Origin of the sequence: Streptomyces cahuitamycinicus (genome assembly GCF_002891435.1) — a bacterium.
GTDB lineage: Bacteria > Actinomycetota > Actinomycetes > Streptomycetales > Streptomycetaceae > Streptomyces > Streptomyces cahuitamycinicus.
The window spans coordinates 1-40,535 of the sequence record NZ_POUC01000024.1; the positions used below are offsets into that span (position 1 = coordinate 1).

General features: G+C 70.7%; 32 protein-coding genes and 1 tRNA gene. 13 read left to right on the forward strand and 20 right to left on the reverse strand.

What is annotated here, in order from left to right:
- Positions 1 to 294: 294 nt before the first annotated feature.
- Positions 295 to 2,079, forward strand: a complete 1,785-nt coding sequence (gene thiC, locus C1J00_RS05705) for a phosphomethylpyrimidine synthase ThiC (RefSeq protein ID WP_102907935.1) — start codon at positions 295 to 297, stop codon at positions 2,077 to 2,079.
- Positions 2,080 to 2,210: 131 nt separating this feature from the next.
- On the opposite strand, the gene C1J00_RS05710 is transcribed toward thiC, so the two are convergent.
- From C1J00_RS05710 to C1J00_RS05720, 3 genes are all read right to left on the reverse strand, one after another.
- On the reverse strand, positions 2,211 to 3,077 hold the full coding sequence (locus C1J00_RS05710; RefSeq protein WP_102907936.1) for a hypothetical protein: 867 nt from the start codon (positions 3,075 to 3,077) through the stop codon (positions 2,211 to 2,213).
- 183 nt (positions 3,078 to 3,260) lie between these two features.
- Positions 3,261 to 4,352, reverse strand: coding sequence for a metallophosphoesterase (locus C1J00_RS05715; RefSeq protein WP_102907937.1), 1,092 nt, complete (start codon positions 4,350 to 4,352; stop codon positions 3,261 to 3,263).
- Between the two features lie 278 nt (positions 4,353 to 4,630).
- Positions 4,631 to 5,743: a LacI family DNA-binding transcriptional regulator gene (locus C1J00_RS05720; protein ID WP_102907938.1), complete on the reverse strand. Its 1,113-nt coding sequence runs from the start codon at positions 5,741 to 5,743 to the stop codon at positions 4,631 to 4,633.
- Positions 5,744 to 6,175: 432 nt separating this feature from the next.
- On the opposite strand from C1J00_RS05720, the gene hisC reads away from it, so the two are divergent.
- Positions 6,176 to 7,255: a histidinol-phosphate transaminase gene (gene hisC / locus C1J00_RS05725; RefSeq protein WP_102907939.1), complete on the forward strand. Its 1,080-nt coding sequence runs from the start codon at positions 6,176 to 6,178 to the stop codon at positions 7,253 to 7,255.
- Between the two features lie 16 nt (positions 7,256 to 7,271).
- On the opposite strand, the gene C1J00_RS05730 is transcribed toward hisC, so the two are convergent.
- Positions 7,272 to 7,664 carry a cyclophilin-like fold protein gene (locus tag C1J00_RS05730; RefSeq protein WP_102907940.1) on the reverse strand — a complete coding sequence of 131 codons (393 nt, stop codon included), beginning with the start codon at positions 7,662 to 7,664 and terminating at the stop codon, positions 7,272 to 7,274.
- Between the two features lie 149 nt (positions 7,665 to 7,813).
- Here C1J00_RS05730 and C1J00_RS05735 point away from each other — a divergent pair, with 149 nt between their 5' ends.
- The 4 genes from C1J00_RS05735 to C1J00_RS05750 all read left to right on the forward strand — a co-directional run bounded on the left by C1J00_RS05735 (position 7,814) and on the right by C1J00_RS05750 (position 15,019).
- Positions 7,814 to 9,322, forward strand: coding sequence for a cytochrome ubiquinol oxidase subunit I (locus C1J00_RS05735; protein WP_102907941.1), 1,509 nt, complete (start codon positions 7,814 to 7,816; stop codon positions 9,320 to 9,322).
- A gap of 20 nt (positions 9,323 to 9,342) precedes the next feature.
- Complete coding sequence (gene cydB / locus C1J00_RS05740) at positions 9,343 to 10,350, forward strand: cytochrome d ubiquinol oxidase subunit II (protein WP_102907942.1); 1,008 nt, start codon at positions 9,343 to 9,345, stop codon at positions 10,348 to 10,350.
- 12 nt (positions 10,351 to 10,362) lie between these two features.
- Positions 10,363 to 13,851 carry a thiol reductant ABC exporter subunit CydD gene (gene cydD, locus C1J00_RS05745; protein WP_102907943.1) on the forward strand — a complete coding sequence of 1,163 codons (3,489 nt, stop codon included), beginning with the start codon at positions 10,363 to 10,365 and terminating at the stop codon, positions 13,849 to 13,851.
- Between the two features lie 100 nt (positions 13,852 to 13,951).
- Positions 13,952 to 15,019 (forward strand): M23 family metallopeptidase, encoded by a 1,068-nt coding sequence (locus C1J00_RS05750; RefSeq protein ID WP_102907944.1) that lies wholly within the window; start codon positions 13,952 to 13,954, stop codon positions 15,017 to 15,019.
- Positions 15,020 to 15,038: 19 nt separating this feature from the next.
- On the opposite strand, the gene C1J00_RS05755 is transcribed toward C1J00_RS05750, so the two are convergent.
- From C1J00_RS05755 to C1J00_RS05770, 4 genes are all read right to left on the reverse strand, one after another.
- A complete protein-coding gene (locus C1J00_RS05755) occupies positions 15,039 to 15,908 on the reverse strand; it encodes an HAD family hydrolase (protein ID WP_245936219.1) in 870 nt (289 codons plus the stop codon).
- 100 nt (positions 15,909 to 16,008) lie between these two features.
- The gene (locus C1J00_RS05760) at positions 16,009 to 16,914 is read right to left on the reverse strand and encodes an LLM class flavin-dependent oxidoreductase (protein ID WP_102907946.1); all 906 of its coding nucleotides are present in this window, start codon (positions 16,912 to 16,914) and stop codon (positions 16,009 to 16,011) included.
- 80 nt (positions 16,915 to 16,994) lie between these two features.
- A complete protein-coding gene (locus tag C1J00_RS05765; RefSeq protein ID WP_102907947.1) occupies positions 16,995 to 17,543 on the reverse strand; it encodes an RNA 2'-phosphotransferase in 549 nt (182 codons plus the stop codon).
- 144 nt (positions 17,544 to 17,687) lie between these two features.
- A complete protein-coding gene (locus tag C1J00_RS05770; protein WP_102907948.1) occupies positions 17,688 to 19,445 on the reverse strand; it encodes an SDR family oxidoreductase in 1,758 nt (585 codons plus the stop codon).
- Between the two features lie 168 nt (positions 19,446 to 19,613).
- Between C1J00_RS05770 and C1J00_RS05775 the strand changes: the two genes are divergently transcribed.
- From C1J00_RS05775 to C1J00_RS05800, 6 genes are all read left to right on the forward strand, one after another.
- Positions 19,614 to 20,582 carry an ABC transporter ATP-binding protein gene (locus C1J00_RS05775; protein WP_102907949.1) on the forward strand — a complete coding sequence of 323 codons (969 nt, stop codon included), beginning with the start codon at positions 19,614 to 19,616 and terminating at the stop codon, positions 20,580 to 20,582.
- The gene (locus C1J00_RS05780; protein WP_102907950.1) at positions 20,572 to 21,489 is read left to right on the forward strand and encodes an ABC transporter permease; all 918 of its coding nucleotides are present in this window, start codon (positions 20,572 to 20,574) and stop codon (positions 21,487 to 21,489) included. The genes C1J00_RS05775 and C1J00_RS05780 overlap by 11 nt, the downstream gene beginning before the upstream one ends.
- The gene (locus tag C1J00_RS05785) at positions 21,486 to 22,397 is read left to right on the forward strand and encodes an ABC transporter ATP-binding protein (RefSeq protein WP_102907951.1); all 912 of its coding nucleotides are present in this window, start codon (positions 21,486 to 21,488) and stop codon (positions 22,395 to 22,397) included. The genes C1J00_RS05780 and C1J00_RS05785 overlap by 4 nt, the downstream gene beginning before the upstream one ends.
- A 9-nt stretch (positions 22,398 to 22,406) precedes the next feature.
- Positions 22,407 to 23,126, forward strand: a complete 720-nt coding sequence (locus C1J00_RS05790; RefSeq protein ID WP_102907952.1) for an ABC transporter permease subunit — start codon at positions 22,407 to 22,409, stop codon at positions 23,124 to 23,126.
- A 99-nt stretch (positions 23,127 to 23,225) separates the two neighbouring features.
- Positions 23,226 to 23,522 carry an SGM_3592 family protein gene (locus C1J00_RS05795; protein ID WP_102907953.1) on the forward strand — a complete coding sequence of 99 codons (297 nt, stop codon included), beginning with the start codon at positions 23,226 to 23,228 and terminating at the stop codon, positions 23,520 to 23,522.
- A 278-nt stretch (positions 23,523 to 23,800) separates the two neighbouring features.
- A tRNA-Ser gene (locus C1J00_RS05800) sits at positions 23,801 to 23,888 on the forward strand.
- Between the two features lie 37 nt (positions 23,889 to 23,925).
- On the opposite strand, the gene C1J00_RS05805 is transcribed toward C1J00_RS05800, so the two are convergent.
- From C1J00_RS05805 to C1J00_RS05845, 9 genes are all read right to left on the reverse strand, one after another.
- On the reverse strand, positions 23,926 to 24,744 hold the full coding sequence (locus tag C1J00_RS05805) for an HAD family hydrolase (protein ID WP_102907954.1): 819 nt from the start codon (positions 24,742 to 24,744) through the stop codon (positions 23,926 to 23,928).
- Positions 24,741 to 26,018 (reverse strand): serine--tRNA ligase, encoded by a 1,278-nt coding sequence (gene serS, locus C1J00_RS05810; protein WP_102907955.1) that lies wholly within the window; start codon positions 26,016 to 26,018, stop codon positions 24,741 to 24,743. The genes C1J00_RS05805 and serS overlap by 4 nt, the downstream gene beginning before the upstream one ends.
- Before the next feature lie 519 nt (positions 26,019 to 26,537).
- Positions 26,538 to 27,470, reverse strand: a complete 933-nt coding sequence (gene pheA / locus C1J00_RS05815; protein ID WP_102907956.1) for a prephenate dehydratase — start codon at positions 27,468 to 27,470, stop codon at positions 26,538 to 26,540.
- A 62-nt stretch (positions 27,471 to 27,532) separates the two neighbouring features.
- Complete coding sequence (gene efeB, locus C1J00_RS05820; RefSeq protein ID WP_102907957.1) at positions 27,533 to 28,822, reverse strand: iron uptake transporter deferrochelatase/peroxidase subunit; 1,290 nt, start codon at positions 28,820 to 28,822, stop codon at positions 27,533 to 27,535.
- Positions 28,823 to 28,828: 6 nt separating this feature from the next.
- Complete coding sequence (locus C1J00_RS05825; RefSeq protein WP_102907958.1) at positions 28,829 to 30,850, reverse strand: copper resistance CopC/CopD family protein; 2,022 nt, start codon at positions 30,848 to 30,850, stop codon at positions 28,829 to 28,831.
- A 13-nt stretch (positions 30,851 to 30,863) separates the two neighbouring features.
- Positions 30,864 to 31,337, reverse strand: a complete 474-nt coding sequence (locus C1J00_RS05830; RefSeq protein ID WP_102907959.1) for a copper chaperone PCu(A)C — start codon at positions 31,335 to 31,337, stop codon at positions 30,864 to 30,866.
- Positions 31,334 to 31,987, reverse strand: coding sequence for an SCO family protein (locus tag C1J00_RS05835; RefSeq protein ID WP_102907960.1), 654 nt, complete (start codon positions 31,985 to 31,987; stop codon positions 31,334 to 31,336). Before C1J00_RS05835 ends, C1J00_RS05830 begins: the two co-directional genes overlap by 4 nt.
- Before the next feature lie 92 nt (positions 31,988 to 32,079).
- Positions 32,080 to 32,823 (reverse strand): YcnI family copper-binding membrane protein, encoded by a 744-nt coding sequence (locus C1J00_RS05840; RefSeq protein ID WP_102907961.1) that lies wholly within the window; start codon positions 32,821 to 32,823, stop codon positions 32,080 to 32,082.
- 119 nt (positions 32,824 to 32,942) lie between these two features.
- Complete coding sequence (locus C1J00_RS05845; protein WP_102907962.1) at positions 32,943 to 33,761, reverse strand: hypothetical protein; 819 nt, start codon at positions 33,759 to 33,761, stop codon at positions 32,943 to 32,945.
- Between the two features lie 244 nt (positions 33,762 to 34,005).
- Between C1J00_RS05845 and C1J00_RS05850 the strand changes: the two genes are divergently transcribed.
- A complete protein-coding gene (locus C1J00_RS05850; protein WP_102907963.1) occupies positions 34,006 to 34,470 on the forward strand; it encodes an ATP-binding protein in 465 nt (154 codons plus the stop codon).
- A 53-nt stretch (positions 34,471 to 34,523) separates the two neighbouring features.
- Here the strand turns inward: C1J00_RS05850 and C1J00_RS05855 are convergent, their stop codons facing one another.
- The 3 genes from C1J00_RS05855 to C1J00_RS05865 all read right to left on the reverse strand — a co-directional run.
- Positions 34,524 to 37,517: a glycine--tRNA ligase gene (locus C1J00_RS05855; protein WP_102907964.1), complete on the reverse strand. Its 2,994-nt coding sequence runs from the start codon at positions 37,515 to 37,517 to the stop codon at positions 34,524 to 34,526.
- 184 nt (positions 37,518 to 37,701) lie between these two features.
- Positions 37,702 to 39,159, reverse strand: a complete 1,458-nt coding sequence (locus tag C1J00_RS05860) for an aminopeptidase P family protein (RefSeq protein WP_102907965.1) — start codon at positions 39,157 to 39,159, stop codon at positions 37,702 to 37,704.
- An 82-nt stretch (positions 39,160 to 39,241) separates the two neighbouring features.
- The coding region (locus C1J00_RS05865) for a PP2C family protein-serine/threonine phosphatase (protein ID WP_245936220.1) at positions 39,242 to 40,535 on the reverse strand (1,294 nt) is incomplete at its 5' end.

Consider the following 40,535-nt stretch of genomic DNA (forward strand, 5'->3'; position numbering starts at 1 on the left):
GCTCGGGGGGTGGGTAGGAGGGACGCTGCGTCGTGGTCACCGACCGATCATCGCAAGAACGAGGGGGGCCCTCTGTTCACCGCGCCAGAATTGCCGCTAGCGTGGAGGCAACTTTTGTACACGCGGGAGCTCGGAGCACCGGGCTGAGAGGGCGCTGACCTCCGTCCCAGCGATGTTTCACATGAAACATCGCCGGAGTCGAGTGACGTTTCACACGGAACGTCGCCGGACGGAAACCGCTGCGTCGACCGCCGAACCTGTTACCGGGTAATGCCGGCGTAGGGAGTAGGTCTGATGACCAACAAGGACGCACGCACGCCTGCCTCCGTCGAGGACGAGAAGTCCGAGGAGGCCGGGAAGTCCATCGGCTGGCACAAGGCGTACATCGCGGGCACTCGCCCCGACCTGCGCGTGCCGGTTCGTCAGGTGCACCTCACCAACGGCCAGTCCGTCACCCTGTACGACACGTCGGGCCCGTACACCGATCCGCTCGTCGACACCGACGTCCGCAGGGGCCTGTCGCCGCTGCGCGAGAATTGGATCATCGCTCGCGGTGACACCGAGGAGTACGCGGGCCGCCCTGTCCGCCCCGAGGACGACGGCATCAAGCACACCTCGCCCCGCGGCGGCCTCCGCAACCTGGACGCCGTCTTCCCCGGTCGGCCGCGCCAGCCGCGCCGCGGCAGGGAGGGTCAGGCGGTCACGCAGCTCGCGTACGCCCGCCGGGGAGAGATCACGCCCGAGATGGAGTACGTCGCCATCAGGGAGAACGTGGCACCCGAGGTCGTGCGCGAAGAGATCGCCGCAGGCCGGGCCGTGCTGCCGGCCAACGTCAACCACCCGGAGATCGAGCCGATGATCATCGGCAAGCGGTTCCTGGTGAAGGTCAATGCCAACATCGGCAACTCGGCTGTGACGTCCTCCATCGAGGAGGAGGTCGAGAAGATGACCTGGGCGACCCGCTGGGGCGCCGACACGGTCATGGACCTGTCCACCGGCCGCAACATCCACACCACGCGCGAGTGGGTCCTGCGCAACTCCCCCGTGCCCATCGGCACCGTGCCGCTCTACCAGGCCCTGGAGAAGGTCGACGGCCGGGCCGAGGAACTGACCTGGGAGATCTACAAGGACACGGTCATCGAGCAGGCCGAGCAAGGCGTGGACTACATGACGGTCCACGCGGGCGTGCGCCTGGCGTACGTGCCGCTGACCGCCAACCGCAAGACCGGCATCGTCTCCCGCGGCGGCTCGATCATGGCCGCCTGGTGCCTTGCGCACCACAAGGAGTCGTTCCTGTACGAGAACTTCGAGGAACTCTGCGAGATCCTCGCCGCGTACGACGTCACCTACTCGCTCGGGGACGGCCTCAGGCCCGGCTCGATCGCGGACGCCAACGACGAGGCGCAGTTCGCGGAGTTGCGCACGCTCGGGGAACTCAACCGAATCGCGAAGCGTTTCAACGTACAGACCATGATCGAGGGCCCGGGCCACGTCCCGATGCACAAGATCAAGGAGAACATCGACCTTCAGCAGGAGATCTGCGATGAAGCTCCGTTCTATACGCTCGGCCCGCTGACCACGGACGTCGCACCGGCGTACGACCACATCACCTCCGGCATCGGCGCCGCGATGATCGCCTGGTGGGGCACGGCGATGCTGTGCTACGTCACGCCCAAGGAGCACCTGGGCCTGCCGAACCGTGACGACGTCAAGACGGGCGTCATCACGTACAAGATCGCCGCCCACGCTGCCGACCTCGCCAAGGGACACCCGGGTGCGCAGGAGTGGGACGACGCGCTGTCGGACGCCCGCTTCGAGTTCCGGTGGGAGGACCAGTTCAATCTGGCCCTCGACCCGGACACGGCACGGGAGTTCCACGACGAGACCCTGCCCGCCGAGCCCGCCAAGACGGCTCACTTCTGCTCGATGTGCGGTCCCAAGTTCTGCAGCATGAAGATCTCGCAGGACATCCGCCGTGAACACGGCGGCACACGGACCGAGATCGAGGAGGGCATGGCCCTGAAGTCGAAGGAGTTCGCGGCGAGTGGGAACCGCGTGTACCTGCCCATCGCGGACTGACGCTGCCGCGCACAGGCCGGGGGCCGATGGGCCCCGGCCTGTGGGTCCGCACGTTCGGATCCCCGTTCGAGTCCCCGTTCGGGTCGGCGGCCCGTTCGAGTCCGCCGCCCGGACGGGCCCCGACGCGGGGGTTACTCCGGCTGGTGCTCCGGCCCTCCGAAGTCCGGGCTGGAGTAGTCCGGGCTGCTGAAGCTGGGGCGCGAGCCGCGGTCGCCGTCGTCCGGGCTGGTGAACCCCGGGCGGCCGTAGCCGAGGTGCGGCATGCGGCTGACCGGCGTTGACGAGGGCGTGTGGTGCAGTGCGGCCGCCGCGCCCGGGTCGACGAGGGCCTCCCGCAGGAAGGGCAGGATGCCGCGTTCCAGCAGGGCCTCGTGCCAGGCCTCTTTGGCCTGGGCCACCTCGCCCTGCAGTTCGCCGTACGGTCCGCCTTCGGCCGTGGGCTTGTTGCGCAGGGCCGTGAGCAGCAGCCCCACCGCGGCGACGAGGATCGCGACCGCGGTCACGGCACCGAACACCCAACCCGTGGTGAGCATGGTGCGGGCGAATCCCTGCTCCGGGTCGAGCATCCTCAGGATGTACCCGACGAGCAGGAAGATCGCCGCGGCGGTTCCGGCCAGGACGGGCGCGAGGACGGCGACGACGGCGACGGCGCCCGCGCCGGCGGTCTCGGCGACCCCGCCCATGGTGGCGGCGAGCCCCGAGGCGCCCGTACCCGGCCCGGCGGAACCGGACTCGCGCACGGCCGACGAGCCGGCCGACGCCGGTTGTCGCAGTTCGTCGCGGACCTTGACGTAGTGCTGATACTCGGTCGACGCGGCCGCCGTGATGAGCGCGGTCGCGTTCAGCGCCATGGTGCGCAGTTGTTCGGAGTTGAGCCGCTGACCGACAGCGGCCAGTTCGGGACGGTGTGGTGCGGAGCGCAGCGCCTCATCGAGGATCCGCTCGTATTCCTGGCGGTCCTCACTCAGCAGGTGCTGCGGAACGCTGTTCATGTGCATCCCCCGATGCTCCGTAGGGCTTGGGGCTCGGCATGCTGACGAGCCGTCGGGCAGAAACGGAGGGGAGCCTGCTACGGATAAGCCGATGGTAGAGCGGTGACGGTATGCGGTGACAGGGGGTTTACCGAAATTGACCCCTCACCGGCCCGGTCCTCCGAAGGGGAACGCCTGCCCGGTGAACGTTCACGTATCCAGCGGCAGTTGCTGGACCAGTAGTTTTCCGGCCATGGTCACGCCACCGTCCATCGCGATGGCGAGTCCGTCGGCGTAGACGTGCGGTCCCTCGATCACGGGGTCGCGGTCGTCCTCGTCGTCCTCGGAGCCGACCTCGCCCAGCAAGTACGGAATCGGGCTGTGCCCGTGAACGATGCGGGCGCCCCCGTACGTATCGAGCAGGGAGCGCACGGCGTCCGCGCCGCCCTCGTCGCGGAAGGAGAACCGCTTGGTGAACTTGCGGAACAGGTCCCAGACCTCGTCCGCGTCGTTGCGGGTGATCGTCTCGCGGACGGTGTCGTTGACCTCTTCGATGGAGCGGCCGTAGTCGAGATAGGCGGTGGTGTCGGAGTGGACGAGCAGGTGGCCGTCGACCTCCTCGATGGCGTCAAGGCGCGACATCCACTGCAGGTGGTGGTCCTGGAGGCGGTCCATGTCGGTCTTCTGGCCGCCGTTGAGGAGCCACGCCGCCTGGAAGGTGGCGGTGCCCGCGCCGGAGTTGACGGGGGTGTCGCCGAACCGCTTGGCGCCGAGCAGCAGCAGCTCGTGGTTGCCCATGAGCGCCTTGCAGTAGCCGCCGGCCGCGGCGGCCTCGGCGGACAGCCGCATCACGAGGTCGATGACGCCGATGCCGTCCGGCCCGCGGTCGGTGAAGTCGCCGAGGAACCACAGCCGGGCGGTGCCCGCGCACCAGCTTCCGGCGGCGTCGAGCAGGCCCTTCTCCTGGAGGGCCGACACCAGCTGGTCGAGGTACCCGTGCACGTCACCGACGACGTACAGCGGTCCCTGCCCGGTGGTGGCCTGCGGGGCGGCGGCGGTCTCGGGATCCACGGTCACCTGGACAGTGTCACCCCGGTTGATGACGGGAAGGTCGCGCTCGGTCGGCGTGTACCCCTCGGGGTAGGCCTCCTCGGGCGGCGGGGCGACGTCACCGGGGTGGACGCTGTGGACGTACGGACCGGCCTCGTTGACGTACGCGGGCACCCGGAAGTCGCGCAGCGTCGCCGTCCGCTCCACCTCGGGTCCCTGACCGGCCCCCTGAGTCATCGACCCCTCCACCATCGCGCCGCATTGCACCGCATCGGACTGCCTGGTCGTAGCGGCCCGCGGGTGTCGTGGGCCCATCATAGGAATGCGGATCGCGCCATGTGATGACCCAGGGGTGGTGAATCAGAGCAAGAGTCCAGTTCACCGCGGCTTTCGCCCCGATTGCGCCGGGCTTTGACCACCGTGTGACCGTCCCCGCTTTTCCGCTCTTCGCGAGAACGATCCCTTCTCTCCGGGGGACCGGCCCTGTTTCTCCCCAGGAGTACGACCTTCCCTTTACCCGGGTGCGGGACCTACGTCTCCTCGGGTGATCGCGGCGGGCTGACCGTCGTGCGCGGCGAGCGTCGCTGGGACGAGGTGCGCACGATCAGCTCCGTCGGTATCACCTGCTCCACCGGCCGGTCGGATTCCACTCCCTCGATGGCGTCAATGAGGAGCTGCACCACCGCCGTGCCGATGCGGCGCGGCTTCAGGGAGAGCGTGGTGATCGGTGGCTCGGTGTTGGCGTACACGGTGGACTCGCTGCAGCAGACCAGCAGCAGGTCGTCGGGGACGCGCAGGCCGTAGCGGCGGGCCGCGGCGAGAAGGTCGGTGCCGTTCGGGTCGAACAGTCCGTAGACCGCGTCGGGCCGGTCGGGCCGGGCGAGCAGCCGGTCGGCGGCCACGGCTCCCGCGCAGGGATCGTGCGCGGGGTAGGCCTCGTACACCGGATCCTGGCCCACTCGCTCGCACCAGCGCAGGTACGCCGTGGTCGACAGGTGGGTGTACGTGTCCGTCGACGTGCCGGTCAGCAGGCCGATGCGGCGGGCGCCGGCGTCGGCCAGGTGGTCGAGGATGCCGAGGACGGCGGCCTCGTGGTCGTTGTCGACCCAGGCGGTGACCGGCAGGGCGCCGGCCGGGCGGCCGTCGGAGACGACCGGCAGGCCCTGCCGGACGAGTTCACCGACGACCGGGTCCTGGTCGGAGGGGTCGATGACGACGGTGCCGTCCAGGGCGACGTTCGACCACACGTCGTGGCGGGAGGTCGCGGGCAGGATGACGAGGGCGTAGCCGCGGGCGAGCGCGGCGGAGGTGGCGGCCCGCGCCATCTCCGCGAAGTACGCGAACTCCGTGAAGGTGAAAGGTTCATCCCCGTATGTGGTCACGGTCAGGCCGATGAGTCCCGACTTGCCGGTACGGAGGGTCCGGGCGGCCGCCGAGGGGCGATAGCCCAGTCGGTCGGCGACCTCGCGGACATGGCGCCGGGTGGCGTCCGGGAGCCGGCCCTTGCCGTTGAGGGCGTCGGAGACGGTCGTGATGGAGACTCCGGCTGCGGCGGCCACGTCTCTGATGCCCGCCCGGCCCGGTCTGCTGCCTCGCCGTGAGGTTTCCGCGCGGCTCACCTGGTGCTTCCCTGCTGCTGTCATGGCGAGCCGATAGTAGGGCTCATGTGGTGGGGTAGTGCGGACGCATATGCACGCGTTGACAGGCACGTTTCTGCATGATCATTTACTGCCAATTGCTTTGGAAAACAAGGGCGTTGAGCGCTCTCATGACAGTACGTGTCTTGTCGGCGTGCACGGGCCTGCCAAGTGGGTGATGTTGCGAAGAGGTCTCAACTCACCTGCACGAGGGATGCGCGCCACGGCGTGCACCACCGGCGCGTAGATATATGTGAAGCGCGCCCCCGGATTCGTACGCCTTGGTGCGCCGATGCCCCTGTTGCCGGTGGGACAGGAGAGGCCGGGTCCCGGCTGCTCGGTCGTGGCTATACGCAGCGGCGCCGAATCCTCATAAGGTGAGGAGTATTGGATGTCGGCGGCGGTCATGGGCCGCCGGTCTTCACGAGGAGGACTGCGGTGAGCGAGACGAGCCCCAAGCTGCGCGCCGAGCTGGAGGGGATCCCCACTTACAAGCCCGGCAAGCCCGCCGCGGCAGGTGGTCCGGTGGCCTACAAGCTGTCCTCCAACGAGAACCCGTATCCGCCTCTGCCGGGCGTGATGGAGACCGTGACGGCGGCGGCCTGCACCTTCAACCGCTACCCGGACATGGCCTGTACGGCGCTCATGAACGAACTGTCCGAGGCGTTCGGCGTGCCGCTCGCCCACCTGGCCACCGGTACCGGTTCGGTCGGTGTCGCCCAGCAGCTGATCCAGGCCACCTCCGGCCCGGGCGACGAGGTGATCTACGCCTGGCGGTCGTTCGAGGCGTATCCGATCATCACGCAGATCAGCGGCGCGAGGTCGGTCCAGGTGCCGCTGACGCCCGGGGATGTGCACGACCTCGACGCGATGGCCGACGCGATCACCGACCGGACGCGGCTCATCTTCGTCTGCAACCCCAACAACCCCACGGGCACGGTGGTGCGGCGGGCCGAGCTGGAGCGGTTCCTGGACCGGGTGCCAAGTGATGTGCTGGTGGTCCTCGACGAGGCCTACCGCGAGTTCATTCGCGATCCCGAGGTGCCGGACGGCGTCGAGCTCTACCGTGACCGGCCCAACGTCTGTGTGCTGCGGACCTTCTCGAAGGCGTACGGCCTCGCCGGCCTGCGTGTCGGTTTCGCCATCGCCCACGAACCGGTGGCCGCGGCTCTGCGCAAGACGGCAGTGCCGTTCGGCGTGAGCCAGCTCGCGCAGGAGGCGGCGATCGCCTCACTCCGGGCCGAGGACGAACTGTTCGGCCGGGTCGGCTCCCTGGTGTGCGAGCGCACGCGCGTGGTCGACGGCCTGCGCTCGCAGGGCTGGACTGTGCCCGAGACCCAGGCCAACTTCGTATGGCTGCGGCTGGGGGAGCGCACGGTCGCGTTCGCGCAGGCGTGCGAGCAGGCGGGTGTGGTGATCCGGCCGTTCCCGGGTGAGGGTGTGCGGGTGACGGTCGGGGAGGCCGAGGCGAACGACATCTTCCTGAAGGTGTCGGAAGGGTTCCGCAAGGAGCTGTAGGGCTCAGCGCGCCAGGTCAGGCGTCCAGAAGTTCCACGCGTACGGGGTGGCCGTCCCGCACTGTCGTGAGCAGGCCGGGGTCGCCGTCGAGACGGCCGAGGACATTGCACGGGCTTGCGAGGCGGCACTCGTCGCCCTGAGAGATCGGCGTTGGTCCGTACGGTAGGGCGAGGGTGTCGCCGTCGGTCCAGAAGGCGACGGTGCCTGGCTCTACGACCTCGCGGGTGCCTGTTTCACGTGAAACCGACACTCCTGTGTCGAAGTACACCTCCTCGCCCCAGGTGCGCGCTGTCGACACGAGGGGCAGCGCTCTGGCGAGGGCCTGACTGGTCGGGGTGTCGTCGAGCGACGCCGTGAGATGGCCCGCGGGCCAGGAAATCCGTATCCGTAGTGGTGGCGGTGTCTGCATGCCATCGATTCAACAGTATGTTGAATTTCAGGCCAAGGCGTTCGCTGTGACCGGCGCGACAGGGGACCCCCTCCAGGGCTCGAAAGTCCGTCCTGCATAATGGCTTGTGAATGTGAACGCTTTCACAAGCGTAGGTAAGGAGCGGCGACGTGGACCTGGCTTTGGCGCCGGAGACCCTGGCGCGATGGCAGTTCGGCATCACCACCGTCTACCACTTTCTGTTCGTCCCCCTGACGATCTCGCTGGCCGCGCTCACGGCCGGTCTACAGACGGCCTGGGTGCGGACGGAGAAGGAGAAGTACCTCCAAGCGACGAAGTTCTGGGGCAAGCTCTTCCTGATCAACATCGCGATGGGTGTGGTCACCGGCATCGTGCAGGAGTTCCAGTTCGGCATGAACTGGTCCGACTACTCGCGCTTCGTCGGTGACGTGTTCGGTGCGCCACTGGCCTTCGAGGCCCTGATCGCCTTCTTCTTCGAGTCGACCTTCATCGGCCTGTGGATCTTCGGCTGGGACAAGCTGCCGAAGAAGATCCACCTGGCCTGTATATGGATGGTCTCGATCGGCACGATCCTGTCGGCCTACTTCATCCTCGCGGCCAATTCCTGGATGCAGCACCCGGTGGGCTACCGGATCAACGAGGCGAAGGGACGGGCCGAGCTCACCGACTTCTGGCTGGTGCTCACCCAGAACACCGCGCTCGCCCAGGTCTTCCACACGCTCACAGCGGCCTTCCTGACCGGCGGCGCCTTCATGGTCGGCATCGCGGCCTTCCACATAGTCCGCAAGAAGCACCTCCCCGTGATGAAGACCTCGCTGCGGCTGGGCCTTGTCACCGTCGTCATCGGCGGGCTCCTCACCGCGATCAGCGGCGACGTGCTCGGCAAGATCATGTACCAGCAGCAGCCCATGAAGATGGCCGCTGCCGAGGCGCTGTGGGACGGCGAGAAGCCGGCACCCTTCTCGGTCTTCGCCGTCGGCGACGTCGACAAGGGCCACAACAAGGTCGCCATCGAGATCCCCGGCCTGCTGTCCTTCCTCGCCAAGGACGACTTCACCTCGTACGTGCCCGGCATCAACGACGTCAACAAGGCCGAGCAGGCGAAGTACGGGCCCGGTGACTACCGGCCCAACATCCCCGTCGCCTACTGGGGCTTCCGGTGGATGATCGGCTTCGGCATGACGTCGTTCGCCATCGGCCTGGCCGGGCTGTGGCTGACCCGCAAGAAGTTCATGCTGCCGCAGCATCTGAGGGTGGGCGACGACGAGGTGCCGCATCTCGTTCTGCTGCCGAAGAAGGCGCTCGGCCCGACCCTCACCAAGTGGTACTGGCGCATCGCGATCCTCACCCTGGGCTTCCCGCTGATCGCCAGCTCCTGGGGCTGGATCTTCACCGAGATGGGCCGCCAGCCGTGGGTCGTCTACGGCCTGTTCCAGACGCGTGACGCGGTCTCCCCCGGTGTCTCCCAGGCCGAAGTCATCACCTCGATGGTCGTCTTCACCACGCTGTACGCGATCCTCGCCGTCGTCGAGGTCAAGCTGCTGGTCAAGTACGCCAAGGCGGGCCCGCCGGAGCTCACCGAGGCCGACCTCAACCCGCCCACGAAGATCGGCGGCGACTCCCGTGACGCCGACAAGCCGATGGCCTTCTCGTACTAGGCCGAGGGAGCTGCACAGTCATGGAACTGCACGACGTCTGGTTCGTCCTGATCGCCGTCCTGTGGACCGGCTACTTCTTCCTGGAGGGCTTCGACTTCGGGGTCGGCGTGCTCACGAAGCTGCTCGCCCGCAACCGGCCCGAGAAGCGGGTGCTGATCAACACCATCGGCCCCGTCTGGGACGGCAACGAGGTGTGGCTGCTCTCGGCGGGCGGCGCGACCTTCGCCGCCTTCCCCGAGTGGTACGCCACGCTCTTCTCCGGCTTCTACCTGCCCCTGCTGCTCATCCTGGTCTGCCTGATCGTCCGGGGTGTCGCCTTCGAGTACCGCGTGAAGCGGCCCGAGGAGAGCTGGCAGCGCAACTGGGAGACGGCGATCTTCTGGACCTCGCTGATCCCCGCGTTCCTGTGGGGTGTGGCCTTCGGCAACATCGTGCACGGTGTGAAGATCGACCAGGACTTCAACTACGCCGGCGGCGTCCTGGACCTGCTCAACCCGTACGCGCTGCTGGGCGGGCTGGTCACGCTGTCGCTGTTCACCTTCCACGGGACGGTGTTCGTCGGGCTCAAGACGGTCGGGGAGATCCGGGAGCGGGCGCGGAAGCTGGCGCTGCGCGTCGGGCTGGTGACCGCCCTGCTGGCGCTCGCCTTCCTGCTGTGGACGCAGTCCGACCGAGGTGACGGGGCATCGCTCGTCGCGCTGGTCGCGGCCGTGGCGTCGCTCGTCCTGGCGCTGGTAGCGGCGCGGGCGAAGCGTGAGGGCTGGGCGTTCGCCCTGTCGGGGCTCACCATCGTGGCCACGGTGGCGATGCTCTTCCTGACGCTCTTCCCGAACGTCATGCCGTCGACGCTGAACCCGGACTGGAGCCTGACGGTCACCAACGCCTCGTCCAGCCCGTACACATTGAAGATCATGACCTGGTGTGCCGGGATCGCCACCCCGGTCGTCCTGCTCTACCAGGGCTGGACCTACTGGGTGTTCCGCAAGCGGATCGGCACTCAGCACATCGCCGCCGAGACCGTGCACTGAGGTGTGTTTCACGTGAAACCAATCGATCTGCGTCTGCTCCGGTACGCCCGAGCCACCCGGGGTTTCCTGGCGGCGGTCGTGGCCCTGGGCGCCGTAGGGGCGGGGCTGGTCATCGCGCAGGCGATGCTCATCGCCGAGGTGGTGGTGGGCGCCTTCCAGCACCGCATGGCGGTGTCCGAACTCGGCACTCCCCTGGTGCTGCTGGCCACGGTCGCGGTCGGCCGGGCCCTGGTCGGCTGGCTCACCGAGCTCGCCGCGCACCGGGCGAGCGCGGCGGTGAAGTCCGAGCTCCGGGGGCGGCTGCTGGAGCGGGCGGCGGATCTGGGCCCGGGGTGGCTGAGCGGGCAGCGGACCGGTTCGCTGGTCGCCCTGGCCACCCGAGGGGTGGACGCCCTCGACGACTACTTCTCGCGGTATCTGCCGCAGTTGGGTCTCGCGGTGGTCGTGCCGGTGGCGGTGCTTGCGCGGATCGTCACCGAGGACTGGGTCTCCGCGGCCATCATCGTGGGCACCCTCCCGCTCATCCCGGTCTTCATGGTGCTCATCGGCTGGGCGACCCAGTCCCGGATGGACCGTCAGTGGCAGTTGCTTTCGCGGCTGTCCGGGCACTTCCTGGACGTTGTCGCGGGGCTGCCGACGCTGAAGGTCTTCGGCCGGGCCAAGGCGCAGGCCGAGTCGATCCGGCGGATCACCGGCGAGTACCGGCGGGCGACCATGCGGACGTTGCGGATCGCCTTCATCTCCTCCTTCGCCCTGGAACTGCTCGCGACGATCTCGGTGGCGCTGGTCGCCGTGACGATCGGCATGCGGCTGGTGCACGGAGAGATGGATCTGTACATCGGCCTCGTCATCCTGATCCTCGCGCCCGAGGCGTATCTGCCGTTGCGGCAGGTCGGGGCGCAGTACCACGCCGCGGCCGAGGGGCTCGCCGCCGCCGAGGAGATCTTCGAGGTTCTGGAGACGCCCGTCCCGGCGTCCGGTTCCGCGGCCGTGGCGGAGGGTGCGCTGTCGTTCGAGGGTGTGACCGTCCGGTATCCGGGGCGGTCGGTGGACGCCGTCTCGGACGTGACCTTCAGCGTCGAGCCCGGGGAGACGGTCGCGCTGGTCGGGCCGAGCGGCGCCGGCAAGTCGACGCTGCTGAGCGTCCTGCTGGGGTTCGTGCGACCGGACGAGGGCCGGGTGCGGGCCGGGGGAGTCGATCTCGCAGGTGCCGACCTGGAGGCGTGGCGTTCCCGGATCGCGTGGGTACCGCAGCGGCCGCATCTGTACGCCGGGACGATCGCCGAGAACGTACGGCTGGCCCGGCCCGACGCCGGTGGCGACGCAGTACGGCAGGCGCTGCGGGACGCCGGGGCGCTGGAGTTCGTCGACGCGTTGCCCGAGGGTGTGGACACCGTGCTCGGCGAGGACGGCGCCGGGCTGTCCGCCGGGCAGCGGCAGCGGCTCGCGCTGGCCAGGGCGTTCCTCGCGGACCGGCCCCTGCTGCTGCTCGACGAGCCGACGGCGGCGCTGGACGGGGCCACCGAGGCCGAAGTCGTCGCGGCGGTGCGCCGCCTTGCGGCCGGCCGGACGGTGCTGCTGGTGGTGCACCGGCCGGCGCTGCTGGAGGTCGCGGACCGGGTGGTGCGGCTGGCGGAGCCCGAGCTCTCCGCCGGGTCGCCTGTGGCATCCGCCGTGGCCCGGGGGACCGGAACGCGGCCCGTCGAGGTCGAGCCGCCCACCCCGGCCGAGCCCGTCGGACAGCCGGCTGCAGGCGGCGTTCTCGCCCGTGTCCGCGTCATGTCCGGTGCCCGGCGCGGACGGCTGGGACTCGCGTTGCTGCTCGCGAGCCTCGCGCTGGGGAGTGCCGTGGGGCTCATGGCCACCTCCGGCTGGCTGATCTCGCGGGCCTCGCAGCAGCCGCCCGTGCTGTATCTGATGATGGCCGTCACCGCTACGCGGGCGTTCGGCATCGGGCGGGCCGTGTTCCGGTACGCCGAGCGGCTGGTGTCGCACGACGCCGTGCTACGGATGCTGGCGGACACCCGGGTCGCGGTGTTCCGCAGGCTGGAGCGGCTGGCGCCGGCCGGTCTGCGCCGGGTCCGCCGGGGTGATCTGCTCTCCCGCCTGGTCGCGGACGTGGACGCACTGCAGGACTACTGGCTGCGGTGGCTGTTGCCGGCCGGGGCAGCCGTCGTCGTGTCGACGGCGTCGGTCGGCTTCACGGCCTGGCTGCTGCCCGAGGCCGGTGCGGTGCTCGCGGCCGGGCTCCTGGCCGCGGGGGTCGGCGTGCCGCTGATCACCGGCGCGGTGGCCCGGCGGGCCGAGCACAGGCTTGCGCCCGCCCGCGGGGTGCTGGCGACGCGGGTGGCCGATCTGCTCACCGGCACCGCCGAGCTGACTGTTGCCGGCGCCCTGCCCGCGCGGACCGCCCAGGCCCGCGAGGCCGACGGGGCGCTCACCCGGATCGCCTCGCGCGCCGCCACCGCCACGGCCCTCGGCGACGGTCTCACCGCGCTGGTCTCCGGCCTGACCGTCACGGCGGCCGCCCTGGCCGGTGCCCAGGCGGTCGCCGCCGGGCGGCTGGACGGCGTGACCATGGCCGTCGTCGTCCTGACCCCCCTCGCCGCCTTCGAGGCCGTGCTCGGGCTGCCGCTGGCCGTGCAGTACCGGCAACGCGTCCGCCGGAGCGCGGAGCGGGTGTACGAGGTCCTGGACGCCCCGGAGCCCGTGGGCGAGCCGGAGCGGCCCCGGCAGGCGCCCGCTTCACCGTTCCCGGTCGTGCTCAAAGGGCTGACCGCCCGGTACGCCGGGCAGGAGCGGGACGCGCTCGCCGGGCTCGACCTGACCCTCGACGAGGGCCGCCGGATCGCCGTGGTCGGGACCTCCGGCTCCGGCAAGACCACGCTGGCGCAGGTGCTGCTGCGGTTCCTCGACGCGAAGGCCGGCTCGTACGTGCTGGCCGGCGTGGACGCCTACGCGCTGCACAGTGACGACGTACGAGGGCTCGTCGGGTTGTGTGCGCAGGACGCGCATCTCTTCGACAGCTCGCTGCGCGAGAACCTGCTGCTCGCCAGGAAGGACGCCACCGAGGACCAGCTGCGCGCCGCGTTGCGCCGTGCCCGGCTGCTGGACTGGGCCGACGGCCTGCCCGAGGGCCTCGACACGCTCGTGGGCGAGCACGGGGCGCGTTTGTCGGGAGGCCAGCGGCAGCGTCTGGCGCTGGCCCGGGCACTCCTCGCCGACTTCCCCGTCCTGGTGCTGGACGAGCCCGCGGAGCACCTCGACCTGCCGACCGCCGACGCGCTCACCGCCGATCTGCTGGCCGCGACCGAGGGCCGGACGACGCTGCTCATCACGCACCGGCTGGCAGGCCTCGAAGCGGTCGACGAGGTGCTCGTGCTGGACCGGGGACGGGTGGTCCAGCGCGGTCCCTACGCGGAGCTGCTGGCGCTGGACGGGCCGTTGCGGGAGATGGCCGAGCGGGAGGCGGCCGCGGAGACGCCGGCGGGAGCGCGGTAGCGGCCGGGGCCGGGGCGCACTGGGCCGTTCGGCGCAGCCGGTCCCCCAGCCGTACGACGTGAACAGGACCGGGCCGCGGTGCTGGGCGACGATCGCTGACATGCGCTCATATCGCCGCCATCGGCTGCTGGTTCCGGTCCTGCTGTGCGCGCTGACCGTGCTCGCGGCCCGGCCAACGGCGGCGCCCGGGGAACCGGGCAGCGGTACCGGAACCGGAGCGGACCAGGGCCTCAGCGCCGAGGTGGCGCGGCTGTACGAGGAGGCCGCGGTGGCGACACAGCAGTACGAGGCCGGACGCGAGGAGGCCGAGAGGGAGCGGGCAGAAGCCCAGCGGACCGAGGCACTCCTGGACGCGCAGCGGCGGCACATCGCCGCCCTGCACGAGGACCTGGGCCGGATCGCCCGGGCTCAGTACCGCAGCAGCGGTGGCCTGCCGGTGGCCGCGCACATGATCCTCGCCGACAGCCCTGACGGCCTGATGCGAGGTCAGCACGCCTTCTCGCAGGCGCATCTCGCGGTGAACAACGCGATCTCCAAGAACCGGCGCGCCGAGGCACGGCTCGCGGCGGACGAGGCCAAGGCCGCGGACCGGTGGCAGGCGCTGGAGAAGCGCAACCTGCAACTCGCCGGGCTGAAGGCGGACATTGAACAGAAGCTGGAGACGGCCCGTTCGCGGCTCCAAGGGGAGGCGGACGCGGCGGTCGCGGCCGGAGCATGCCGCGGAGCCGTCCGGCTCGACCAGCCGGAGACGGGGTTCACCGACGGCGAGTGGGTCGCGCCGGTCGAGACGTACGAACTGTCCGCGTCCTACGGCAGCGGTGGCGCGCGGTGGTCCAGCCGGCACACGGGGCAGGACTTCGCGGTGCCGATCGGCACGCCGGTGCGGGCCGTGGGCGCGGGCCGGGTGGTGAAGGTGTCCTGCGGCGGTGCCTTCGGCATGGAGATCGTGCTCAAGCATGCGGGCGGCTACTACACGCAGTACGCCCATCTCGCTTCCCTCGCGGTCGACCAGGGAGAGCACGTCAGCCCGGGCCAGTGGATCGGCCAGTCGGGCACCACGGGCAATTCCACGGGGCCGCACCTGCACTTCGAGGCCCGGGTCACGGCGGAGACGGGCTCGGCGGTGAATCCGGTGTCGTGGCTGGCGGCGCGCGGGGTGTCCCTTTGAGACGCTCCGGCCCCGGCGGCTACGGCAGTTCCGCCAGCAGCTGCTCGATCACGACCGCGACCCCGTCGTCGTTGTTCGCCACCGTCCGGCCCGATGCGGCGGCGAGCACGTCCGGGTGCGCGTTGCCCATCGCGTACGACCGGCCCGCCCAGGTCAGCATCTCGACGTCGTTCGGCATGTCGCCGAAGGCGACGACCTGCTCGTGCGAGATGCCGCGCTCGGCGCAGCACAGGGCGAGGGTGCTGGCCTTGGACACTCCCGGGCCGCTGATCTCCAGCAGGGCGCTGGGGCTGGAGCGGGTGACGTCGGCACGGTCGCCGATGGCGAGGCGGGCCAGGGTCAGGAAGGAGTCGGGGTCGATCTCGGGGTGGTAGGCGAGGATCTTCAGCACCGGCTCCGAGGCGGCCGGGTGATCCGGGCCCAGCAGTTCCTCGGCCGGGGCGAGGCTGTCCGGTATCTCCATGTGCAGCTTCGGGTACGCCGGCTCCTGGTAGAAGCCGTACGTCTGCTCCACCGCGTACACGGTGCCCGGCGCCGCGTCGCGCAGCAGCCGTACGGCGTCCAGGGCGTTCTCCCGTGCCAGCTCCCGCACCTTCACGAACCGGTGGGCACCTGGGCCGCCGTGCAGGTCGACCACGGCGGCGCCGTTGCCGCAGATGGCCAGGCCGTGGCCGTGCACGTGGTCGCTGACGACGTCCATCCAGCGGGCCGGGCGGCCCGTGACGAAGAAGACCTCGATGCCCGCCTTCTCGGCGGCGGCCAGCGCGGCGACCGTACGCGGGGACACCGACTTGTCGTCGCGCAGCAGGGTGCCGTCGAGGTCGGTGGCGATCAGCCGCGGCGGAAGGGTCTCGGCCGCGGTCTCGGGCTGTCGGGTCGCTGAGGTCACCCGGCCATTGTCCCGCACATGCCTGCACGGGCGTGCGGGGCTCCGCACAGGTGAGTGGATACCGCCCTGACCAGAGGCGTACCGGCCCGTCCGTCGACGCTCAGCGGCGCAGCTGTGCCGGAGCTTCCATCGCGATCTGCTCGAAGACCTTCTCCTCCGCCGCAAACGGCGAGTCGGGGATCGGCCAGTGGATCACGATCTCCGTGAACCCCAGCGCCGCATGCCGTCCGGCGAAGTCCACGAACGCGTTCAGGGACTGGAGCGGGCCGTTGCGATCCGGTGTGAAGCCGGTGAGCAGGACCCGGTCGAGGCCGGTCATGTCCCGGCCGATCTCGGCGCAGATGTCGTCGAGCTTCTCGGCCTGCCTGCGAATGGCCTGAATCGACTGTTCAGGTGTGCCGTTCTCGAACAGTTTCGGGTCGCCGGTGGTCACCCACGCCTGGCCGAACCGGGCCGCGAGCCGCATCCCACGCGGACCGGTCGCGGCCACCGCGAACGGCAGCCGGGGCCGCTGGACACAGCCGGGGATGTTCCGGGCCTCGTGGGCGGAGTAGAAGTCACCGTCGTACGACACGGCGTCCTCGCTGAGCAGCCGGTCGAGCAGCGGGACGAACTCGGCGAAGCGGTCGGCGCGCTCGCGCGGTGTCCACGGTTCCTGGCCGAGCGCGGTGGCGTCGAAGCCTGAGCCTCCAGCGCCGATGCCCAGCGTGACCCGCCCTCTGGAGATGTCGTCGAGGGAGATCAGCTCCTTGGCGAGTGTCACGGGATGCCGGAAGTTCGGCGATGTGACCAGGGTGCCCAGCCGTAGCCGGTCGGTGACGCTCGCGGCGGCCGTGAGGGTCGGCACGGCGCCGAACCACGGGCCGTCCCGGAAGGTGCGCCAGGACAGGTGGTCGTAGGTGTAGGCGGTGTGGAAGCCGAGCTGCTCCGCGCGCGTCCAGGCCGCGCGGCCGCCTTCGTGCCAGCGGCGGTACGGGAGGATCACGGTGCTCAGGCGCAGACTCATGAGATCGAGACTAAGGGAGCCGGGGGGCCACCTGTGTTTCACGTGAAACCAGTCACCGTGCGTCTCTGGTCACCACCAGGTCAGTGTGGTCCGGGAAAGCGCAGGTAGCGAGGTGGTACGGCCTGAGTGAGCCACACCCCGTTGGCGCTGACGTGGAAGACGTGGCCGTCGGCGTGCATGGCGGACGCGTCCACTCCGAGCACGACCGGTTGCCCGCGGCGGGCTCCGACACGGGTCGCGGTCTCCCGGTCGGGCGAGAGATGCACGGCGTGCCGGTTCATCGGGCGGAGCCCCTCGGCCCGGATCGCATCCAGGGTGCGGGCGACGGTGCCGTGGTAGAGGTGCGCGGGCGGGCTGGCCGACGCCAGCCCGAGGTCGACGGCCACGCTGTGGCCCTGGCTGGCGCGGATCCGCGTCCCCTCGATGGCGAAACGCCGCTTGTCGTTGGTGGCGACGACGTGGTCAAGTTCGTCGCGGGTGAACCGGAAGCCGTGCGCTGCGGCCGCGGCGATCAACGTGTCGATCTCGACCCAGCCGGCCTCGTCGAGCGTGAGCCCGATGCGTTCCGGCTGGTGGCGCAGATGCTTCGACAAGTACTTCGACACCTTCACGGTGCGTCTTTCGTCCATCCCTCCAGGGTGCGGGAGAGACGCGCATCACGCGATCGAGTTTCACTCCGGAGGTTTGATCCACAGCCAAGTATGGTTATCCACAGGGGAATTGGCGGTTCTGTGGACAACTGACCGCCACCGCACGGGTTTTGGCACCTCACTTCACACCGGTGGCTTCACCCGCGCCAGGCCCCGGAGCGCCCCCGGCGCCCACCGTGACAGCCAGCGCGCGCCCCGCGCCTCGGGCGTCACCGGCACCACCGCCTCATCGCGCGCCACCGCCCGCAGGATCGCACGGGCGACCTTCTCCGGCGGGTAGTTGCGCAGTCCGTACAGACGGGCGGCGCGCTTCTGCAGCCGCTTCTCCTCCTGGGAGTCGACCCCGGCGAAGTGCGCCGTCGAGGTGATGGCCGTGTTGACGAACCCGGGGCACACCGCCGTCACGCCGATCCCCTGGCCTGCCAGCTCCGCACGCAGGCACTCGCTGAGCATCAGTACGGCCGCCTTGGAGGTGCTGTAGGCGGGCAGGGCCCGGGACGGCTGATACGCCGCGGCCGACGCCACGTTGACGATGTGGCCGCCCTGCCCACGCTCGGCCATCCGCCGGCCGAAGAGCCGGCAACCGTGGATGACACCCCACAGGTTGACGTCGAGGACCTTCTTCCAGTCCTCCGGCGTGGTGTCGAAGAAGGAACCGGACAGTCCGATCCCGGCGTTGTTCACGAGGACGTCCACCACTCCGTACTCGGTGGTGACCTTCTCGGCGAGCTTCTCCATGGACCGCTCGTCGGAGACGTCGACCGTCTCCGCCCATGCCTCCGGGGCGCCCAGCAGGCGGGACTTCTCAGCGGTGCGCATCGCCGCCTCGGCGTTCCGGTCGACGGCCACGACGCGCGCTCCGGCCTCGGCGAACGCGAGCGCCGTCGCCCGCCCGATGCCGCTGCCCGCTCCGGTGACCAGCACGAGCTGCCCGCCGAAGCGTTCGGCGTGCTCGCCGCTCGCCACCACCGGGGGCCGCCCGCTCCCGACGGACGTCACGAACTCCTCGATCCAGGAGGCCAGACGGTCCGGGCGGGTCCGCGGGATCCAGTGCCCCGCCTGGATCGTCCTGCGGGTCAGCTGCGGAACCCACTGCTCCAGTTCGTCGTGGAGCCGCTCCGAGAGAAACCGGTCCTCCAGGGGCGTGATGATTTGCACGGGCGCGTGGGCGTGCGCGTCCGGGCGTGGCGCGCGCAGCCGGGGCCGGACGTTGTCCCGGTACAGCCAGACCCCGTGGGCCGCGTCCGACGGCAGGGACGCGGTGGGGTAGTCGCCCCGGGGCACCTTCTCGGCGCGCTCCAGCATCCGTGGCCAGCGCGTGCCGAGCGGGCCGCGCCAGGCCAGCTCGGGCAGCGCGGGCGTATGCAGCAGGTACACGTACCAGGACCGGGCGCCCTGCCCGAGGACCTGGCCGACCCGGCGCGGGGTGGGCCGCTTCACGCGCCGGGCGATCCAGTGGCCCAAGTGGTCGAGGGACGGCCCGGACATCGAGGTGAAGGAGGCGATGCGCCCCTCGGTGCGCTGCACGGTGGTGAACTCCCAGGCCTGCACCGAGCCCCAGTCGTGCCCCACCAGGTGCACCGGCTCGTCCGGACTCACGGCGTCCACGACGGCCAGGAAGTCGTCCGTCAGCTTCTCCAGGGTGAACCCGCCCCGCAGCGGCCTCGGCGCCGTCGACCGGCCGTGGCCGCGGACGTCGTACGCCACCACGTGGAAGCGTCCGGCGAGCCGCCCGGCGACCTCGGACCACACCTCTTTGCTGTCGGGGTAGCCGTGGACCAGGACGACCGTGGGCCGCCCCGGATCACCCATCTCGGCCACACACAGTTCGACTTCGCCGGTCCGCACCCAGCGCTCCCGCGCGCCCGTCAGCAACGTCATCCGGCGAATCTGGCAGTTGTTAGAGAGTTCGTCAATAGAGGCTTCCCGGGCGTGGTAACTCCGAAGAACCAGCTCCCCTAGGGGCCCGTAATACTCAGGGCTGACCCGAAGACAGCTCTGCGGAGTGACGACCGCCACGCGTACGGCCCCTACCTTCGAAGGGTGACTGTGATCGCGACCGAAAGCCTGAGCAAGCGGTTCCCCCGGGTGACCGCGCTTGACCGGCTCTCCGTGGACGTCGGACCCGGTGTGACCGGACTCGTCGGCGCCAACGGAGCCGGCAAGTCCACACTGATCAAGATCCTGCTGGGTCTGTCCCCCGCCACCGAGGGCCGCGCCGAAGTGCTCGGTCTCGACGTCGCCACCAAGGGCGCCGCCATCCGCGAGCGGGTCGGCTACATGCCCGAGCACGACTGCCTGCCGCCGGACGTCTCGGCCACCGAGTTCGTCGTCCACATGGCGCGCATGTCCGGCCTGCCGCCCACCGCCGCGCGCGAGCGCACGGCCGACACCCTGCGCCACGTCGGCCTGTACGAGGAGCGGTACCGGCCCATCGGCGGCTACTCGACGGGCATGAAGCAGCGCGTCAAACTCGCGCAGGCCCTCGTCCACGACCCGCAGCTGGTCCTCCTCGACGAGCCGACCAACGGCCTCGACCCGGTAGGCCGCGACGAGATGCTCGGCCTGATCCGCCGCATCCACACCGACTTCGGCATCTCGGTCCTGGTCACCTCCCACCTCCTCGGCGAACTGGAGCGCACCTGCGACCACGTCGTCGTCGTCGACGGCGGCAAGCTCCTGCGTTCCAGCTCCACCACGGACTTCACGCAGACCACCACGACCCTCGCGATCGAGGTCACCGACACCGATGAGCACCCCGACGGCACCCGCGCGGTGCGCGAGGCGCTGCTCGGGCGCGGAGTGAGCGTCGAGGACGGCAGCGGCCTGCCGGGCGCCGGCCACGTTCTGCTGCTCACCGCGCAGGGCGAGGAGACGTACGACCTGGTCCGGGACCTGATCGCGGACCTCGGACTCGGCCTGGTGCGCATGGAGCAGCGCCGGCACCACATCTCCGAGGTCTTCACCAGCAGCGACGAGCGCGAGCAGCGGAAGGAGGCGGTCGGCCATGGCGGTTGAGCACTCCACGGGGACATCCGCCCCGGCACCGGGCGACCAGACCCGCATCCACAACATCGGCTACCGCAGCTACGACGGCCCGCGCCTCGGCCGTGCCTACGCCCGCCGCTCCCTGTACTCGCAGTCCCTGCGTGGCTCCTACGGCCTCGGCCGCTCGGTGAAGTCCAAGGTGCTGCCGATGCTGCTCTTCGTGGTGATGTGCGTGCCCGGGGCCATCATGGTCGCCGTCGCGGTCGCCACCAAGGCCAACGCCCTGCCCCTGGACTACACGCGCTACGCGATCGTCATGCAGGCGGTCATCAGCCTGTACGTCGCCTCGCAGGCACCCCAGTCGGTCTCGCGGGACCTGCGCTTCAAGACCGTTCCGCTGTACTTCTCGCGGCCGATCGAGACCGCCGACTACGTCCGCGCCAAGTTCGCGGCACTGGCCTCGGCGCTGTTCATCCTCACGGCCGCACCCCTGCTCGTGCTCTACGTGGGCGCGCTGCTGGCCAAGCTGGACTTCGCCGACCAGACCAAGGGATTCGCACAGGGACTGGTCTCCGTGGCACTGCTCTCACTGCTCTTCGCCGGCATCGGCCTGGTCATCGCGTCCTTCACCCCGCGCCGCGGCTTCGGCATCGCGGCCGTGATCGCCGTGCTGACCATCACCTACGGCGCGGTCTCCACCCTCCAGGCCATCGCCGACGCGCAGGGCAGCGGCGACGCCGTGCCGTGGATCGGGCTGTTCTCGCCGATCACGATCGTCGACGGTGTGCAGTCCGCGTTCCTGGGCGCGACGTCCGCCTCCCCCAGCGGGGTGGGCCCGAGCACGGCCGAGGGCGTCGTCTACGTCCTCGTCGCCCTGGGCCTGATCGCGGCGAGCTACGGCCTCCTGATGCGCCGCTACAAGAAGGTGGGACTGTGACCACGCTCAACATCGACCACGTCTCCCGCTGGTTCGGCAACGTGGTCGCCGTCAACGACATCACCATGACCATCGGCCCCGGCGTCACGGGCCTGCTCGGTCCCAACGGCGCCGGCAAGTCCACCCTCATCAACATGATGGGCGGCTTCCTGGCCCCCTCCACCGGCACCGTCACCCTCGACGGCCAGGCCGTGTGGCGCAACGAGCAGATCTACCGGCACATCGGCGTCGTCCCCGAGCGGGAGGCGATGTACGACTTCCTCACCGGCAAGGAGTTCGTCCTGGCCAACGCCGAGCTGCACGGCCTGGGCGCCAAGGCGGCCCAGAAGGCGCTCGCCACGGTCGAGATGGAGCACGCGCAGGACCGCAAGATCCAGACGTACTCCAAGGGCATGCGCCAGCGCGTGAAGATGGCCTCCGCCCTGGTCCACGACCCCTCCCTGCTCCTGCTGGACGAGCCGTTCAACGGCATGGACCCCCGCCAGCGCATGCAGCTGATGGACCTGCTGCGCCGCATGGGCGACGAGGGCCGCACGGTCCTGTTCTCGTCCCACATCCTCGAAGAGGTCGAGCAACTCGCCTGGCACATCGAGGTCGTCGTCGCCGGGCGGCACGCCGCCAGCGGGGACTTCCGCAAGATCCGCCGCCTGATGACCGACCGGCCGCACCGCTACCTGGTGCGCTCCAGCGACGACCGCGCCCTCGCGGCCGCGCTGATCGCCGACCCGTCGACGGCCGGTATCGAGGTGGACGTCGCCGAGGGCGCGCTGCGCATCCAGGCCGTCGACTTCGGCCGCTTCACGGCCCTTCTGCCGAAGGTCGCCAGGGACCACGGCATCCGGCTGCTCACGGTCTCGCCGTCAGACGAGTCCCTCGAGTCCGTGTTCTCGTACCTGGTCGCGGCGTAGGAGGCCCTGATGTACGACCCCACAGTCGCCCGGCTCACTTACCGGGCCCTGCTCGGCCGGCGCCGGGCCCTCATCCTCGGAGCCCTGCCGCTGCTGCTCATCGCCATCTCGGTGGTGGTGCGCTTCCTCGCCGGGGCGGACGACCAGACGGCGGCGGATCTGCTCGGCGGCCTCGCCCTCGCCACGATGGTGCCGATCATCGGCGTCATCGCCGGAACCGGCGCGATCGGGCCGGAGATCGACGACGGCTCGGTGGTGTACCTGCTGTCCAAGCCGATCAAGCGGCCGACCATCATCTTCACCAAGCTGATCGTCGCGATCGCGGTGACCATGGTGTTCTCCGCGGTGCCGACGCTCATCGCCGGCTTCATCCTGAACGGCAACGGCCAGCAGGTCGCCGTCGCCTACACGGTGGCCGCCCTGGTCGCGTCGATCGCCTACGCGGCCCTGTTCCTGCTGCTCGGCACGGTCTCCCGGCACGCGGTGGTGTTCGGGCTGGTCTACGCGCTGGTCTGGGAGGCCCTGTTCGGCTCCCTGGTGCCGGGTGCGCGCACGCTGAGCGTCCAGCAGTGGTCGCTGGCGGTGGCCCAGAAGGTGTCCGGTGGGGACCTGGTCTCCTCGGACGTGGGGCTGACCACGGCGACGGTGCTGCTGGTGGCCGTCACGGTGCTGGCCACCTGGTTCGCCGGGCAGAAGCTGCGCTCCCTGACGCTCGCCGGCGAGGAGTGACGTGCCCCGGCCTTGACGGGGGCTTCACCCCCGTCCGGGCACACTGGGCGCACGGCATGTAGGGGAACAACGGGAGTTGGACGGCTGGGAGGGACGGGGATGGCGGGCGAGAGGGCTCAGTACGACGACGGCGGCGGGCAGCCCACCAGCGAGCCGCGGAACGGGGCCCGGCCTGGGCCCGGGTCCCGGGGCGAAGCCCCGGATGACCTCGACGGGGTCGTACTGGACGAGGACTTCATACGCTCCGCCGGGACCTCCGAGCCGTCCGCCCGCGCGCGGATGCTCGCCGCGAAGTGGCGCCGCGAGGAGCCACAGCCGCAGCCCTGGCGCTCCGACGAGCCCCCCGCGGGCTGGTTCTTCAGCAAGGTCCGGCGGCGCAGGTGGCGCAGGAAGTAGCCGGACCGCCGCCGATCCGGCGTCGATTTAATCGGTGGCGTCCGATTCACCCGGCAGGCACAGTGGTTGTCATCACGGCCGGCGAGAAGCCGGCGCCACGTTCTGGGAGAGGAGCGGGACGATGTCCATGCACGGCAGTACGTCCAGCTCCCTTCAGGGCAGCCCGCGGCGGGACCCGGAGTAGTCGCCACCTCTCCGTAGAACCCGCCCCACACGGGGAGCTGCCCGGGGCGGCCGCTTCGAGCACGCGAGTCGCACATCGCGTGGGCCGCCCACCCGGAGGATTGGCCGAGTGGTAAGGCACTGGCTTGCTAAGCCAAGGTCGGGCCTGAAAAGCCCGCGCACGTTCGATTCGTGCATCCTCCGCCGAACATCGCACACCGACGGGTGACCGGCCCGACGCTCAGCCCAGCAACCGCTCCAGCACCACCGCGATGCCGTCCTCGTCGTGGGAGGCCGTCACCTCGTCGGCCACCGCCTTCAGTTCCTCATGGGCGTCCGCCATGGCGACGCCGTAGGAAGCCCAGGCGAACATCGGTATGTCGTTGGGCATGTCCCCGAAGGCGATCGTGTCGGCCGCCTTCATCCCGAGCCTGCGGGCCGCCAGGGACAGCCCGGTCGCCTTGGACAGCCCCAGGGGGAGGAGCTCGACGATGCCCGCGCCCGCCATCGTGACGGTGACGAAACCGCCGGCGGTGCGCGTCGCCGCCTCGCAGAGCTCGTCGTCGGTCAGCGTCGGGTGCTGGATGTACAGCTTGTTCAGGGGCGCGGTCCACAGGTCGGACGCGTCCGTGAAGGGCGTGGCGGGCAGGGTGCCCTGGACCGCGTAGCCCGGGCCCACCAGCACTTCGCCGTCCAGGCCGTCACGGCTCGCCGCCAGGTGGAGCGGGCCGACCTCCGCCTCGATCTTGGCCAGCGCCACCCCGGCCAGCTGCCGGTCCAGTGTCACCGACGTCAGCAGGCGGTGCGCGCCGGCGTCGTAGACCTGTGCGCCCTGGCCGCAGACGGCCAGGCCCTGGTAGCCGAGGTCGTCGAGGATGTGCCGGGTCCACGGGACGGCGCGGCCGGTGACGACGATGTGCGCGGCACCCGCCGCCGTGGCAGCGGCGAGCGCGTCACGGGTGCGCGGCGACACGGTGTCGTCGGAGCGCAGCAGCGTCCCGTCGAGATCGGTGGCGACGAGCCGGTAAGGGAAGGCGCCCGGGGAAGCCGTGTCGCTCACTTGGCCACCGGCTCCAGGACCTCCCGGCCACCCAGGTAAGGACGCAGCACCTCGGGCACGCGCACCGAACCGTCGGCCTGCTGGTGGTTCTCGAGAATCGCCACGATCGTGCGCGGGACGGCGCACAGCGTGCCGTTGAGCGTGGCCAGCGGGCGGACCTGCTTGCCCTCACGGACGCGGATCGACAGACGGCGGGACTGGAACTCGGTGCAGTCCGACGTCGAGGTCAGCTCGCGGTACTTGCCCTGGGTCGGGATCCACGCCTCGCAGTCGAACTTGCGGGAGGCCGACGCACCGAGGTCGGCGCTCGCCACGTCGATCACGCGGTACGGCAGCTCCAGCGAGGTGAGCCACTGCTTCTCCCACTCCAGCAGGCGCTGGTGCTCGGCCTGCGAGTCCTCGGGAGCGACGTAGGAGAACATCTCGACCTTGTCGAACTGGTGCACCCGGAAGATGCCCCGGGTGTCCTTGCCGTGCGAGCCGGCCTCGCGGCGGAAGCACGGCGAGAAGCCCGCGTAGCGCAGCGGGAGACGGTCGGAGTCGAGGATCTCGTCCATGTGATAGGCCGCGAGCGCCACCTCGGACGTGCCGACCAGGTAGAGGTCGTCGTCGGCGAGGTGGTAGACGTCCTGCGCTGCCTGGCCGAGGAAGCCCGTGCCCGCCATGGACTGGGGACGGACCAGCGCCGGGGTCAGCATCGGGGTGAAGCCGGCCGCGGTGGCCTGCGCCATCGCCGCGTTCACCAGGGCGAGCTCCAGCAGGGCGCCGACGCCCGTCAGGAAGTAGAAGCGCGAGCCGGAGACCTTGGCGCCCCGCTCGACGTCGATCGCGCCGAGGCTCTGGCCGAGTGCCAGGTGGTCCTTGGGCTCGAAGCCCTCGGCGGCGAAGTCGCGGATCGTGCCGTGTGTCTCGAGCGTGACGAAGTCCTCCTCGCCGCCCACGGGCACGTCCGGGTGGACGAGGTTGCCGAGCCTCTGGAGCAGCTCCTGCGTCTCGGTCGCGGCCGCGTCGCGGTCCGCGTCGGCCGCCTTGACGTCGGCGGCGAGCTGGCCCGCGTTCTTCAGTAGCTCGGCCTTCTCGTCGCCGGCCGCCTTGGGGATGAGCTTGCCGAGCGCCTTCTGCTCGGCGCGCAGCTCGTCGAAGCGGACGCCGGACGACCTGCGCCGCTCGTCGGCAGACAGAAGGGCGTCGACGAGCGCGACGTCCTCTCCACGGGCGCGCTGCGAAGCGCGCACACGGTCGGGGTCCTCACGGAGCAGGCGAAGGTCAATCACGCGCCCCAGGCTACCGGTGAGGGGTGACCGCCCACGACTCACTATGGTCGGCGCGGCATACGTACCGTTATGAGCGAATTACGTGCGGTGTCAACAAAAAGACCCCCTGTCCCCGGTGTGGGGCATCCGCAGGGCGTCGCATTGACGTGAATCCCTTGCGGCTAGCGGGACTTGGGCTTGAGTTGTCCACAGGGATCCCTGCACCCCGCAAAGTTATCCACAGGCTGTGGGGAAGATCTGTGGACTTCGGAATTGATCACTCCGGAAGGCCCGGTCACCCCTCAGAATTCCCCTCGCAAACCCGCTTTACCCTCACTTTCGAGTGGAAATAGGTCACCCCTAAGAGTTACGCAAGGGAAAACGATGGACGAAGGGTGACCTGCCCGCTGATGGATGCATCAAGGGCCTGTAGGGCGATTTGTCGACTGCCTCACGGTTCGTTGTCGACTTGTCCCCAGGTCGAGAAGCGGACCTGTGGAAAACTTCTGTGGATAACGACAATAGGCAGGTAGGACCGCCCTAGAAGCGGCCGTCCTGGCACTGTGCGACCCAGTCGGCCGCCGACATGAACTCGTCGTCGGAGGTCCCCAGGCGCGGCGGCTGCACATCCCCCGGCCGCACGTCCGCGCGCGGGTAGGAGCCGAGGTAGCGCACCTGGAGGCAGATCCGCTTCAGGCCCATCAGGGCGTCGGCCACCCGGCGGTCGGAGATGTGGCCCTCGGCGTCGATGCAGAAGCAGTAGTTGCCGATGCCCGCGCCGGTGGGCCGGGACTGGAGCAGCATCAGGTTGATGCCGCGGGTGGCGAACTCGCCCAGCAGGTCCCGGAGGCCGCCGGGGTGGTCGTCGCGCTGCCACAGCACGATCGAGGTCTTGTCCGCGCCGGTCGGGGCCGCGGGCCGGGCGGGGCGGCCGACCAGCACGAACCGCGTCTGGGCGTTCTCCGCGTCGTGGATCCCGGTCTCCAGGGCTTCGAGGCCGTAGCGGGCTGCCGCGAACTCACCCGCGAAGGCGGCGTCGTACTGGCCCTCCTGGACCAGGCGGGCGGCGTCCGCGTTCGAGGCGGCCGACTCCCAGTGCGCGTCCGGCAGGTGCTTCTTCAGCCAGTTGCGCACCTGCGGCTGCGCGGCCGGGTGGGCGGAGACGGTCTTGATGTCCGACAGCTCCGTGCCGGGCCTGACGAGCAGCGCGAAGGTGATCGACAGCAGCACCTCGCGGTAGATCATCAGCGGCGCGCCGGCGACCAGCTCGTCCAGGGTGGTGGTGATGCCGCCCTCGACGGAGTTCTCGATCGGCACGAACGCGGCCTCGGCCTCGCCGGCGCGTACCGCGTCGAGTGCGGACTGCACGGACACGTACGGGATCAGCTCCCGGGTGGCGGCCTCGGGAAGCGTGCGCAGGGCGACTTCGGTGAAGGTGCCCTCGGGGCCGAGATACGCATAGCTCGCTGGCATGACCTCACCCTAATGGGCCCGCGGAAGCGCCATCCCCCACAAGCCCGTACAGAGCCCGGCTCTCACCCCTCCAGCAGCTTCTGCCCCACGTACTCGCCCTCGGCGGCCCCGCCCGGCACCGCGAACAGCCCGCTCGACTCGTGCCGGATGAACTGCGACAGGGCGTCGCCGCGGTCGAGCTTGCGCTGCACCGGCACGAAGCCGCGCAGCGGATCGGCCTGCCAGCAGATGAAGAGCAGGCCCGCGTCGGGTACCCCGTCGGGGTCGATGCCGTCGTGGAAGGAGAACGGGCGGCGGAGCATCGCAGCGCCGCCGTTCTGGTCGGGCCGTGTGATGCGGGCGTGGGCGTTGATCGGGACGACCAGGTTGCCCTTGACGTCCGTCTTCTCCAGGTCCATCGCGGTCGTCTCCGTGCCCCCGGACAGGGCCGCCCCGTCGGACTTGCGGCGCCCGATCACGTCCTCCTGCGCCCTGACGGACAGCTTCTCCCAGTCGTCCAGGAGCATGCGGATCCGGCGTACGACGGCGTAGGAGCCGTTCGCCATCCAGGCCGGTTCACCCTTTTCGGGGACGAAGATGCGCTGGTCGAAGTCGGGCTCGCTCGGTTTGGGATTGCGGGTGCCGTCGATCTGGCCCATCAGGTTGCGGGCCGTCATGGGGTGGGAGGTGGCGCCGGGTGAGCGGTTGAAGCCGTTCATCTGCCACCGCACCTTGGCGGCCCGGCCCGCGTCCTTCTGGATCGCGCGCAGGGCGTGGAAGGCGACCAGGGCGTCGTTGGCGCCGATCTGCACCCAGAGATCGCCGTTGCTGCGGTTCTTGTCGAGGTGGTCCGAGGAGAACTCGGGCAGCGGGTCCAGGGCGCTGGGCCGCTGCTTCTCCAGACCCGTCCGGGCGAAGAAGCTGTGGCCGAATCCGAAGGTGATCGTCAGGGACGAGGGTCCGGCGTCGCGGGCCACGTCGGTGTCCTCGTGAGGGCTCGGCTCGCCCGCCATCAGCCGCCGGGCCGTCTGTGACCAGCGGCGGAGCAGGGCGGCGGCCTCTTTGCGCCCGGCGCCCGCCGCCAGGTCGAAGGCCACGACGTGGCCGCGTGCCTGGAGGCCGTCGGTGATGCCGGGCTGATGTTTCCCGTGAAACATCGCCCGGTCCGTACCGAGCGAGGTGAGCGGAGCCGCGGCTTCGGAGGGAGCGGCGGCGTACCCCACGGCGGCGCCCGCCGTGCCGAGGACGAGCCCGGTGGCACCGGCGGTGCCGAGCAGCCGCCGCCGTGAGATGTCCTCGTGCGCCGGTGCCGCTTTACTCTCCCGCGGGGGGACCTCGGGGGTACGGGCCTTCGGAAGGGACTGGTCAGGCATGGTCGTTCAGCCGATCTGAGCGTTCTTGGAGACGGTCACCTCGTCGATGTCGGAGGTCCTCACGGTCACGTCGACCTGCCAGTCTCCGGCCAGGGGGATCTGCACTCCGTTCGCCGACCAGTGTCCGGTGGCGATGTGGTCGGGGACGACGGGCAGGGGCCCGATGTCCTTGGCCTTGAGGGTGAACTCGACCTTCACCTCGGGGATGTCGAAGGCCCTTCCGTTGGGCCGCTCCACGAAGACGTGCATCTCGTTGTCGCCGACGCGTGCGGGGTCGAGGTCGATCGTGACGATGCCCTTGCCGTCCTCGCCTCCGGTGTCGAACGGCATGTTCAGGGTCAGCGCCCCGGACGCGCCCGTGCCGGACGAGGCGGACGCGGAGGACGAGGAGGCCGCCTTGGCCTCCTGCTCGGTGCGTCCCGGCTCGGTCTGCGTCAGCACGGTGGTGACGGCGAGCAGCACGACCGCGATGCCGGCCTCGGCCAGCACGGAGCGCCGCAGTCCGAAGCGGTTCGGGTCGGCGTCCCGCATCCGCTTCTGCCGTGCGGCGTCCCGGGCGGCCTGCTGCCGGGCGAGTTGTGCGGCGCGTTCGGTGCCGGGGTGCTCGTCGGTGCCGAGGTCGCTGTCGCCCTCCGCGGGGGCGTCCCCGTCGCCGGTGGCGGTGATGTCGGCGTCACCGGCGGTCTCAGACCCCGCGCCGACCCGTTCCTTCTCGCGTACCACCGCTGCCTCGGCCGGTGCCGTCTCCGCCAGCCGTCCCGTCCACCGGCGCGAGATCCACGCGACGCCGACCATGACGACGACGAGGCCGATCTTGGCCAGCAGGACCTGGCCGTAGCGGGTGTCGGTGAAGGCCGACCAGGAGCCGAGCTGGCGCCAGGACTGGTACGTGCCGGTCGCGATGAGGACGAGGACGCTGCCGAAGGCGACCTGGGAGAAGCGGCGTACAGCCGGTCGATCGACAGGCGTATCGGCTGGTGCGCGGTACAGGGCGACCAGGAGCGCGCCCAGTCCGCCGAGCCAGGCGGCGACGGCCAGCAGATGGAGCACGTCGACCGGCATGGCGATGCCCGCCTGGAGGCCGACCGAGGCGTGCTCGGACATCGCCCAGCTCGCCGCGAGCCCGGCCGCCACGACGATGCCGCCGATCGAGAGCCCGAAGGTCAGGTCCCGCTTCTCCTGGGCGTCCTCCTCTGGATCAGACTGCCGGCGCGAAGCGCCGTCGGTCAGGGTGGTGGAGGGAGACGGGCGGGCGTACGCCCCGAAGAGCACGGCGATGAACAGGGCCGCCGCGGCGAGGAGCAGCAGCCGGGACACCAGGGCCGCGCCGGTCTTGGTCTGGAGCACCTGTCCGAGCAGGGACAGGTCGAAGATGTCGGCGGCCTTCCCGGAGCCCGTGAAGGAGCCGCGCAGCAGCAGCAGGGCGAGGGTCGCCGCAGTGAGCGCGACCCATCCGGAGACGACGAACCGCTGCACGGGCCGTACCCCGGCACCGCGCCGCCAGCAGGCGAGCACGAAGGCGGCGCCGCCGGCCATCACGGTGAACCCGGCGTACGACACGTAGCGGCCGAAGCGGTACAGCCAGCCGACGATCCCGTCGTCGGCGGACTGCCCGGAGACCGACACGGACGTCTTGGAGGGGGCGCCGATGGAGAAGGTGTAGGCGCCGGCGACGGGGTGGCTGTCCGCCGAGACGACCTGGTAGGCCACGGTGTAGGTGCCGTCGGGCAGGCCCGAGTGCAGCGGAACGGCGTACGTCGTGCCGCTGACGTTGGAGGGCTTGCCGGTGTCGACGCGCTTGCCCTCGGGGTCGAGCACGCGCAGCGAGTCGTCGGACAGCGCGACCTGCTCGGAGAAGGTGAGCGAGATCCGGGCCGGGGCCTTGTCGACCACCGCCCCCTGACCGGGGTCGCTGCCGGTCACCGCGGCGTGCGCGGAGGCCGGGCCGGCTCCGGCGAGGAGTGCGCAGGCCGCGGCCAGGAGCAGCAGCACCAGTGTCCGGACCCGGGGGGCGATGGTCAGCGTCACAGCGGTCCCTCCCTCAGTGTCCGGTCTTCGGGGTGTAGGTCGCGGGCTTCACCGGCATCTCGACCTTCATGGGGCCGGAGTGGGCGAAGTGCAGCTCGACGGAGATCGTCTGGCCTTCCTTCGGTTTGCGCTTGAGCTGCTCGAACATCAGGTGGTCGCCGCCGCTCTTCAGCTCCAGCCGGCCGTCGGCGGGGATCTTCAGGCTCTTGACCTCCCGCATGGCTCCGTCGACGGTCTCGTGCACGGTGACCTGCCCGGCGATGTCGCTGGTGACCGAGGTCAGGTCATCGGCGGCACCGCCCTTGTTGGTGACGGTGAGGAAGCCGGCCGCCATGCCGTCGGACACCGGCTGCGGCATGTACGCGGAGCCGACGGAGAGTTCCGCCTTCCCCGAGTCGCTGTCGACGCCGGAGTCCGAGCCGCCGCAGCCCGCGAGGGCCAGGGCTCCGGCTATGACGAGGGCGGCCGGGCCGAGCCTGGGCCTCACGGGTTCTCCCCCTTGACGATCTCGGGGAGGTCCTTGGTGTAGTCGTCGACGGTGGCGTCCTCGCCGTAGAGCACGTAGCCGCCGTCGGTCTTCGGGGAGAACGCGATGACCTGGGTGCCGTGCTCGGAGACGGGCTTGCCGTTCTTGTCCTTCTTGGTCGGCTCGATGGAGATGCCGAGGGTGCGGGCGCCGGCCTGGATGGTCGCGAAGTCGCCCGTGAGGCCGACGAAGCCGGGGTCGATGCCCTTGAGCCACTTGCCGAGCTCGGCCGAGGTGTCGCGTTCGGGGTCGGTGGTGACGAACACCACACGCAGCTCGTCCTGCTCGGCCTTGGGGAGCTGCTTCTTGGCGACGGCGATGTTGTTCATCGTCAGCGGGCAGACGTCGGGGCAGTGGGTGTAGCCGAAGTAGATCAGCGTGGGCTTGCCCTGGGTCTCCTTGCGGAGGTCGTACTTCTTGCCCTGCGTGTCGGTGAGGACCAGGTCCGGCTTCTCGAACGGCTTGTCGAGGACGGTGGCGGCCTTGTCGGCACCTGCCTCCTCCGACACCACGGCGACGGGCTTGTTGCTGTCGTCGCCGCTGCCGCAGGCGGTCAGGGTCAGGGAGGCGGCGGCGAGCAGAGCGGCCGCGGCGAAGGTCTTGGTGCGCATAGAAAAATGTCCCAGATGTCGGTGACCCGGCACGCGCCGGGGTGCCTCGCGCGGAGGCGGGGATCCGGCGCGCGCCGTCAACGGAAGCAGCCTCAGGCGCTGGTGCGGCGACGCCCGGCGAGTACGCCGTAGGCGACACCCGCCGCGCCGACCACGATGCCGACGATGCCCAGTACGCGGGCGGTGGTGTCGGTGCCGTCGGAGGAGGCGGAGTCGGAGGCGGCCGTCTCGGCGGAGGCCTTCTCGGCCGACTTGGCGTCGGAGTCGTCACCGGCCGCCGAGTCGTGGTGCCCGTCCTCGGAGGCGGCGGACAGCTCCAGCACCGGGGCCGGGTTGTCGGGCTCCTCCTGGCCCTTTTGCGGCACCTCGATCCAGCGGACGACCTCCTTGTTGGAGTACGTCTGCAGGGCCTTGAAGACCAGCTCGTCGGTGTCCTCGGGCAGCTGGCCGACGGAGAGCGGGAACTTCTCGAAGTAGCCGGGCTCGATCCCCTTGCCGTCCGCGGTCCAGGTGACCTTGGTGACGGCCTCGGTGATCTTCTCGCCGTGCATCTCCAGCGGCTTGTCCAGCTTGGACTTGGTGACCTTGATCTTCCAGCCGGGCATGGGCTCCGGCATGACGGAGGCCAGTGGGTGGTCGGTCGGGAAGTTGACCTCGAGCTTGGTGGTCGAGGCGTCGTCCCGTTCGTTGGGGACCTTGAAGTTCACGACCGCGTAGCCGCCCTTGGCGGCCGTGCCCTCGGGCTGCACGGTGACGTGCGCGAAAGCGGGGGCGGACAGGGCGAGGACGCTGACACCGGCGGCGGCACAGGCCGCGACGATACGGGAAGCCTTCATGGAAGGAGCACTCCGCTGTGATTCGGTCTGGATGTGGAAGGAGGAACGCGCGCACACGCGCGCGCCGCACGACGGCGGCCCCTCCTCCGCGGGAGCGGAGTGGTGGTGATCGCGTCGCGTCAGGCGGCGAGGGCGAGTGCGGCTGCGGAAGCCGTGGAGGCCGGCGGGCCGCGCCGGATGACCGTGTGCTGGAGGGCCATGGTGCGAGGCATCGGGAGTACGGGCCGCGCGGCGCACACCGGGCGCGGGCGGGCCGCGGGGGCTCGCGGGAACCCGGCGCGCAGGGCGCGTACCAGCGCCAGAGCGGCCCGCAGGGAACGCACGAGCGCCCCCTCGGCGACTCCTTGCGCCGACAGTTGCGTGAGCCGCAGCAGAGCCAGGTCGCCGTGGCGCAGCAGCCAGCCTGCGGCGAGCGCCGCGAGGACGTGGCCGAGCAGCATCGGCAGGGACGGCCAGAGCGAGGCCGACTCGGACACGGCGTCCGCGGGCAGATGCGTGTGCGCTCCCGGAGACGGCTGGATCCGGGCTTCGGTGAGGATCCTGTGGGCCTGTGCCGGGCTGATCGCCGCCGCCGTCGTGCCGCACAAGAACCGTGCGGCCTGCTGGACGAGTGCGGCATCGCTTCCGCCCGTCGGCACCGAGGGCGTGACGGCGGCCGTACCGTGCTGGCCGAGGCCGAACAGCGTGTGCAGCACCATCTGGCCGAACGCGAGCATTCCCGTGATCCCCGCCAGTGAGCGCACGCGCCCGGCGAGCGGGGCCGTCACCGCGATCACCCCGAGGAACCCGGCGCCCAGCGTCCACAGCGGAATGCCGTCGCAGGAGGCGATCGCGTGACCTGCCCCGGCCAGCACGACGCAGACCGCGGCGAACACCGCGGCCCGCAGGATCCGGAGCGTGTGTCCGGAGCGCGTCGCGCGCGCGTGGGGGGCAGACATGGCGGGCTCATCATCGCACTGGCCCCGCAAGCACCGTGCGGCAGGTCCACAAGATGCCGTACGACCGGAACGTCACGCTCTGGTCCCGCACGCCCCCAGATGCGCCGATGTCTGCCCTCACATACACCGATCAGGACCAGCACGCATCCGCCGTATGGGCGGCGTCACGTCAACTTCACGCTTACACACGGGCAGTGAGGGCAATACGTAACGGTATGTCGAGCCGCAGCCAGGAGGCTGGAGCATGAGCATCTGGTGGTCACTCCATCTGCGGCGCGAAGCTGCGAGCGTGCCGCTCGCCCGCCGCCTGCTGATCGGCACGATGGAGACCGCGGGCGTCGACCCCGACATCTCCTACGACCTGTCCGTCGCTCTCAGCGAGGCGTGCGCGAACGCCGTGGAGCACGGCGGGGACACAGGGCGTGGCCCCGGTTCGGAGGCGTACCGGGTCACCGCGTACCTCGACGGCGAGAAGTGCCGCATCGAGGTCGCCGACGCGGGCCCGGGATTCCCCGCGGCTTCCGCCGGACGGCCCCGTCCACCGGTTCGCCCCGCGCACTCCGACGCGGAGAACGGCAGGGGGCTGTGCCTCATCGAGGAACTCGCCGACCACGTCCGCATCGGGAACAAGTCAGGCCGGGGCGGAGCCGTGGTGAGCTTCGACAAAATTTTGAAGTGGCGTTCCGGCGCCCCGCTGATCGCGGTCTGACCTTCCCGGCGAGGGCGGTGTTTCACGTGAAACACCGCCTGTGACCGGCCGCCCTACAGCGCTCCCCAGTCCAGCGTCGTACGCGCCAGCCCCGCCACCTCCGTCAGCAGCGCCAGCCGCGCCGCCCGGACCGCCGGGTCGGGGTCCATCACCAGCACCTCGTCGAAGAAGACGCCGATCGCTTCGACCAGAGGGGCGGAGACCTCGATCAGGGCTCCGAGATCGTCCTCCCGCCCCTGCAGCGCCTGCCGTACGGCCTGGGCGCTCTCGGCGAGACGCAGTTCCGCGGGCGCGGTCAGCAGGGACATATCCGCCGCCTCGGCACCGCCCTCGGGCAGGATGCGCACCACCCTCTGGAACGCGGCCGCGAGCGCCTCGAACGCCTCGCTGCCGATGTGCCGCTCCAGCGTGGCCAGCGTCCGGTCGCCGTGGGCGGGCCGGTCGGCCCACACCAGTACGGCCTGGACGAGCCGGTGCTCGTGCCCGGCGTCGGTCAGCTGCTGCTCATAGCGCCGGGTGATGAGTTCGGCTGCCTCGGCGACCCGCTCGGCGGGCACCTCGACGCCCTGCGCGGCGTACCGCACGGCCGCCGCGCGCAGCCCCTCGCTCACCCGCACCCCCGCCACGGCGGGCAGGCTGCGCAACACGTTGAGCAGCCCGATCGCCGCCCGGCGCACCCCGTACGGGTCGGAGCTCCCGGTCGGTGCCGCGCCGATCAGAAACATGCCCGTCACCAGGTCGAACCGGTCGGCCAGGGACAGCACGGCACCCGCGTCCCCGGCCGGCAGGGCACCTCCCGCGGAGCGGGGCAGCTCCATCTCGGCCAGCGCCCGGGCGACATCGGCGGACTCACCGGCCCGGCGGGCGTACTCCTCCGCCATGACCCCGGCCAGCCCGGAGAACTCGATCACCATCTGCGACGCCAGATCGAACTTGGCCAGGGCACCGGCCCGCCGCACGACCTCCACCGACTCCTCCGTGAGCCCGGCCCGTCCGGCCAGGTCCTGGGCGAGGGAGGCGAGCCGGACCGCTCGGTCGGCGACCGTGCCGAGGCGGTCCTCGAAGGTCAGCTTGTCCAGCCGCCGCCGGAACTCCTCCGGCGCCACCTTCAGGTCCGCCCGCCAGAAGAACGCGGCGTCCTCGTAACGGGCCCTCAGTACCGCCTCGTTGCCCGCCCGCACGACGTCGTCGTCGCACAGGGCGTTGGCGAAGGTCACGAAGTGCGGCATGAGCCGCTCGCCGTCCAGCACCGGCAGATAGCGCTGGTGCTTGCGCATCACGGTGGTCAGGACGCTCGCGGGCAGTTCGAGGTAGCGCTCGTCGAACGAGCCCCGCACGGCGTACGGGAACTCCAGGATGTCGGTGATCTCGTCGATCAGTCCGGCCTGGCCCTCCACGTCGATGTGCCCGCCCACCTCGGCGGCGGCCTCCAGGGCACCGCGCACGACCGCGCCGCGCCGGGCCTCGCGGTCGAGCAGGATGCCGTGCATGTGCAGGAAGTGCGGATAGCCCTCGGCGGAGGTCACCCGGACCTCCGGATAGGGGGCCTGCCGCTGCACCCGCGTCGTGTCGCTCGCGGAGAGGGAGGAGACCACCACGGGCAGGGGAGTACGCCCCAGCAGCGCGAGCAGCCAGCGCACGGGACGCGAGAACGACAGCCCGGGGTCGCTCCAGCGCATGTTGCGCCCAGCCCGCAGCCCGGAGACGACCTCGGCCAGCAGCGCGCTGAGCACCTCCACGGCAGGGCGTCCCTCTTCGTGCCGGGTGACCGCCACGTACTCGACCCCGTTGGCCTCGACCACGCGCACATCGGCCGGTTCGGCGCCCTGGCTGCGGGCGAAGCCCAGGAGCGCGGGGGTGGGTGCGCCGTCCTTGTAGGCGGCGGCGACCTTGGGCCCGCGCACGGTCCGCATGGTGTCCCGCTCGCGCGGCTGCACACCGTCGACCGTGATCACGATCCGGCGCGGTGTCGCCATCACGGTGATCGCGCCGTGCCCCAGCCGGGTCGCGGCGAGCTTGGCGGTGACCGACTCGCGCACCGCTTCGGTGGTGGCGGGGACATCCGCGTAGGGCAGTTCCTCCACGCCGATCTCGAAGAGCAGCGTCTCGGTGCCGGGCACCTTGGGCAGCATGGCCCGCTCGGCCGGAGCCGGCGCCGCCGCCAGCCCGAGCGGATGCTCCAGCGCGGCCCGCCGCCGCTCCCACAGCTTGGCCGTCTCGTGCGTCAGGCCACGCATCAGCGAGAACGCCTTGGCCCGCTCGGTGGTGCTGATCGCACCGCGCGCGTCGAGCACGTTGAAGGTGTGGCTGCACTTCAGCACGTACGTGTACGCGGGGACGGGCAGTTCCAGGTCCAGCAGGCGCCGGGCCTCGGCCGCGTACGACTCGAACAGCCGGTGGTTGGTGTCGATGTCGGCGTCGTCGAGGTAGTAGCGGCTCATCTCGTACTCGTTCTGCCCGAACACCTCGCCGTAGGTGATGCCCGGCGCGTACGCGATGTCCTTGAAGTGGGACGCGCCCTGAAGGTTCATCAGGATGCGTTCGAGCCCGTAGGTGATCTCCACCGACACCGGGTCCAGGGCGACGCCGCCGACCTGCTGGAAGTAGGTGAACTGGGTGATCTCCATGCCGTCCAGCCAGACCTCCCAGCCCAGCCCCCAGGCGCCGAGCGCGGGCGAGGCCCAGTTGTCCTCGACGAAGCGCACGTCGTGCGCGTTCAGGTCGACACCCAGGGCGTGGAGGCTGCCCAGGTAGAGCTCCTGCGGGTTGCCCGGGTCGGGCTTGAGGATCACCTGGAACTGGGTGTGGGTCTGGAGCCGGTTGGGGTTCTCGCCGTAGCGCGAGTCGTCCGGCCGCACGCTCGGCTCGACGTAGGCGACGCTCCACGGCTCGGGACCGAGCACCCGCAGTGCCGTGGCCGGGTTGGCCGTACCGGCTCCGACCTCGGTGTTCAGCGGCTGCGTGATCATGCAGCCGTTGTCGCTCCAGTACTTCTGCAGGGTGAGGATGGCGTCCTGCATGGTCAGCGCCGTCTGAACGTTCTTCATGATGATCGCGCCCGTTCCCCGAATCGGCCCGGCAAGGTCGGCCATGATCTCATACGTCAACTAACGCTGACCTGCTGTTTCTTGACCGAGGGGGCCGCGCGTCAAGCATGTGGGGCGCCGGGCTGAGTCACGGTGCGGCTCCGCCGCCAGGGCGCGACCAGCCCCACGCACCCGCGGACGACACTCAGCCCTTGACGGCCGCCATCCACGCCTCGACCTCGTCGGACCGCCGGGGCAGCGCCGCACTCAGATTCCGGTTCCCGTCCTCCGTCACGAGGACGTCGTCCTCGATCCGCACACCGATGCCCCGGTACTCCTCCGGCACCGTCAGGTCATCGGCCTGGAAGTACAGCCCGGGCTCGACGGTCAGGCACATCCCCGGCTCCAGCGTGCCGTCGACGTACGCCTCGACCCGCGCCGCGGCACAGTCGTGCACGTCCATACCGAGCATGTGCCCGGTCCCGTGCAGCGTCCAACGCCGCTGCAGCCCGAGCTCCAGCACCCGCTCCACCGGCCCCTCGACGAGCCCCCATTCGACGAGCCTCTCGGCCAGCACCCGCTGGGCGGCGTCGTGGAAGTCGCGGTACTTCGCGCCCGGCCGCACCGCCGCGATCCCGGCCTCCTGGGCCTCGTAGACGGCGTCGTAGATCTTGCGCTGGATCTCGTCGAACCGCCCGTTGACCGGCAGGGTGCGCGTCACGTCGGCCGTGTAGTACGTGTGCGTCTCCACACCCGCGTCGAGCAGCAGCAGCTCACCCGAGCGCACGGCCCCGTCGTTGCGCACCCAGTGCAGCGTGCAGGCGTGCGGCCCGGCGGCGGCGATCGTGCCGTAGCCGACGTCGTTGCCCTCCACCCGTGCGCGGAGGAAGAACGTGCCCTCGATGTACCGCTCGGAGGTCGCCTCGGCCTTGTCGAGGACCTTCACCACGTCCTCGAAGCCGCGCACGGTCGAGTCGACCGCCTTCTGGAGCTCGCCGATCTCGAACTCGTCCTTGACCAGGCGGGCCTCGGACAGGAAGACCCGCAGCTCCTCGTCGCGCTCGGCGGTGACCTTGTCGGTCAGGGCCGCCTCGATGCCGGCGTCGTAGCCGCGCACGACCCGCACCGGCCCGGTGGCCTCGCGCAGGGCGCCGGCCAGCTCGCGCACGTCGGAGGCGGGGATGCCGTACAGCGTCCCGGCCTCGGTGAGGGAGTGGCGGCGGCCGACCCACAGTTCGCCCTGGCCGTCCAGCCAGAACTCGCCGTTGGCGCGGTCGGAGCGCGGCAGGAGGTAGATCGTCGCCTCGTGGCCCTCGGCCGTGGGCTCCAGGACCAGGACGCCGTCCTCTGTCTGGTTGCCGGTGAGGTAGGCGTACTCGACGGACGCGCGGAAGGCGTACTCGGTGTCGTTCGAGCGGGTCTTCAGGTTGCCCGCGGGGATCACCAGACGCTCGCCCGGGAAGCGCGCGGAGAGCGCGGCCCTGCGGGCCGCGGTCTCGGCGGCCTGGGGGATGGGCCGCAGGTCGCGCAGCTCGGTGTCGGCCCAGCCGCTCTTCATGTTCTCGGCCAGCTCGTCGGACACGCCCGGGTACAGTCCGTTCTTCCGCTGCTTGATCGGCTCTTCGCTCTCGTCCGGGGTCGCCGGTGTGAGCTCCTCGGCCACGGTCATCCTCCTCGGTACGGCACTGGACCACCGTCCACTCTACGGCGGCGCGGAAGCGGCCCCGGGGCGGTGACGAGGAGCGTTATTCGAACCGGACCGCCAGCAGGACGACGTCCTCCGCACCCGCCGCCGCGTCCAGCCCGTCCGGCAGGACGCTCCGCAGGACGTGGTCGGCGATCGCGCCGGGGTCGCCGCGCAGGGCTCGGGGCACACCGGCGGCGGCCGCGTGCAGCCGGGCGAAGGCGCGGTCGGTGGCCTCGCCCGTGCGGTGCAGCAGGCCGTCGGTGTAGAGCAGAACCGTCTCTCCGGGTTCGGCGAGGACCTCCACGCTGGGCGCCTCCCAGCAGGCGAGCATGCCCAGCGGGGCCGAGACGGACGTCTCCACGAACTCGGTGCGGCGCTGTCCGATCAGCAGCGGCGGGCTGTGCCCGGCCCCGGCCAGCGTGATCTTGCGCGCGGCCGGTTCGCAGTAGCCGAACAGGGCCGTGGCCGAGCGTGCCGGTTCGGTCAGCCGCAGCAGCAGCTCCAGGTCGGACAGGACGGCGACCGGGTCCTCCCCCTCCATCACGGCGTAGGCGCGCAGCGACGCCCGCAGCCGCCCCATCGCCGCGACCGCGCTCGGGCCCGACCCGGTGACGGACCCGACCGCGAGGCCGAGGGCCGCGTCGGGCAGCGGCAGGGCGTCGTACCAGTCGCCGCCGCCGCGCGGACCGGTGCGGTGCCGGGCGGCAAGCTGGACGCCGGCGACCCGGGGCAGCCGCGCGGGCAGCAGCTCGTCCGACATCGTGGCCATGGACGTGCGGGTGCGTTCCAGTTCGAGGAGGCGGGCCAGGTGCTCGGCGGCGTACCGCGCGTAGAGGCCGGCGAGGTGGCGCTGCCGCTCGCCCGGTTCAGCGGGTTCGTCGTAGAGCCACACGGCGACGCCGAGGCGGCCGGCGGTGTCGGTGGTCAGGGGAAGGGCGTAGCTGGCGGCGTAGCCGAGGCGGGCCGCGACCTCGCGATGACGGGGATCGAGCCCCTCCAGGGCGAACAGGTCCGGTTCGGCGATGCCGCCCTCACCGCCCGGCAGTCCGTCGAGGATCCGGCCGTAGGACAGGGCGCTGCGCGGCACCGTCTCGATGTGGCCGAGGTCGGCGCGGGCGAGGCCCAGGCCGATGGTGGTGTCCGGGCCGAGTCCGTCGCCCGGTTCCAGGACGACGAGGCCGCGCCGGGCACCCACCAGGGCGGCGCCGGCCCGCAGCAGTTCCTGGAGCGCTTCGTCGAGCACGGCCGTGCGGGCCAGGCGTTCGGTGAGTTCGTGCAGGGTGGTGAGGTCGGAGACCCAGCCGGCCAGGCGGTCCTGGAGGACCGCGCCGGGAGGGGGCGGGGGGTTCGCG

What these genes read in the sequence shown, in the direction of transcription:
- thiC (WP_102907935.1), top strand. Translation starts at nt 295, where the DNA reads ATGACCAACAAGGACGCACGCACGCCTGCCTCCGTCGAGGACGAGAAG.
- C1J00_RS05710 (WP_102907936.1), bottom strand. Translation starts at nt 3,077, where the DNA reads ATGCACATGAACAGCGTTCCGCAGCACCTGCTGAGTGAGGACCGCCAG.
- C1J00_RS05715 (WP_102907937.1), bottom strand. Translation starts at nt 4,352, where the DNA reads ATGGTGGAGGGGTCGATGACTCAGGGGGCCGGTCAGGGACCCGAGGTG.
- C1J00_RS05720 (WP_102907938.1), bottom strand. Translation starts at nt 5,743, where the DNA reads ATGACAGCAGCAGGGAAGCACCAGGTGAGCCGCGCGGAAACCTCACGG.
- C1J00_RS05730 (WP_102907940.1), bottom strand. Translation starts at nt 7,664, where the DNA reads ATGCAGACACCGCCACCACTACGGATACGGATTTCCTGGCCCGCGGGC.
- cydB (WP_102907942.1), top strand. Translation starts at nt 9,343, where the DNA reads ATGGAACTGCACGACGTCTGGTTCGTCCTGATCGCCGTCCTGTGGACC.
- C1J00_RS05750 (WP_102907944.1), top strand. Translation starts at nt 13,952, where the DNA reads ATGCGCTCATATCGCCGCCATCGGCTGCTGGTTCCGGTCCTGCTGTGC.
- C1J00_RS05760 (WP_102907946.1), bottom strand. Translation starts at nt 16,914, where the DNA reads ATGAGTCTGCGCCTGAGCACCGTGATCCTCCCGTACCGCCGCTGGCAC.
- C1J00_RS05765 (WP_102907947.1), bottom strand. Translation starts at nt 17,543, where the DNA reads ATGGACGAAAGACGCACCGTGAAGGTGTCGAAGTACTTGTCGAAGCAT.
- C1J00_RS05770 (WP_102907948.1), bottom strand. Translation starts at nt 19,445, where the DNA reads ATGACGTTGCTGACGGGCGCGCGGGAGCGCTGGGTGCGGACCGGCGAA.
- C1J00_RS05780 (WP_102907950.1), top strand. Translation starts at nt 20,572, where the DNA reads ATGGCGGTTGAGCACTCCACGGGGACATCCGCCCCGGCACCGGGCGAC.
- C1J00_RS05790 (WP_102907952.1), top strand. Translation starts at nt 22,407, where the DNA reads ATGTACGACCCCACAGTCGCCCGGCTCACTTACCGGGCCCTGCTCGGC.
- C1J00_RS05795 (WP_102907953.1), top strand. Translation starts at nt 23,226, where the DNA reads ATGGCGGGCGAGAGGGCTCAGTACGACGACGGCGGCGGGCAGCCCACC.
- pheA (WP_102907956.1), bottom strand. Translation starts at nt 27,470, where the DNA reads ATGCCAGCGAGCTATGCGTATCTCGGCCCCGAGGGCACCTTCACCGAA.
- efeB (WP_102907957.1), bottom strand. Translation starts at nt 28,822, where the DNA reads ATGCCTGACCAGTCCCTTCCGAAGGCCCGTACCCCCGAGGTCCCCCCG.
- C1J00_RS05835 (WP_102907960.1), bottom strand. Translation starts at nt 31,987, where the DNA reads ATGCGCACCAAGACCTTCGCCGCGGCCGCTCTGCTCGCCGCCGCCTCC.
- C1J00_RS05840 (WP_102907961.1), bottom strand. Translation starts at nt 32,823, where the DNA reads ATGAAGGCTTCCCGTATCGTCGCGGCCTGTGCCGCCGCCGGTGTCAGC.
- C1J00_RS05845 (WP_102907962.1), bottom strand. Translation starts at nt 33,761, where the DNA reads ATGTCTGCCCCCCACGCGCGCGCGACGCGCTCCGGACACACGCTCCGG.
- C1J00_RS05850 (WP_102907963.1), top strand. Translation starts at nt 34,006, where the DNA reads ATGAGCATCTGGTGGTCACTCCATCTGCGGCGCGAAGCTGCGAGCGTG.
- C1J00_RS05855 (WP_102907964.1), bottom strand. Translation starts at nt 37,517, where the DNA reads ATGAAGAACGTTCAGACGGCGCTGACCATGCAGGACGCCATCCTCACC.